The 55,199-nt window shown below is 62.7% G+C and carries 55 protein-coding genes (1 of these 55 only partly in view); 20 read left to right on the top strand and 35 right to left on the bottom strand.

Annotation, left to right across the window (positions count from 1 at the left end):
- Positions 1–211, top strand: partial view of a class I SAM-dependent methyltransferase gene (locus C7I56_RS11700; RefSeq protein ID WP_106640808.1) — the 3' portion only. Its footprint begins 539 nt before the window's first position; the window shows 211 of its 750 coding nt (coding positions 540–750); its start codon lies beyond the left edge, outside the window; it ends in the stop codon at positions 209–211.
- Between the two features lie 118 nt (positions 212–329).
- On the opposite strand, the gene C7I56_RS11695 is transcribed toward C7I56_RS11700, so the two are convergent.
- The 6 genes from C7I56_RS11695 to C7I56_RS11670 all read right to left on the bottom strand — a co-directional run bounded on the left by C7I56_RS11695 (position 330) and on the right by C7I56_RS11670 (position 4,908).
- Positions 330–602 carry an acylphosphatase gene (locus tag C7I56_RS11695; RefSeq protein WP_106640807.1) on the bottom strand — a complete coding sequence of 91 codons (273 nt, stop codon included), beginning with the start codon at positions 600–602 and terminating at the stop codon, positions 330–332.
- Positions 603–604: 2 nt separating this feature from the next.
- The gene (locus tag C7I56_RS11690) at positions 605–967 is read right to left on the bottom strand and encodes a 5-carboxymethyl-2-hydroxymuconate Delta-isomerase (protein WP_199792403.1); all 363 of its coding nucleotides are present in this window, start codon (positions 965–967) and stop codon (positions 605–607) included.
- Positions 964–2,031 carry a chorismate synthase gene (aroC, locus tag C7I56_RS11685; protein WP_106640904.1) on the bottom strand — a complete coding sequence of 356 codons (1,068 nt, stop codon included), beginning with the start codon at positions 2,029–2,031 and terminating at the stop codon, positions 964–966. The genes C7I56_RS11690 and aroC overlap by 4 nt, the downstream gene beginning before the upstream one ends.
- 99 nt (positions 2,032–2,130) lie before the next feature.
- Entirely contained in the window at positions 2,131–2,934 is an 804-nt protein-coding gene (gene fabI / locus C7I56_RS11680; protein ID WP_106640806.1) for an enoyl-ACP reductase FabI, read from the bottom strand.
- Positions 2,931–3,896: a YihY/virulence factor BrkB family protein gene (locus tag C7I56_RS11675; RefSeq protein ID WP_106640805.1), complete on the bottom strand. Its 966-nt coding sequence runs from the start codon at positions 3,894–3,896 to the stop codon at positions 2,931–2,933. Before C7I56_RS11675 ends, fabI begins: the two co-directional genes overlap by 4 nt.
- A 61-nt stretch (positions 3,897–3,957) precedes the next feature.
- Positions 3,958–4,908: a DnaJ C-terminal domain-containing protein gene (locus C7I56_RS11670; RefSeq protein WP_106640804.1), complete on the bottom strand. Its 951-nt coding sequence runs from the start codon at positions 4,906–4,908 to the stop codon at positions 3,958–3,960.
- Positions 4,909–5,167: 259 nt separating this feature from the next.
- Here C7I56_RS11670 and pdxH point away from each other — a divergent pair, with 259 nt between their 5' ends.
- From pdxH to C7I56_RS11645, 5 genes are all read left to right on the top strand, one after another.
- Complete coding sequence (pdxH, locus tag C7I56_RS11665) at positions 5,168–5,749, top strand: pyridoxamine 5'-phosphate oxidase (protein WP_106640903.1); 582 nt, start codon at positions 5,168–5,170, stop codon at positions 5,747–5,749.
- Positions 5,746–6,675: a cation diffusion facilitator family transporter gene (locus tag C7I56_RS11660; RefSeq protein ID WP_106640803.1), complete on the top strand. Its 930-nt coding sequence runs from the start codon at positions 5,746–5,748 to the stop codon at positions 6,673–6,675. The genes pdxH and C7I56_RS11660 overlap by 4 nt, the downstream gene beginning before the upstream one ends.
- Positions 6,672–7,451 (top strand): PhzF family phenazine biosynthesis protein, encoded by a 780-nt coding sequence (locus C7I56_RS11655; RefSeq protein WP_106640802.1) that lies wholly within the window; start codon positions 6,672–6,674, stop codon positions 7,449–7,451. Before C7I56_RS11660 ends, C7I56_RS11655 begins: the two co-directional genes overlap by 4 nt.
- A 26-nt stretch (positions 7,452–7,477) precedes the next feature.
- Complete coding sequence (locus C7I56_RS11650) at positions 7,478–7,942, top strand: OsmC family protein (protein WP_199792402.1); 465 nt, start codon at positions 7,478–7,480, stop codon at positions 7,940–7,942.
- A gap of 69 nt (positions 7,943–8,011) precedes the next feature.
- The gene (locus C7I56_RS11645; protein WP_106640801.1) at positions 8,012–8,539 is read left to right on the top strand and encodes a c-type cytochrome; all 528 of its coding nucleotides are present in this window, start codon (positions 8,012–8,014) and stop codon (positions 8,537–8,539) included.
- Here the strand turns inward: C7I56_RS11645 and C7I56_RS12425 are convergent.
- The 3 genes from C7I56_RS12425 to C7I56_RS12510 all read right to left on the bottom strand — a co-directional run bounded on the left by C7I56_RS12425 (position 8,526) and on the right by C7I56_RS12510 (position 11,658).
- Positions 8,526–8,702, bottom strand: coding sequence for a hypothetical protein (locus tag C7I56_RS12425; protein WP_158703122.1), 177 nt, complete (start codon positions 8,700–8,702; stop codon positions 8,526–8,528). The genes C7I56_RS11645 and C7I56_RS12425 overlap by 14 nt on opposite strands.
- A 27-nt stretch (positions 8,703–8,729) precedes the next feature.
- Complete coding sequence (locus C7I56_RS11640; RefSeq protein WP_106640800.1) at positions 8,730–9,992, bottom strand: hypothetical protein; 1,263 nt, start codon at positions 9,990–9,992, stop codon at positions 8,730–8,732.
- A 160-nt stretch (positions 9,993–10,152) separates the two neighbouring features.
- Positions 10,153–11,658, bottom strand: coding sequence for a GNAT family N-acetyltransferase (locus C7I56_RS12510; RefSeq protein ID WP_199792401.1), 1,506 nt, complete (start codon positions 11,656–11,658; stop codon positions 10,153–10,155).
- 301 nt (positions 11,659–11,959) lie between these two features.
- Between C7I56_RS12510 and C7I56_RS12420 the strand changes: the two genes are divergently transcribed.
- From C7I56_RS12420 to C7I56_RS11620, 3 genes are read left to right on the top strand one after another with little or no spacing between them, the layout of a single operon-like run.
- A complete protein-coding gene (locus tag C7I56_RS12420; RefSeq protein WP_158703121.1) occupies positions 11,960–13,084 on the top strand; it encodes a hypothetical protein in 1,125 nt (374 codons plus the stop codon).
- Complete coding sequence (locus tag C7I56_RS11625; protein ID WP_158703120.1) at positions 13,074–13,412, top strand: STAS-like domain-containing protein; 339 nt, start codon at positions 13,074–13,076, stop codon at positions 13,410–13,412. Before C7I56_RS12420 ends, C7I56_RS11625 begins: the two co-directional genes overlap by 11 nt.
- On the top strand, positions 13,413–13,946 hold the full coding sequence (locus C7I56_RS11620; RefSeq protein ID WP_106640797.1) for a hypothetical protein: 534 nt from the start codon (positions 13,413–13,415) through the stop codon (positions 13,944–13,946).
- A gap of 15 nt (positions 13,947–13,961) precedes the next feature.
- Here the strand turns inward: C7I56_RS11620 and uvrA are convergent, their stop codons facing one another.
- Complete coding sequence (gene uvrA / locus C7I56_RS11615; protein ID WP_106640900.1) at positions 13,962–17,060, bottom strand: excinuclease ABC subunit UvrA; 3,099 nt, start codon at positions 17,058–17,060, stop codon at positions 13,962–13,964.
- Between the two features lie 260 nt (positions 17,061–17,320).
- Here uvrA and C7I56_RS11610 point away from each other — a divergent pair, with 260 nt between their 5' ends.
- Entirely contained in the window at positions 17,321–19,423 is a 2,103-nt protein-coding gene (locus C7I56_RS11610; protein WP_106640796.1) for a PAS domain-containing sensor histidine kinase, read from the top strand.
- A gap of 221 nt (positions 19,424–19,644) precedes the next feature.
- Here the strand turns inward: C7I56_RS11610 and serA are convergent, their stop codons facing one another.
- Both serA and C7I56_RS11600 read right to left on the bottom strand, forming a co-directional pair.
- A complete protein-coding gene (gene serA / locus C7I56_RS11605) occupies positions 19,645–21,222 on the bottom strand; it encodes a phosphoglycerate dehydrogenase (protein WP_106640795.1) in 1,578 nt (525 codons plus the stop codon).
- 85 nt (positions 21,223–21,307) lie between these two features.
- Positions 21,308–22,465, bottom strand: coding sequence for a phosphoserine transaminase (locus tag C7I56_RS11600; protein ID WP_106640794.1), 1,158 nt, complete (start codon positions 22,463–22,465; stop codon positions 21,308–21,310).
- 277 nt (positions 22,466–22,742) lie between these two features.
- Between C7I56_RS11600 and C7I56_RS11595 the strand changes: the two genes are divergently transcribed.
- Both C7I56_RS11595 and C7I56_RS11590 read left to right on the top strand, forming a co-directional pair.
- Positions 22,743–23,396, top strand: a complete 654-nt coding sequence (locus C7I56_RS11595) for an extensin family protein (RefSeq protein WP_106640793.1) — start codon at positions 22,743–22,745, stop codon at positions 23,394–23,396.
- A gap of 13 nt (positions 23,397–23,409) precedes the next feature.
- Entirely contained in the window at positions 23,410–24,306 is an 897-nt protein-coding gene (locus C7I56_RS11590; protein ID WP_106640792.1) for an LOG family protein, read from the top strand.
- Between the two features lie 427 nt (positions 24,307–24,733).
- Here the strand turns inward: C7I56_RS11590 and C7I56_RS12505 are convergent, their stop codons facing one another.
- The 8 genes from C7I56_RS12505 to C7I56_RS11550 form a co-directional block, all read right to left on the bottom strand.
- On the bottom strand, positions 24,734–25,018 hold the full coding sequence (locus C7I56_RS12505) for a DUF1801 domain-containing protein (RefSeq protein ID WP_199792400.1): 285 nt from the start codon (positions 25,016–25,018) through the stop codon (positions 24,734–24,736).
- Positions 25,019–25,030: 12 nt separating this feature from the next.
- The gene (locus C7I56_RS11580; protein ID WP_106640791.1) at positions 25,031–25,729 is read right to left on the bottom strand and encodes a c-type cytochrome; all 699 of its coding nucleotides are present in this window, start codon (positions 25,727–25,729) and stop codon (positions 25,031–25,033) included.
- Between the two features lie 117 nt (positions 25,730–25,846).
- Positions 25,847–28,096: a putative bifunctional diguanylate cyclase/phosphodiesterase gene (locus tag C7I56_RS11575; protein ID WP_106640790.1), complete on the bottom strand. Its 2,250-nt coding sequence runs from the start codon at positions 28,094–28,096 to the stop codon at positions 25,847–25,849.
- Positions 28,097–28,174: 78 nt separating this feature from the next.
- Positions 28,175–30,097, bottom strand: a complete 1,923-nt coding sequence (locus C7I56_RS11570; RefSeq protein ID WP_106640789.1) for a M1 family metallopeptidase — start codon at positions 30,095–30,097, stop codon at positions 28,175–28,177.
- A 134-nt stretch (positions 30,098–30,231) separates the two neighbouring features.
- Entirely contained in the window at positions 30,232–30,852 is a 621-nt protein-coding gene (locus tag C7I56_RS11565; RefSeq protein ID WP_106640788.1) for a phosphatase PAP2 family protein, read from the bottom strand.
- Between the two features lie 42 nt (positions 30,853–30,894).
- Positions 30,895–31,476 (bottom strand): GNAT family N-acetyltransferase, encoded by a 582-nt coding sequence (locus C7I56_RS11560; protein WP_106640787.1) that lies wholly within the window; start codon positions 31,474–31,476, stop codon positions 30,895–30,897.
- 3 nt (positions 31,477–31,479) lie between these two features.
- A complete protein-coding gene (locus C7I56_RS11555) occupies positions 31,480–32,007 on the bottom strand; it encodes a hypothetical protein (protein ID WP_158703118.1) in 528 nt (175 codons plus the stop codon).
- A 130-nt stretch (positions 32,008–32,137) separates the two neighbouring features.
- Positions 32,138–32,344 (bottom strand): hypervirulence associated TUDOR domain-containing protein, encoded by a 207-nt coding sequence (locus C7I56_RS11550; protein WP_106640785.1) that lies wholly within the window; start codon positions 32,342–32,344, stop codon positions 32,138–32,140.
- Between the two features lie 178 nt (positions 32,345–32,522).
- Between C7I56_RS11550 and C7I56_RS11545 the strand changes: the two genes are divergently transcribed.
- Complete coding sequence (locus C7I56_RS11545; RefSeq protein WP_106640784.1) at positions 32,523–33,062, top strand: hypothetical protein; 540 nt, start codon at positions 32,523–32,525, stop codon at positions 33,060–33,062.
- A gap of 248 nt (positions 33,063–33,310) precedes the next feature.
- Entirely contained in the window at positions 33,311–34,288 is a 978-nt protein-coding gene (locus C7I56_RS11540) for a hypothetical protein (RefSeq protein WP_158703117.1), read from the top strand.
- 270 nt (positions 34,289–34,558) lie between these two features.
- Here the strand turns inward: C7I56_RS11540 and C7I56_RS11535 are convergent, their stop codons facing one another.
- A complete protein-coding gene (locus C7I56_RS11535; protein ID WP_106640899.1) occupies positions 34,559–35,863 on the bottom strand; it encodes a hypothetical protein in 1,305 nt (434 codons plus the stop codon).
- 233 nt (positions 35,864–36,096) lie between these two features.
- Here C7I56_RS11535 and C7I56_RS11530 point away from each other — a divergent pair, with 233 nt between their 5' ends.
- Together C7I56_RS11530 and C7I56_RS11525 are read left to right on the top strand one after the other, a co-directional pair.
- Entirely contained in the window at positions 36,097–36,348 is a 252-nt protein-coding gene (locus C7I56_RS11530; protein WP_106640898.1) for a type II toxin-antitoxin system CcdA family antitoxin, read from the top strand.
- Positions 36,348–36,647, top strand: coding sequence for a CcdB family protein (locus C7I56_RS11525; RefSeq protein WP_106640782.1), 300 nt, complete (start codon positions 36,348–36,350; stop codon positions 36,645–36,647). Before C7I56_RS11530 ends, C7I56_RS11525 begins: the two co-directional genes overlap by 1 nt.
- 151 nt (positions 36,648–36,798) lie before the next feature.
- Here the strand turns inward: C7I56_RS11525 and lepA are convergent, their stop codons facing one another.
- The 3 genes from lepA to C7I56_RS12415 all read right to left on the bottom strand — a co-directional run bounded on the left by lepA (position 36,799) and on the right by C7I56_RS12415 (position 39,652).
- Positions 36,799–38,619 carry a translation elongation factor 4 gene (lepA, locus tag C7I56_RS11520; protein WP_106640781.1) on the bottom strand — a complete coding sequence of 607 codons (1,821 nt, stop codon included), beginning with the start codon at positions 38,617–38,619 and terminating at the stop codon, positions 36,799–36,801.
- A 166-nt stretch (positions 38,620–38,785) separates the two neighbouring features.
- Positions 38,786–39,412 (bottom strand): D-Ala-D-Ala carboxypeptidase family metallohydrolase, encoded by a 627-nt coding sequence (locus C7I56_RS11515; protein ID WP_106640780.1) that lies wholly within the window; start codon positions 39,410–39,412, stop codon positions 38,786–38,788.
- 63 nt (positions 39,413–39,475) lie between these two features.
- Positions 39,476–39,652, bottom strand: coding sequence for a hypothetical protein (locus tag C7I56_RS12415; protein WP_158703116.1), 177 nt, complete (start codon positions 39,650–39,652; stop codon positions 39,476–39,478).
- Positions 39,653–39,868: 216 nt separating this feature from the next.
- Here C7I56_RS12415 and C7I56_RS11510 point away from each other — a divergent pair, with 216 nt between their 5' ends.
- Positions 39,869–40,138, top strand: coding sequence for a hypothetical protein (locus tag C7I56_RS11510; RefSeq protein ID WP_106640779.1), 270 nt, complete (start codon positions 39,869–39,871; stop codon positions 40,136–40,138).
- A gap of 84 nt (positions 40,139–40,222) precedes the next feature.
- Here the strand turns inward: C7I56_RS11510 and C7I56_RS11505 are convergent, their stop codons facing one another.
- Positions 40,223–40,972 (bottom strand): outer membrane protein, encoded by a 750-nt coding sequence (locus tag C7I56_RS11505; protein ID WP_158703115.1) that lies wholly within the window; start codon positions 40,970–40,972, stop codon positions 40,223–40,225.
- 266 nt (positions 40,973–41,238) lie between these two features.
- On the opposite strand from C7I56_RS11505, the gene C7I56_RS12410 reads away from it, so the two are divergent.
- Positions 41,239–41,391, top strand: coding sequence for a hypothetical protein (locus C7I56_RS12410; protein ID WP_158703114.1), 153 nt, complete (start codon positions 41,239–41,241; stop codon positions 41,389–41,391).
- 15 nt (positions 41,392–41,406) lie between these two features.
- Here the strand turns inward: C7I56_RS12410 and C7I56_RS11500 are convergent, their stop codons facing one another.
- The 3 genes from C7I56_RS11500 to C7I56_RS11490 all read right to left on the bottom strand — a co-directional run bounded on the left by C7I56_RS11500 (position 41,407) and on the right by C7I56_RS11490 (position 45,108).
- The gene (locus C7I56_RS11500) at positions 41,407–42,927 is read right to left on the bottom strand and encodes a L,D-transpeptidase family protein (protein WP_106640777.1); all 1,521 of its coding nucleotides are present in this window, start codon (positions 42,925–42,927) and stop codon (positions 41,407–41,409) included.
- A gap of 163 nt (positions 42,928–43,090) precedes the next feature.
- A complete protein-coding gene (locus C7I56_RS11495; protein WP_106640776.1) occupies positions 43,091–44,737 on the bottom strand; it encodes a M56 family metallopeptidase in 1,647 nt (548 codons plus the stop codon).
- Positions 44,734–45,108: a BlaI/MecI/CopY family transcriptional regulator gene (locus C7I56_RS11490; RefSeq protein WP_106640775.1), complete on the bottom strand. Its 375-nt coding sequence runs from the start codon at positions 45,106–45,108 to the stop codon at positions 44,734–44,736. The genes C7I56_RS11495 and C7I56_RS11490 overlap by 4 nt, the downstream gene beginning before the upstream one ends.
- 251 nt (positions 45,109–45,359) lie before the next feature.
- On the opposite strand from C7I56_RS11490, the gene C7I56_RS11485 reads away from it, so the two are divergent.
- A complete protein-coding gene (locus C7I56_RS11485; protein ID WP_106640774.1) occupies positions 45,360–46,004 on the top strand; it encodes a hypothetical protein in 645 nt (214 codons plus the stop codon).
- 168 nt (positions 46,005–46,172) lie between these two features.
- On the opposite strand, the gene ftsH is transcribed toward C7I56_RS11485, so the two are convergent.
- Both ftsH and C7I56_RS12405 read right to left on the bottom strand, forming a co-directional pair.
- The gene (gene ftsH / locus C7I56_RS11480; RefSeq protein ID WP_106640773.1) at positions 46,173–48,122 is read right to left on the bottom strand and encodes an ATP-dependent zinc metalloprotease FtsH; all 1,950 of its coding nucleotides are present in this window, start codon (positions 48,120–48,122) and stop codon (positions 46,173–46,175) included.
- 40 nt (positions 48,123–48,162) lie between these two features.
- Positions 48,163–48,543 (bottom strand): hypothetical protein, encoded by a 381-nt coding sequence (locus C7I56_RS12405; RefSeq protein ID WP_158703113.1) that lies wholly within the window; start codon positions 48,541–48,543, stop codon positions 48,163–48,165.
- On the opposite strand from C7I56_RS12405, the gene C7I56_RS11475 reads away from it, so the two are divergent.
- On the top strand, positions 48,542–49,375 hold the full coding sequence (locus C7I56_RS11475) for a sensor histidine kinase (protein ID WP_158703112.1): 834 nt from the start codon (positions 48,542–48,544) through the stop codon (positions 49,373–49,375). The genes C7I56_RS12405 and C7I56_RS11475 overlap by 2 nt on opposite strands.
- A 68-nt stretch (positions 49,376–49,443) precedes the next feature.
- On the opposite strand, the gene tilS is transcribed toward C7I56_RS11475, so the two are convergent.
- The 5 genes from tilS to ptsP all read right to left on the bottom strand — a co-directional run bounded on the left by tilS (position 49,444) and on the right by ptsP (position 55,045).
- A complete protein-coding gene (tilS, locus tag C7I56_RS11470; protein WP_106640771.1) occupies positions 49,444–50,439 on the bottom strand; it encodes a tRNA lysidine(34) synthetase TilS in 996 nt (331 codons plus the stop codon).
- A gap of 171 nt (positions 50,440–50,610) precedes the next feature.
- Positions 50,611–50,733, bottom strand: a complete 123-nt coding sequence (locus C7I56_RS11465) for an entericidin A/B family lipoprotein (RefSeq protein WP_106640770.1) — start codon at positions 50,731–50,733, stop codon at positions 50,611–50,613.
- A 22-nt stretch (positions 50,734–50,755) separates the two neighbouring features.
- Positions 50,756–51,595, bottom strand: a complete 840-nt coding sequence (locus tag C7I56_RS11460) for a tetratricopeptide repeat protein (protein WP_106640769.1) — start codon at positions 51,593–51,595, stop codon at positions 50,756–50,758.
- A gap of 195 nt (positions 51,596–51,790) precedes the next feature.
- Positions 51,791–52,645, bottom strand: coding sequence for a helix-turn-helix domain-containing protein (locus tag C7I56_RS11455; RefSeq protein WP_106640768.1), 855 nt, complete (start codon positions 52,643–52,645; stop codon positions 51,791–51,793).
- 123 nt (positions 52,646–52,768) lie between these two features.
- Entirely contained in the window at positions 52,769–55,045 is a 2,277-nt protein-coding gene (gene ptsP, locus C7I56_RS11450) for a phosphoenolpyruvate--protein phosphotransferase (RefSeq protein ID WP_106640767.1), read from the bottom strand.
- Between the last annotated feature and the right edge of the window lie 154 nt (positions 55,046–55,199).

The following is a 55,199-nucleotide window of genomic DNA, read 5'->3' as shown; positions in this document are numbered from 1 at the left end:
CCCGCCCTGGACGATCCACCCGCTGACGCGCGGCGCGGCCTCAAGCCTCTTCGACAAGATATCGCCGGGCGGCACGCTCTTCCTCGACGATGCCGCCCGCCCCGGCGAGCGGGTCGTCGCGTCGCGCTGGAAGAAGCTCCGCCCCGATTTCTCTTTCCGGCTGTGGAAGGGTGGAACGAAGGGCACACTGATCGCGCGAAAAGCGGGTTAACCCTAACTGCGCAAGCCACCACCGCTAGCCCTGAGCTTGTCGAAGGGCGTGTGCACCGCACGATTTACACGCCCCCTTGACAGGCTCAGGGCTAGCGGGTTTAAGCGTTGCTCGGGGGCTAAAGTGTTGGCCGCTTTTCGAAGTGGTCGAGCGGCTCAGCTGTCGCTTCTTCGACCTCGACAGAGTCGACCCGCGCGGCGGGCGGCCCCTCATGCAGGTGGTGAATCAGTTCGTTGACGGCATCAGCATTGCCCATAGCCAGCAGCTCAACCGTGCCATCGTCGCGATTGCGCACCCACCCCGTTATGCCGAGACTTTGCGCGGTCTCCATCGTCCAGGCGCGATAGAAAACGCCCTGCACCTTGCCGCGGACGACGATGCGCCGGGCCATCGTCACCGATATTCCTTCTTGTGATAATTTTCGCGGTCGAGGTCGCGAATTTCGACGGTCAACTGCACGCCGCTGAGGCTACGCGGAAGAGCGTCCCCGGCGAGCGCTAGGATCGCCCGCCCGAGCGCGGCCTTCTGATCCGGCGTGCGTCCCGAAAGACCGCGAAAGTCGATATGCAACATCGCGTTTTCAGGATCGCCGGCGCCGATCACCGTTTCGTCCAGCGTCACGATACGCGTCTTGCAGCTTTCCAGCGTGGTTTCGATAATGTCGACCGCAGCATGGTGAATGGCGAGTGCGAGCGCGCGGCTGTCGTAAAGTCCGGCAAGGCGGCGCGATTGCTCGATCATAATCTGGGGCATCATCCGCACTGCCCCCGGTTGAGCAGTTTCTGATCGGCAAGAACAAGGGCCATCATCGCTTCCATGACTGGCGCGCCGCGCAAGCCCACACAAGGGTCATGACGGCCCAACGTTTGAACCGTCGTCGCCTGACCCTCGCGATCGACCGTGGGCACCGGGATGCGGATCGATGAGGTCGGCTTGAACGCCGCCCGCACGACGATGGGCTGGCCTGTCGATATGCCGCCCGCGACTCCACCATTATGGTTGCTGAGGAATTCTGGCCTGCCATCGTGGCCTGGCTGCATCGCGTCGGCATTCTCCTCACCCCGCAGACGCGCGGCGGCGAAGCCCTCGCCGATTTCCACGCCCTTCACCGCATTGATACCCATCATCGCGGCGGCAAGCTCCGCGTCGAGCTTGGCATAAATGGGTGCGCCCCATCCCGCCGGAGCGCCCGTCGCAACGCATTCGACGACGGCGCCGAGCGAAGAGCCTGCTTTGCGTGCTTCGTCGACCATTTGCTCCCAGCGTGCGGCGGCGGACGCATCAGGACAGAAAAACGGGTTGCGGCCAATCTCGCCTAGATCAAATGCGTCGCGGTCGATCGCGTCACCGCCCAGCTCGATCACATAGGCACGGATCGATACCTCGGGAATGACCAGCCGGGCAATCGCCCCCGCCGCGACACGCATCGCGGTTTCGCGCGCCGAACTCCGCCCGCCGCCGCGCGGATCGCGGAGTCCGTATTTTGCGTCATAGCTGTAATCGGCGTGGCCGGGGCGATAGGGCGCGGTCGGATCATAATCCCTGGATCGCGCGTCGACATTGTCGATGATGAGGCTGATTGGCGTGCCAGTGGTGCGGCCTTCATAAGTACCGGAGAGGATGCGGACCTGATCCGGTTCCTGCCGCTGCGTGGTGAAGCGGGATTGCCCCGGGCGCCGCTGGTCGAGGAAGGGCTGAATGTCCTTGTCGCTGAGCATGATCCCCGGCGGACAGCCATCAACCACCGCGCCGATAGCCGGGCCGTGGCTCTCCCCCCATGTGGTGACGCGAAAGAGATGGCCGAAGCTGTTTAAGGACATCATCCACACTCCCGTTCGTCCCGAGCGAAGTCGAGAGCCGCTGGCACGATCATCTCACATGCGCCCCTCGACACGCGCGGGACGAGCGAAGCCTCGCTCTTACGCCAGCGCAATATCCGGCGCGTCTTCGGCCTTCATGCCGATGACGTTATAGCCCGCGTCGACATGGTGGATTTCGCCGGTGACGCCTGATGCGAGATCGGAAAGGAGGTAAAGCCCCGCGCCGCCCACTTCGTCGATCGTCACATTGCGACGCAGCGGCGAATTCAGCTCGTTCCACTTCAAAATGTAGCGGAAGTCGCCGATGCCGCTCGCCGCCAGTGTCTTGATCGGGCCCGCCGAAATGGCGTTCACGCGGATATTTTCCGGCCCCAGATCCATGGCGAGATATTTGGTGCTGGTTTCAAGCGCGGCCTTGGCGACGCCCATGACGTTATAATGCGGTACGACTTTCTCGGCGCCGTAATAAGTCAGCGTGAGCAGCGATCCGCCGTTCGGCATCATCGCCCGCGCGCGCTTTGCCACCGCGACAAAGCTGTAGGCTGAGATGTTCATCGTCATCAGGAAGTTGTCGAGGCTGGTATCGACATAGAGGCCGCGCAATTCGTTCTTGTCGGAAAAGCCGATGGCGTGGACGACGAAGTCGATCGTGTCCCAGCGTTCTTTCAACTTGTCGAACGCCGCGTCGAGCGCAGCCATGTCCGATACATCGCAATCGATCAGGAAATCGGAGCCAAGGCTTTCCGCGAGCGGCCCGACGCGCTTCAGCAGGGCATCGCCCTGATAGCTGAAAGCGAGCTCCGCGCCCTGGTCGGCCAGCGCCTTGGCGATGCCCCAGGCGAGCGACATGTTGTTGGCCAGCCCCATGATGAGGCCCCGCTTGCCGGCCATCAATCCGTTCATATGCTTTCCCTGTTATAAAATGCTTTCTCGCCCTCCTTTAGTTCCTCTTCGGGTGTTTCCGCTAGTGCCGCGTTGAGTTCGGCCCCGATCACCACGCCAAGCCCGATGATGAAGAAGAAAAGCAAAGCAATGATCACGCCCGCGAGGCTGCCATAAGTCAGGTCGTACCCGCCGAGAAGCGACAGGACGCGGGGAAGAAGCGCCGTCGTCGCGAGCCACCAAATCGTGACGAACAGCGGCCCTGGCCACTTCCTGCACCCCTTTTTGCGGTAGCGCTTGGGGGTGAGCGACAGGAACAGGAGGTAGAGCGATCCAAACAGGATCAGCGCGGGGGCGAAGCGCACCAGCTGGAAGATGAAGGCGAGGTCGCTGCCGCCGGGGAAATATTCGACGACGAATTCCTGAATGGTGGTGAGCAGGATGGAAAGGCTGAACGCCACCATCGCAAGCACCACCGATCCGATGATGATCCCGATCGACCAGAGCCGATATTCCCAGAACGGGCGGCTGAAATGGACGCCATAAGCGCGGCGGATGATGTCGCGGATGGTTTCGATAAAGCTTCCCGTGGTCCACAAGCCGACGATCGCGCCTAGCCAGAGCAGGTTGCCGGACCGCGCATGGATGACGTCGGAAATCGGCTTGGCCAGCACTTCGGCGACGTTGGGCGGCATCGTCTGGAGAACGCCGACAACCGCGTTCATCCCTTCCGCCGTCTGCCCGAAAACGCGGGCGACGGCGGCCGCCACGATCACGAAGGGGAAAAGGGTGAGGAGCGCGAGATAAGCGAGATTCCCTGCGTGGATGAAGCCATCCGAATAGACGCCAACCGCGACCCGCTTCATCACTTCGAAGGGGTAGGTGCCCGGTTTGACCTTTTCGATTTCCCGGCCGAACATCGCCCGGGCCCGCATCATCCGCTTGCGCCGCTCCTCCGGCGATTGGGGGGAGACTTCATCCATCGGCCAGAACCCCCTTATCATTCATCATCTGCAACCAGCCTCTCGCTTCGAGCCTGACCGGTTAGACGCCCAGAGCCGCCCGCGGGTTTCTTCCTTTGCCCGCCCAGCTTTCGATAAAGGCCGCAAGATCCGCATCGTCCTTGGGTAGATCGACCATCAGGGTGACGAGCTGATCGCCGCGTTCGCCGCTCTTGCCGTGAAAGCCCTTGCCCTTCAGGCGGAGTACCGTGCCGGACGTCGATCCCTTGGGGATGTTCATCATCACCGGCCCATCGACGGTCGGCACGCGCACTTTGCCGCCGAGCACCGCTTCATCGAGCGAAACGGGGAGGTCGAGCCGAACCGCATCGCCATCGCGGCGGAAGAAACGGTGCGGCTGGATGGCGATGGTAACAATGGCGTCACCCGGACCTGCGGGCCCGGGATGGCCTTGCCCGGCAAGGCGGATTTTGGTGCCTTCCTCGACGCCCTTGGGTAGCTTGATCGCGATGGTCTTGCCGCCAGACAGGGTGACGCGCTGCTCCTTCAGTGCTGCCGCATCCTCAAGCGGAACGGCAAGGCGATAGGCCATGTCGGCGCCCTTTTGCGGGGGCGGGGCCTGCCGTCCGAAGCCGCCGAATCCGCCGCCACCCCGCCGGGCCGCGCCGCCGAACAGCCCCTCGAACAGGTCGGAAATGTCCGCGCCTTCGCCGCCCATGTCGAAGCCGCCGCGCTGGCCGCGAAATCCTCCGCCAAAGCCGCCGGGTCCGGCGCCCGCGCCGCCGTGGCCAAAGCCAAAAGGCATCTTGGGGTTGCCGTCCTCGTCAATCTCGCCGCGATCATATTGCGCGCGTTTGTCCTTGTCGGACAGGATATCATAGGCGCCGGTCACCTTGGAAAAGCGCTCGGCGGCCTTGGGATTGTCCTGATTGCGGTCGGGATGAAGTTCCTTGGCGAGCTTGCGATACGCCTTCTTGATGTCCGCTTCGCTCGCGCCCCGCGCCACGCCAAGCTGTGAATAAAGATCGGCCATCCGCCCTTAACACTCCAATATCCTGCCCGGTTCAAATCCGGTGTTGCCGTCACGTAACACAGTTGCAGATGGGCGTCAGCCCATGGGCTTGCAAGCCTGAAACCCGCCCGTCATCCCGGCGGAAGCCGGGATCTCAGCCCGGAAGAGGCGCCTTTCCGTCAAGAAATCCCGGCCTTCGCCGGGATGACGATGTTTCGAAGAATGGCGACGAAGTCCGATCGTGCTTGTGCTTCATGACATCGACGGGCAGGAGGCTGGCATGACGACGGACCCCCATTTTCTGTTCGATCAATGGCTCGCCGAGGCGGCGGATGCCGAACCCAACGATCCCAATGCGATGGCGCTCGCAACCGTCGGCGCGGACGGGCAGCCTTCGGTGCGCATGGTGCTGCTAAAGGGTCATGATGCGGGCGGCTTCGTTTTCTACACCAATCTCGACAGCCGGAAGGGTGGGGAACTTGACACGGCGAATGCCCGCGCCGCCTTGCTTTTTCACTGGAAAAGCCTGCGCCGCCAGGTTCGTATCGAAGGGCCGGTGGAGTCGGTGAGCGCGGAAGAGGCCGACGCCTATTTTGCGACCCGCAGCCGGGATTCGCAGCTTGGCGCCTGGGCCTCGGATCAGTCCCGCCCCCTCGATGCGCGCGAGACGTTCCAGGCACGCTATGAAGATATGCGCATCCGTTTCGAAGGCGGCGATGTACCGCGTCCGCCGCGCTGGTCGGGTTTTCGGGTGCTGCCGGAGCGGATCGAATTCTGGCTCGACCGTGCGCACCGCCTCCACGAACGGCGCCTGTTCGTGAGGGGCGAAGAGGGGTGGACGGAAGGCCTGCTCTACCCATGAGCCGCCACAGCGCCATCACCGCCGCGCTTGCCAGCGTAGGGACGGCGCTCTTTCTTCTGTGCCTTAAAACCTATGCGGCCTGGGCTACCGGATCGGTGGCGATGCTCGGCTCGCTCGCCGATACCGCACTCGATCTCATTGCCTCGCTCGTTACGCTCTATGGCGTGCGGCTTGCGGCCCAGCCCGCGGATGCCGATCACCGCTTCGGCCATGGCAAAGCGGAGGCGCTGGCGGCCCTGTTTCAGGTTTCGCTTATCACCCTGTCGGCCGTCGGCATCGGATGGCGCGCCGTGCAGCAGTGGATCGCGGGAAGCGAAACGGCGGCGGCTGAACAAGGTATCGCCGTGTCGCTCGCGGCCATCGCCGCGACGCTCGGCCTCCTTTCCTATCAACGCATGGTGATCCGCCGAACCGGATCGATCGCGATTCAGGCGGACAATGTCCATTATCAATCCGATCTCCTGCTCAACAGCGGCGTGATCGCGGCGTTGGTTCTGGACCAGTATTTGGGGCTGAAGGGTGCCGATCCGGTGTTCGGCATACTCATCGCCCTCTGGCTGTTGTGGGGAGCGTGGAATGCCTCCACCTACGCCGTCGACCAGCTGATGGACAAGGAATGGCCGGAGGAGAAGCGCCGCCGCTTCCTCGACGTCGCGGCCCGCCATCCGGAACTGAAGGGTATTCACGATCTCCGGACGCGATCGAGCGGCACGCAGGATTTCGTCCAGTTTCACGTCTGGGTCGATCCCGCCATGACCGTCGCGCAGGCCCATGACGTGATGGATGAAGTGGAATCCAAACTCGCCCGGGAGTTTCCGGGCGTGGAAATCCTCATCCATCTCGACCCCGAAGGACAGGTCGATCATCCCGGCAATCCCTTAAAAGAAATGGACGAAAGCCCTCTCGCCAAAGGAGCCCGAACATGACCCGCCTCCCAATCATTCAGGTCGATGCCTTTGCCGACCGGCCCTTCACAGGCAATCCGGCCGCGGTCATGCCGCTTGAAGAGTGGCTGCCGGATGATGTGCTTCAAAAGATCGCCAACGAAAATAATCTCAGCGAAACGGCCTTCACGGTCCCGGTGGAGGGCGACGCCGATTATGAGCTGCGCTGGTTCACGCCGACGACGGAAGTGGCGCTGTGCGGCCATGCCACGCTGGCGAGCGGGCATGTGCTGATCGAGGGGGAGCGCGTTCGTTTCCGCACGCGCAAGGCGGGAGACCTTTCCGTCGAACGGCAAGGCGAAGGTTATGCGCTGAGCCTTCCCGCCTGGAAGCCGGAGCCCAAGCCGCTGCCGATCATTGTCGATGCATTGGGGTGCAGGGCCGCCCAGACATTGTGGCATCCCCATCGCTATGGCCTTGTCGTCGTCGAGACGGCGGATGAAGTTTTGGCGCTGAAGCCCGATTTCCAGGCCATGGCGCGGCAGGGCGACGTCCTCACCATCGTCACCGCTCCCGGCAAGGACACGGACATTATCAGCCGCGTCTTTGCGCCGGGCGCGGGCATCAACGAGGATCCGGTGACCGGCTCTGCCCATGCCGTGATGGTGCCTTATTGGGCCGAACGTCTGGGCCGCGACAGCTTCACCGCCTATCAGGCCAGCGCCCGGGGCGGGCACCTGACATGCCGCCTGGCGGGTGACAGGGTGATCCTGGGCGGACGCTGCGTGACGGTAATCGAAGGGACATTTCATCTCTAGTCCCAGCATGGATTGGTGAAGGGTGAATGATGGGCAAGCACAACGCGATCGTCGAATGGGAGCTGGGCGAGGGCAGCTTCGCCGATGGACGATATAGCCGGGCGCACAGTTTGCGCTTTGACGGCGGCACCACGCTGACGGGATCGTCCTCGCCCTCGGTCGTGCCTTTGCCGTGGTCCGACCCCACCGGTGTCGACCCGGAAGAAGCCTTGGTATCCGCCGCAGCTGCCTGCCACATGCTGTCCTTCCTGCACGTTGCCCGGGAGGCGGGTTTCATGATCACCCGCTATCGGGATGAGGCGGAGGGGACGCTCGGCAAAAATGAGAAGGGGCGCATCGCGATTACCCGTATCGTGCTCCGCCCCGACATCTCCTTCGAAGGCGCCGTGCCGGACAGCGGCACGTTGGAGCGGATGCATCACAAGGCCCACGATATCTGCTTCATCGCAAATTCGCTGACAAGCGAAGTGGTGGTCGAACCGCCGCTCTGATCCTGCGCCATCGCAACATGCGTGCCCTCTAAAGGCGCTAAGAAGCCCCTGGCGAACAGGAGGATAAGGATGGGACGGGGATTGGCGGCATCGGCTTTGGCCCTTCTGGCGCTCACGGCGTGCGGGAACGATGGCCGGGGCAGCGCCGCGGCGCAGGCGGCGGACGGCCCTGTCGAGCGGGGACGCTATCTTGTCGCGATCATGGATTGCGTTGGTTGTCACAACAAAGGCGCCTTTTCCCCCAAGCCCGAAAACGGGTTCCTGCAAGGGAGCCCCGTCGGCTTTTCCCTGCCGAACCTCGGCATATTCTGGCCCCCCAACCTGACGCCGCACCCCGACGCCGGGATCGGGCGGTGGAGCGAGGCGGAGATCGTCACCGCACTTCGCACCGGCATGCGCCCCGATGGGCGGCAGCTGGCGCCGGTCATGCCGTGGAAGGCCTATCGCAACCTGAGCGATGCCGACGCCCAGGCCATCGCGGCCTACCTCAAGACACTGCCCGCTTCGCCCAACCGGGTTCCGGCGCCCGCCCAGCCCGAAACCGCGACCGCGCCATATGTGGCGGTCACCGCGCCGCCATCGCTCACATCGAATTGATGTGAAGGCTGTCGCCGTCCGGATCCTTCAGCCAGACGAGTTTCGCACCCTCCGCGACGTGAACATTGCCCTGAAGCATACCGATGTCCGGATAATGTCCAAACGCGACGCCCTTCGCCTCGAGCGGCGACGATGCGGGTATTTGCCTTGGGCTCGCGAACATGCCCGCCTCAGGGCGTCGCGATGGCAGCTATTTAATGACGTGAGGATTGGGATCGGCATCGAACTTCCACCGAATTCTGGTGGTGCTGGTTGCCGCAAGGGTCCTTATACCCGGACGCGTTGGTCCTTCGGAATAGTTATAGTCGTCTGCCCCCGGCGGGTTGGAGCCTTCATGTGTCCAGCTGCCGGTGAAGGTGGTCGTGCTGCCGCCATTCCTCGGCATATTCGGGAGGATGATCCCGTGGGCAATCACCCCTTGACCCCATTTGACTGCCGACCAGCTGATCGGCACGCGGCTGCCCGTATTGAACACCGCACCTGTGGATTTCAGCGCCGCGAACGTCTGCTTCATCTTATCGCCATCGCCATAATCGGTGATCCGGCCGGCGTGGCCACCGGTAACATCCGTGACCATGATCGACACACCGCCATGGTCCAGCACCAAGCTTGCCGTGTTGGTCATTTTCGAAATGACAATTGCCGCTTTGCATCCAACAACACCGGGCCCGGTGCCACCCGCACCATATTCAATCTTGTTCACAGAAACCAGGGTCGGGGAGCCGTCCTTCGGCGCCATTAGCTCGCCACGATCCGCAATCGTCGCTCTGATCGTGCAGTCAGTGCCCTCCCATTCCTCGAATGGTCCGGATTTCACGCCTTTCTTGCCCGGAATGCACTGGCCCGGCACAAAGGGAGATTCCGGAATTTGGGCTTGACCATTGCCGCCACCGCCGCCGCAAGTGCCATCTTCGCGGGGCTTGCCACCCTTGCGTTCGCATTCTTTCTTGGCGTTGGCGATGGATTGAACCACGGCCATCTGGCAGGCGAGAACCGCGTCGCCAGGCAATTTCTGGCATTCCTTGACCTGCCGTAAGATATTTTCCGCTCCGACACCGCCGTTCGCAGTTCCGCCTCCAATCGGGCTTACAGGCGGACTTTTCGTGCCCGGACCCCACTGGTCTGGCGTGCCTTCGGTTTCCGTAACGGTGCCCTTCAATGAGCGAGGGTCGAAAGGATCGCTATCGCGATCGCCTTTATAGACCATGCGGACGACACCATTCAGCGTCCGCTCGCGATGCATGGATGCCGAGCCTTTATCACCCTGCGACGTCTTATGCTCGCCGGTGACAAGGATGGTGAAGGTCAGCGTCGCGACCTTTTGAGTGGGGGGCGGAGGGCAATGCGGAATTCCGGTGCCTTTCATTGACTCCGCCATGGCCGGCATAGGCATCGGAGTAGCGAAGGAAAGGATCGCCAACAAGGCGGGCAGATGACGGCCGGATTTGAGCATGCGAAAACCCCTTTCGAACGTCATATTGCAGCCCTCGCCAAACCACTAGGCACCGAGCGACGAACATCCAGATCGTGCGACGAAGGCGGGCGCGAGGCCCGAAAACGCATTTGGCGCAAGCAGGATAGAGCGCTCTTGCCGTCAGGCTGACGGGTCGGGATCAGGTCAGCGCTTTTTCCATGCTGTAATTGTGGATGGCGACGCCCGCGACTTCGAAATCGTTGCGGTGGACGAGGGTGTAGCCGCGCCGTTCGAAGAGGGGGCGGGCGAGTTCGCTTGCCTCCACGAAGATGCGCGCACATTCGCTTGCGCGGGCGGCGTCCTCCAGCGCGGCATAGAGGGCGGAGCCGACGCCGCGCCCTTCGCCTTCGGGCGCGGTGTAGAGGAAGTCCAAATGCCCGTCCGCCTCCATATCGCCAAAGCCAAGGATCGTGCCGTCCGCATCCTCCGCGATCAGCACGGTGCGGCCATCCGCGCAGCGTGCCGCCGTCTTTTCGGGGCAGGCGGTGGCGGCCCAGACTTCCACTTGTTCGGCTGAATAGCCACGCGGGCCGAAATGGCGGACCGAGCGGGCGTAGAGGGCGGCGAGCGCTGGGGCGTCGGCGGGCGTGTAGTTGCGGATGTTCATGGCCGTGTCCGATGGAGGCGCGGGCGGGGGTGTGTCAAATCCTTCCTGCCGATCCTCCGCCTCTTCCTCGTCTTCATCCTCCGGCCGTTCCGCGTCCGCGCCTTCGCACAGGCCGAAGAAGAGGTCGCGCGCGCGTTCGGCGCGGCGGCGGGCGATTTCCGGGGTTTCGGCGCCGTCCCCGCCATTGCGCGCCGCCATCGCCGCTTCTTCGGCCGCCGTCAGCGCGCGGGAATATTGGGGGTGGCCATAATCCCAATATTCAACGCCGTCGAAGCCGGGCGGCGGCGGATAATCGGTCCACCACGCGCCATCTTCTTCCCACACGATATGGCCGTCATGATCGCCGCCTTGAGCCGTCATATCCTCCCCATCCTCATCCTCGCCTGCCTCTTCGCCTTCGAGGGAAAGTTGATGAAATTGATGCTGTGGCGAACTTTTCGCGGCATCAATTTCGGGCTCTGGGTTGATGAGGGCGAGGGCGTCCGCCCGCCGGTCCGCGCCAAGCGCGTCGAGATAGTCGGCCCAGCGCGCGGCGAGCGCGTGCTGGCCGGCCCCGAGCCGCTCGGCGCGGTCGGCGCGGGCATCGAGCCGGTTCAGCATCGCAATGGAGAGGCGGTTGTCGTAACGGTGCCGCTCCGCCACCACCTCGCCATTCTTGTAAATCCGTTCGATCACGCCGCCGAGCGAGCGTTCCATGATGTCGTCGGCGAGATGCTGACGGGCGAGGAGAAGGGCGGTGTCCCAGCCCGCGCCGAACAGGGGATCGCGGTTGCGGAGCGCGTAGGCGGCCTGCGCGCTCATCCCCACGACGCGGCACGCTTTCGACACCGTGCCGCATTGCGCGAGCGTTTCCTGAAACAGCCGCTTGCGCTCCGGCGTCCAGCCGTCGCGTCTGAGGGTGCGCGTTTCGGTTTCCGCGCTGTCGAGGGTGGAGGCGATGAGCGGCTCCAGCGGCACGGGCGGGATGTGATCGGAACCCTCGACGATGGAGAGGGCGGTGAAGCGGGGCTCGTCCCCGGTGCGGTCATGGTTCGTCATGACCGCACCATTTATCTCATTTGGTTAGGTGTAGGAAAATGGTTTTGATCGAAGTGGTACTTCGATCAAGGCGGCGCGCATGGCACGCCTCCCGGGCAGTGCGTGCGCGAACACTACACTCAGCAAAATGATCGTTCTCTATATGTTCTTTTCTGTTTCAATGTAGGATTTCCGGTGTCATGCCACTTATATGTTCGGCTATTACCCCTCGCGAGGAAGTTCCCCTTGGCGGCGTTGGCCTATACTTAGCTTTCAGATCAAGCTAGCCTTGTCCTCAGGTCTCAAGGGGAGCACGGGGCGAATGAAGAAGCTGGCACAAGTCCAGAAAATCCGGATCATTAAGATTAACGCGAAGAGGATGCGCAAGCGTTTGAGGCGTCCCTCTGCTGCTTACAACGCTGGACACACAGCGGAGGCAAAAGCTCAGTTTCAAGGTTTAAGAGCGAAACTACCAGAGACTCGAATTGAGCATGAGAGGCACCCAGGTACATTTTCGTTCCTGCCCCCTAAAGTGTTCTCGTTTTCAGAAAATTATGAGGAAACTTTTGCCTTCATATTAGACTTCCGGCGCTACTTCTCGCAGCGAGGGAAGCAATTGTGCGATGACGGGATTCGTCGAAGGGCTTATGCAGAATTTGCAGAGATCGAGAAAATTGGTCCAGGAGCAGGTCTCGTCCTGGCAGCGGAGACCCACCGTTTTGCGCAGACTCGAGGCAAGCCTGCGAGGATAGAGGATCATCTCTGGGCGGAGAACGTCCGGGACTACTTTCTTGAGGCAGGGCTCTTTGAGCTTCTCAGCCTTGATCCTGGCACTATCGCAACAAGACCATCTCAAGACGCTCAACGATCCACTCTAAAATTTACCTTCGGACGAACTTCCCACGGGCGAGATGCCAAAGCTCTGATAGCCAATCTGCAAGCACTTGCAGGTCATTCTGTTGGTCCCCGCCCTGCCGTATATGCCGCGATTGCGGAGGCGCTTGCAAACGTTTCTCACGCATATCCAACATGGTTCCGGACTTGGCCTTATCGCACTTCACGGCAATGGTGGGCGTCAGGATTTTGGAGCCCCTCTAGTAACACGGTTGGTGTCCAGCTATATGATCAGGGCGCTGGTATACCGGCGACCCTGCCAAAACAGACACATTGGCCAAGGATTTTGCGAAGCCTAGACCCCGAAGGCAGTCCGTCTGGCTTGATTGCCGCTGCTATGGAATATGGTCGAACTTCGACGGGCCAAGCTGGTAGAGGAAAAGGCTTAGCGGAAATGGCCAACTGGATCGAATCAACAGGTTCAGGGTTTCTTAGGATCATGAGCGGTGGCGGTGAGGTTACTTACCGTCCGGGCGGATTAATATCGAGGCGCAACTTCAATGCTCCATTCTGCGGTACCCTTGTCCAATGGGAGGTCAGCGTTGGAAGCTGAGTCGTATGAAATCCGGATAGTAGATTTCAGCGAGACACCTTTTGGCCGCTATGTCGATGACGGTCCGGAATCTGGACAGGTTTTTAGAGATAACGTGCTGATCCCTGCCTTGAACCAACATGCACACCTCACATTGATTTTAGACGGCGTAGAGGGCTTGCCATCTTCTTTCTGGGAGGAGGTGATGGGTGGTCTAGTACGCCAAGGTTGGGGAGTAGGGGATTTGAAAGAGCGAATGGAAATCGTCACAACTGAAGCGGAACTAGAGACCTATGTGAGGCTAGGCTGGCGATATGCTGAAGAGGCAGCTTCAAAGCGACAGCACTAAATGGGAATAATCTGGACGCTAATTACTCCCGCTTTTATTGCGTCTGTTCTCTCTATTGCAATAAACATCCGGGCCGATAAGTTTCGCGCGCGCCGAGAGTATATCACTGCTTCGTTCGAAGCCGTGCGCGCCACTATAGATACTGCCGTTAAGGCCGCTGCTGAGTATTTTCCTCTTCCTGCAGTAGCTCGAACTCCGGCAATTGAAGCAAAGCTATGGCTTGCTGATCGAGAACTTCGGTTTGCCCTATCCCCCTTAATCAAGAACGCAAGTTCCGGCTTGGATGCCGAATTAGAGCAGCTCACGGCCGCATTCGACGACCTTATTGCCTTGCTGACCGGGGGGTCTTTTCAATCAAGCAAAGCAGAGGCGGACTTGAAGCACTTGCGTTTGATCGCCTCTGCTGGCGCGGAGCTACGAGCAAAGTTAACCGACGTACGACATGCGGAACTGCGTCAAGCGGTCGAACAAGACATCTTATCACGCTTCATTCATTATTGGACCGAGCCGACGATTCCCCGAGGAATTCGCTAGCTATTCAACCGTCTGTTATTCAGCGGCCTCTCGTTGACGTGCGGCGGACCCGCGCTTTTTCTTGGCTGGTGGGCCTGCGGGCTCCGCGCGTGGTCCGTCGAGAAGGGGTTTCAGGTAGGCGCCGGTGTAGGAGCGGGGTTCCTTCACCACATCTTCCGGAACGCCCTCCGCGACGATCTCGCCGCCTTTGTCGCCGCCTTCGGGGCCGAGATCGATGATCCAGTCCGCGGTCTTGATGACCTCTAGATTATGTTCGATCACGACCACCGTGTTGCCCTGTTCGACGAGGGCGTGGAGGACTTCGAGGAGTTTGCGGACGTCTTCGAAATGGAGGCCGGTGGTGGGCTCGTCCAAAATGTAGAGCGTCTGGCCGGTGGCGCGGCGGCTGAGTTCCTTGGCGAGCTTCACGCGCTGCGCCTCGCCGCCCGACAGGGTCGTCGCCTGCTGGCCGACCTTGACGTAGCCGAGGCCGACTTCGGCCAGCATCGCCATCTTGTCGCGGATCGGCGGGACGGCCTTGAAGAATTCCACCGCATCCTCGACCGTCATGTCGAGCACGTCGGCGATGCTCTTCCCCTTGAACTTCACCTCCAACGTCTCGCGATTGTAGCGTGCCCCATGGCAAACGTCGCAGGTGACGTAGACGTCGGGGAGGAAGTGCATTTCGATCTTGATGAGGCCGTCGCCGGTGCAGGCTTCGCAGCGGCCGCCCTTCACGTTGAAGGAGAAGCGGCCGGGCTTGTAGCCGCGCGCCTGCGCTTCGGGGAGGCCGGCGAACCAATCGCGGATGTTGGTGAAGGCGCCGGTATAAGTGGCCGGATTGGAGCGCGGCGTGCGGCCGATCGGCGATTGATCGATATCGATCACCTTGTCGAGATATTGAAGGCCGGACAGTTTGTCGTGCTTGCCCGCCTGGACGCGCGCGCCGTTGAGGTGCCGCGCGGCGGCGGAATAGAGCGTGTCGATGGTGAAGCTCGACTTGCCCGATCCCGAGACGCCGGTGATGCAGGTGAAGGTGCCGAGCGGGATGCTGGCGGTCACGTCCTTGAGGTTATTCGCCTTGGCGCCGTGGACGGTGAGCTTCTTGCCATTGCCCTTGCGGCGGGTGGCGGGGACCGCGACGGCGCGGCGGCCGGTGAGGTAATCGGCGGTGAGGCTGTTTTCGTTGGCGAGGACTTCGTCGAGGGAGCCTGCCGCGACGACCGCGCCGCCATGGACGCCCGCGCCGGGGCCCATGTCGATGACATAGTCGGCGGTCTTGATCGCATCCTCGTCATGCTCGACGACGAGGACGGTGTTGCCGAGGTCGCGGAGGCGTTTGAGGGTCACGAGCAGGCGGTCGTTGTCGCGCTGGTGCAGGCCGATCGAGGGCTCGTCGAGGACGTAGAGGACGCCGGAGAGGCCCGAGCCGATCTGGGAGGCCAGGCGGATGCGCTGGCTCTCGCCGCCCGACAATGTGCCGGACGTGCGGTCGAGGTTCAGGTAATCGAGGCCGACATTGTTCAAGAAGCCGAGGCGCTCGTTGATTTCCTTGAGGATGGCGCGGGCGATTTCGCGCTGCTGAGGGTTGAGCTTGTCCTCAAGGGTGGCGAACCATTCCAGCGCGCGGACCACGGAGCGGCGGGTGGAGACGCTGATATCCTCGCCCGCGATCTTGACGCTGAGCGCCTCGGGACGGAGGCGGGCGCCGTCGCACACCTCGCAGGGGGCGGAGGATTGATATTTTGACAGCTCCTCGCGCATCCAGGCGCTTTCGGTCTGCATCATGCGGCGGTTCAAATTGCCGATGACCCCTTCGAAGGGCTTCACGACGTCATAGCTTTTGCGGCCATCGATGAAGGTCAAGGTAACGGCCTTGCCCTTCGTGCCGAAGAGGATGACGTCGCGGACGTCTTGCGGAAGATCTTGCCACGGCGTTTCGAGGCTGAAGCCATATTCGCGGGCGAGGGAGCCGAGGACCTGCATGTAATAGGGGCTGGGCGGGTTCGATTTGGCCCAGGGGACGACGGCGCCCTTCTTGATCGACAGCGCTTCGTTGGGGACGACCAGTTCGGGGTCGAAGAGGAGTTTTTCGCCAAGGCCGTCGCAGGCGGGGCAGGCGCCCTGGGGCGCGTTGAACGAGAAAAGGCGCGGCTCGATCTCGGCGATGGTGAAGCCGGAGACGGGGCAGGCGAACTTTTCGGAGAAGGTGATGCGGCCCGGGGGGGCGTGGGTAGCGAGGACGTTGCGGTCCGACGCGGCGGTGAGGGCGGCGGCGACGCCGATATTCGCCCTCTCCCCTTCAGGGGAGAGGGTTGGGAGAGGGGCCGAAGTGGGCGCTTCTCCGGCCCCGTCCATCTCGCTCGGACTCCCCCTCTCCCCATCCCTCTCCCCTGAAGGGGAGAGGGGGTTAGGGGCATCGGCGGGGTCCAGATAGACCAATCCGTCCGCTAGTTTGAGGGCGGTTTCGAGACTGTCTGCAAGCCGCGTTTCGATGCCTTCGCGGACGACGAGGCGGTCCACGACGACTTCGATGTCGTGCTTATATTTCTTGTCGAGGGCCGGGGCGTCTTCGATGTCGTAGAACTGGCCGTCGATGCGCACGCGGGTGAAGCCCGCTTTCTGCCATTCGGCCATTTCCTTTTTATACTCGCCCTTGCGGCCGCGCACGACGGGGGCGAGGAGGTAGAGGCGCATGCCTTCGGGGAGGGCCATGACGCGGTCGACCATCTGGCTGACCGTCTGCGCGGCGATGGGAAGGCCAGTGGCGGGGCTGTAGGGCACGCCGACACGCGCCCAGAGCAGGCGCATATAATCGTAGATTTCTGTGACGGTGGCGACCGTGGAGCGCGGGTTGCGGCTCGTCGTCTTCTGTTCGATCGAGATTGCGGGCGACAGGCCCTCGATATGATCGACGTCCGGCTTCTGCATCAGCTCCAGGAACTGGCGCGCATAGGCGGAGAGCGATTCCACATAGCGGCGCTGCCCTTCGGCATAGATGGTGTCGAAGGCGAGGCTGGATTTGCCCGAACCCGAAAGGCCGGTGATAACAACGAGTTTGTCGCGCGGAATATCGACGTCCACGCCCTTAAGATTGTGCTCGCGCGCGCCGCGCACCGAAATATGTGTCAGCATGAATGTCGCTGTTCCAGATTTGTTCTTGTGATGCAAGGGCGCGGCATTTAGGGCCGAACGCGGAAGGCCCGAAATGGGTGCGCGAAAGCGCCCGCGCAAGACTTGATCCGCTTTGACAAACCTTGAGCGAAATCAGTGGCACGGGTCCGAAACTAGGTTAGGACAATGGAAGGGTAGGCCGTCGGGTCGCGATCCGCCTGCATGAAGGGAGCCGGAATGATGAATGATGGCGGCCCTGCACGCGGACGGGAGATCGGAGCGTGAACGAGATCACGAACCTGTCCGACCTCGCATCGGCCCTGAAAAGCTTTCCACCACAGGGTGACGTGCTAGCCGTGCTCGATGCGCTGCCCGTGGGCCTCGCTTATGCCGATGCGTCGGGCAAGATCCTGTGGGGCAACCGGAGAGCTGAGGAGATTTTCGGACATCCCTTATTTGCCACCGACAGCATCGCCGATTTCGGCAGTTGGGTCTGTTATCATGGCGACGGCAGCCAAGTGGCGGTGGAGGATTATCCGCTGCTGCGCGCGCTCCAGGGCGAACGGCAGGCCTCGCTCGACTTCCACTATCCGCGCGGAGACGGGCGGCGTGCCTGGGTACGCGCCATTGCCACTCGTATCGATGACAGCGAGGGAGTTATCCAGGGCGCTATCGCCACCATTTTGGACATTGATGCTGAACGGCGCGCCGCGGACGAAGCGAAAAGCGCCCATAAAAGGTTGGAAGTTGCTCAGCGCGCCGGAGAAATCGGCACATTTGAAATCCTGCCGGAAGAGGGCCGCGTCCTGATATCGGAGGAATTCTGCAAGGTCTGGGGGCTTAAGCCCAGATCGGAAATCAGCATCGCGGAGGCTGAGGCCCTGCTGAACCCTGACGACCTGGCCGAAGTGCAGGCGGCTGGCGACTATGGCGTTGGCCGATCGATCTACCGCATGACGCAGCCGGAAACCGGCGAGCAGCGCTGGATCGTCCGGCGTGGGGAAGCGGTGACGGGCGAAGACGGACGCATCCGCCATTTCGGCGTGACCTACGACGTCACGGAAACCAAGCGCACCGAAGAAGCCTTGCGGGACCGTGAAGAGCGATTGCGCGCCGCGCTCGATGGTTCAGGCGCTGGCACCTTCCGCTGGGACATCCTGACCGGCGCGCTCGATTTCGATCCGACACTGGACATGCTCTTTGGCTTCGAACCGGGGCACGGCCCCAAAACGCTGGAAGCGTGTGCGGCGCGTATTCACCCCGACGATCGCGACGCCTTTATCACCCGATGCAAACTTTGCGTCGAAACGGGCGCGGATTTTGACATGGAATATCGCGTTGTCCTGGCCGACGGCAGCGCGCGCTGGCTCTACGATCGCGGCAAGGTCTATTTGGATCGCGACGGCAACGCGGCCTATATGACCGGCGCCTGCACGGACGTGACGCAGCGCACATTGATCGCGCGGCGGCTAAACACGGTGCTGGAAAGCATTACGGACGGCTTCATCGCCGTCGATACGGCCTGGATGGTAACTTTGGTCAACAAGGCGGCCGAGCAGTTTTTAGACTTCCGCCGGGCCGATGTGCTGGGCATCAAATTATGGGAAGCCTTTCCCGAATTGGGGGACAGCGAATTGGCGTCCGTCCTGACCGCCGTGATGCAGGACCGGGCGCCCCGCACGGTGGAGATCGAGCCGAAACGACGTCCGGATACGACGATCGAAATCCGCCTGTCGCCAAAGGATGGCGGCGGGCTGGCGGCAAGCTTCACCGATATCAGCGCGCGCAAGAAAGCCGAGCGGCACCGCGAACTTCTAGTCGGTGAACTCAACCACCGGGTGAAGAACACGATGGCGCTCGTCCAGGCGACGGCGCAGCAGACATTCCGCTCCGCGAACCTTTCGGATGCGGTGCGGCGGACCTTTGACGGGCGCCTCGCCGCGCTTGCCGCCGCGCACGATCTGCTCACCCGCCAGAGCTGGGAAAGCGCAATGCTGAGCGAGATCGTCACAGCCGCGATGACTCCTTTCGGCGCGATCGATGATGACCGCGTGACCGTGGAGGGGCCGGACGTGCGGCTTCCCGCGCAGGCGACGGTCGCCTTCGCCATGGCCCTGCACGAGCTTGCGACCAATGCCGCGAAATATGGCGCCTTGTCGGGCGAGCAGGGGCAGGTTGCGATCGTCTGGTCCAGGGACGCGGCGCGTTTGTGTTTTGAATGGACGGAGCGGGGCGGCCCTGTCGTGCGGAAGCCGGAGGGGCGCGGGTTCGGTTCGCGCATGATCGAACGCGCGCTGGCGAGCGAGCTTGGCGGGGACGTGTCGCTGCATTTCGATCCCGACGGGGTGCGCTGCCTGATCGACGCGCCGATTAGCGAGGTTTGAGGGGGGACTCGATGGTTTCCTTTTCCCGCTAGGCTGATGTTGGAGCCCGGGGGGATCGTAGGTTGCACACGCCCTTCGACAAGCTCAGGGCTAGCGGGGTGGGGGCGATCTTGTGTTGGCGATTTTCAATTGGCCGTCATTGCGAGCGCAAGCGAAGCAATCCATCTTGCGGCCAGATTCTGAACCGCTGGCTTGCTTCGTTGCGCTCGCAATGACGAGGGTCAGAAGCGGAGGGGCTTTACCCGTTTGACGCCGGGCAAGGCCTTGATCGCGGCGACGACCTGTTCGCCGATATGGCCGTCAACCGAGACCAAAGCCAAGGCTTCGCCCTTCGCGGCGCGGCGGCCGAGGTTGAAGGTGCCGATGTTGATGCCCGCTTCGCCCAGCAATGTGCCGAGGCGGCCGATGAAGCCGGGTGTGTCTTCGTTGACGATGTAGATCATCTCGCCGGTGAGTTCGGCCTCGACCTTGATGCCGAACATTTCGACGAGGCGCGGGGCGGCGTTGCCGAACAGGGTGCCCGCGACGGAGCGATCGCCGTCGGGTGTCTGCACGGTCACGCGGACGAGGGTGTGATAATCGCCTTCGCGGTCGTGGCGGACTTCGCGGACGTCGAGGCCGCGTTCTTTGGCGAGGAAGGGCGCGTTCACCATGTTCACCGTCTGCGAATAGACGCGCATGAGGCCGGCGAGGACGGCGCCGGTGATCGGCTTTTGATTGAGCTGCGCGGCGGCGCCTTCCACCTCGATCGACACGCCGGTGATGTTCTTGCCTTCAAGCTGGCCGACGAGGGAGCCGAGTTCCTGCGCCAATTCCATATAGGGGCGGAGTTTCGGGGCCTCTTCGGCGGAGAGGGAGGGCATGTTGAGCGCGTTGGTGACGCCGCCCTTCGTCAGATAGTCGGACATTTGTTCGGCGACCTGGATGGCGACATTGACCTGGGCTTCGGTGGTCGACGCGCCGAGGTGGGGCGTGGCGACGAGGCCGGGAGTGCCGAAGAGGGCGTTGTCCTTGGCGGGTTCCTCCACGAACACGTCGAGGGCGGCGCCCGCGACGTGGCCGCTGTCGAGCGCGTCCTTCAGCGCCGCTTCGTCGATCAGGCCGCCGCGCGCACAATTGATGATGCGGACGCCCTTCTTCGTCTTGGCGAGATTGTCGCGGGAGAGGATGTTGCGGGTCTGGTCGGTGAGCGGGGTGTGAAGCGTGATGAAGTCTGCGCGGGCGAGCAGCTGGTCGAGCTCCACCTTCTCGATGCCGAGATCGACGGCGCGTTCGGGCGTGAGGAAGGGATCGAAGGCGACGACCTTCATCTTGAGGCCAAGGGCGCGGTCCGCGACGATCGAGCCGATATTGCCCGCGCCGATCAGGCCGAGAGTCTTGGAGGTGAGTTCCACGCCCATGAAGCGGTTCTTTTCCCACTTGCCCGATTGGGTGGAGGCATCGGCCTGCGGAAGTTCGCGGGCCAGCGCGAACATGAGGGCGATGGCATGTTCGGCGGTGGTGATGGAATTGCCGAAGGGCGTGTTCATAACGACGACGCCCTTCGCGGATGCCGCCGGGATATCGACATTGTCGACACCGATCCCTGCGCGGCCGACGACCTTGAGGTTCGTCGCGGCTTCAAGGAGGTCCGGCGTCACCTTCGTCGCGGAACGGATGGCGAGGCCGTCATATTGGCCGATGATGGCTTTCAGCTCGTCCTTGGTGAGGCCGGGCTTTTCGTCGACTTCAATGCCGTTGGCGCGGAAGATTTCGGCGGCTTTCGGATCCATCTGATCCGAGATGAGGACTTTGGGCATATTTTTCGTTCCTTGTTCCCCGGCGAAGGCCGGGGTCCAGACATTGGAAGGACTGGGCTCCGGCCTTCGCCGGAGCACAATGAGCTTATTGACTGCGGGCCGTATGAAACGCCCAGTCGAGCCAGGGGCCGAGGGCGTGGATGTCGGCGGTTTCGACTGTTGCGCCGCACCAGATGCGGATGCCTGCGGGGGCGTCGCGGTGGCCGGCTATGTCGAAAGCGGCGGTTTCGGCTTCGAGGGCCGCGTCCATAGCCTTGACCAGCGCCAGCTTGCCCGCTTCGTCGAGGCCGGGGACGGCATCGTCGGCGAATTTGAGGCAGACCGACGTGTTCGAGCGGATGGCGGGATCGGCGACGAGATGTTCGATCCACGGCGTCTTCTGCACCCAGGCATCGAGCGCGGCGGCATTGGCGTTGCAGCGGGCCTGAAGGGCGGAGAGGCCGCCAAGCTGGAGCGCCCATTCGAGGGCGTAGATATAATCTTCCACCGCGAGCATCGAGGGCGTGTTGATCGTCTCGCCCTTGAACAGGCCCTCGATCAGCTTGCCGCCTTTCGTCATGCGGAAGATCTTGGGGAGCGGCCAAGCGGGCGTGTAGCTTTCGAGGCGTTCGACAGCGCGGGGCGAGAGGATGAGGACGCCATGGCCGCCCTCGCCGCCCAGCACCTTCTGCCAGGAGAAGGTAATGACATCGAGCTTTTCGAAAGGCACGTCCTGCGCGAAGCAGGCGGAGGTCGAGTCCGCGAACATCAGGCCCTGGCGGTCGTCGCGGATCCAGTCGCCGTTCGGCACGCGGGCGCCGGACGTGGTGCCGTTCCAGGTGAAGACGACGTCGCCATCCTGGTCGATTGCGGAGAGATCGGGGATTTCGCCATAAGGCGCCTTCACGACCCTTGCGTCGAGCTTCAGCTGCTTGACGGCATCGGTGACCCAACCTTCACCGAAGCTTTCCCACGCCATCAACGTGACGGGGCGCGCGCCGAGCATCGACCAGAGCGCCATTTCGACCGCGCCGGTATCGGAGGCCGGAACGATGGCGATGCGGTAATCGGCGGGCACCTCCAGCACCTTGCGCGTCAGTTCGATCGCATATTGGAGGCGCGCCTTGCCGAGCTTCGAGCGATGCGAGCGGCCGAGCGATGCGGTGGCGAGTTTGTCGGGGGACCAGCCCGGCGGCTTCGCGCAGGGACCGGACGAGAAATAGGGACGCGCGGGCTTCATGCCCGGCCTAACAACTTCAGTCATGTAGACTCTCCTCACAGAGAGCACGCGCCGCGTTGGGACGGCGTGGCCCGCAGCCGGGGATAAGGATGTGGGGCGGGGTGTCAATGGATTAAGCTTCTCTCGCCTTAGCCCCTCCCCCTCGATGGGGGAGGCTGGGTGGGGGTGATCTACGACGTAGGGCACTGCCTTTTCCGAAAACATCACCCCCACCCAACCCTCCCCCATCGAGGGGGAGGGCTTTGATTCGGTTCACCGCATCGGCCTTGACGAGAGTCCGTGGTTCGATTCACTTCCACCCATGCGGCGGGGCGTAATCTTCGTGGGGCTGACCTTGCTGGCGGGCTGTATTCCGAAGCCCGACAGCCCTGCGCCCTTGCCCCGTGCTACGCAGCCGCGTGCGGAGGCGCCGAAGCCCGACAAGGTGCTGCGCCAATGCCATGCCGATCTTGCCCGCGCGGCGGTGGCGTTCAAGCCGCTGCCCGATCGCACCTTCGACGGGGGATGCACGGCGATGGGCGCGGTGCAACTCATCGACATCGGGACGCCGGTGACGAACCTCGGCGCGATGACCTGTCCGCTTGCCTCCAACTTCGCGCGATGGGTGCAGGGGCCGGTGCAGGCGGCGGCGGAGCGGCATCTTCGTGCCCGCATCGTCAAGATCGAGAGTATGGGCACTTATGCCTGCCGTCCGGTGAACGGGCAGGCGGGGAACAAGCTTTCCGAACATGGCCGCGCCAATGCCGTGGATATTGGCGGCTTCGTGCTGGAGGACGGGCGGCGGATCACCGTGAAGGCCGGGTGGAATGGCGAGGATCGGCGCGTGCGCGACTTCCTGCGCGAGGCCCATGCCGCGGGTTGCCAGCAATTCGCGATCGGGCTCGGGCCGGAGGCAAACGCCCTTCATCACGATCACTTTCATTTCGATATGGGCCGCGGCCCATATTGCCGCTAAGAGCCCCAACCTTATGACTGATCCTACACAACCGCCAAAGCGCGTCTTTTCGCCCGCCCATGTCGAAGCCAAGGTCGCCGAGCAGCAGACCTCCAGCCCGCAGACCGAAGATCCGGCCTACCGCCTTGCCTTTCAGGACAAGGACTTTTTGCTGCGCGAGGATCTACGCCCCGTCCGCTTCCAGCTTGAACTGCTGAAGCCGGAGCTTCTGCTCGACGAGGCGAATATCGCGTCGACATTCGTCATGTACGGATCGGCGCGCATTCCGGAGCCGTCCAAGGCGGATAGCCTGATCGCGATGGCCGCGACGCCCGAGCAGAAGAGGATCGCCGAGCGCCTCAAAGCCAAGTCTCATTATTATGACGAAGCGCGCAAGCTCGCCCAGATGGCCAGCCGCGTGCCGCGCGACGAGGACGGCAAGCGCCAATTCGTCGTCTGTTCGGGCGGCGGCCCGTCGATCATGGAAGCGGCCAATCGCGGCGCGGTGGACGAGGGCGCGGAATCAATCGGGCTCAACATTGTGCTTCCGCACGAGCAATTGCCCAACCCCTACGTGACGCCGTCGCTCTCATTCCAGTTCCACTATTTCGCGCTGCGCAAGATGCACTTCCTGCTGCGCGCCCGGGCAGTGGCCGTGTTCCCGGGCGGCTTCGGCACGTTCGACGAGTCGTTCGAGCTGCTGACCCTCATCCAGACCGGCAAGGTGAAGCCGATGCCGATCGTCTTCTTTGGCGCCGAATTCTGGAACCGGGTGGTGAATTTCGAGGCTCTGGTCGAGGAAGGGGTGGTCAGCCCCCGCGACCTCGATCTCATCAAGATGGTCGAGACGGCGGACGAGGCTTGGGACTATGTCTGCGACTATTATGCGGGCACCGGGAACGGGCCGGAGTGTATTGTCGAGGGGAAGTAATTCCCGTTCCGGCCATATGATAGGGCTTGGCCTGTCAAAGGATGTTGGCCGGGCGCGCTTCACACGGGCTTCGACAAGCTCAGCCCTAGCGGGTTGGTTGCGGCAGTATCTATTGAGTCTGGCTATGGCCTGCCGCGACCCGTTAGCACACAACCGCTAATCCTGAGCTTGTCGAAGGACGTGGGCTCAGCACGTTGCACAGAGCTTTGACAGGCTCAGCCATAGCGGGGTGCGTGTAGCTGGCGGGGTGTAGCAAGCTGAACGGATTAGGTGGTTCGGCTCTTTTCGTATTCTGCAATGAAAGCCTCGACAGACGTTGAGGCGATTGTGTCCGCGATGGCCTCTTCCGCTAGATCACCCAGCTTTTTGAAACGGAGGCAGGCCTTGCCCATGTCGAGCGTCTTGCCCGCCGCCGCGAACGCCTCCCTCAACCGCTTGGTGCGCTCTTCGGAGGCAGGATGCCGTTCAGATAAAGCGCATAGTGGCTCTTCTGCGCGGCGAGGGCGGCATAGCCCAAAGGCTGTTTGTTATACGTGTCCGGATAGCGCGATAGGGGAACTTCCCAGACGATCATGCCCCAATTCATGCCCTCGACATAGCCGTCGGGCAGGTTGGCGTTCACCAGATCGCGAACATGGGCGATCGCCGCCGCGCGTTCGGTCGGAAGCGCGGCTATATAGGCTTCGGGAGTGGCGGCCTCGCTGCTCGCCATCTCCCGATCCCTTTACTTGGTTTTGGTCTGCTCCGCACGACCCGAGACGGTGGGCGCGCCTTCTCCGCCGACATTGCCCTTGGGCTGCTCGGCAGCCTGGGCTTCGTTCGCGACCGGCTCATCCTCGGCCTTGCCGGGGATTGCGTCGCCCGCTTCGGCGGCGGCGGCTTCGGGCGAAGCGGCGGGCGCGGCCGGTATAGGCATCGGCGCGTCGCTTTGCTGATTGAGATAAGCGATGAGGTTGGCGCGGTCTTCCGGCTTCGAGAGACCCGCAAAGGTCATCTTGGTGCCCGGCGCATAGGCCTTTGGCGACTTCAGCCAATCCGACATGCCCTGCCAGGTCCAGACGCCTGGAACGCCCTTCAGCGCGTCGGAATAGGCAAAGCCCGCGACGTGGCCGTGCGGCTTGCCGAGCGTGCCCCAGAGATTGGGTCCAAGCGCGTTCGGACCGCCCTTTTCGGCATTGTGGCAGGCGGCGCACTTCTTGAAGACGTTCGCGCCCGCCGCCGCGTCGGCGCTGGCGAGATAGAATTCGATCGGCTGTTCGGCGGCGGCGCCGGTCGCGCCTTCTTCCTCGACGCCTTCAATCGGATAGCCCATTTTTTCAGGGCGTTCGGATTTGAACACCTCGCCCGTCACAATCGACGCGCCCAGCGCGATGATGCCGGCGCCGAGCACCCAGCCTGCAATCGTGTTCGTCCGATCGTCCACTTAACTGAACCTCCGAAGGCGCGCAGGCGTGAGTCCGTCCGCGCTTAAATGACATGTGGCCGCTCCTTTAAGCGGCGGCGGCGATCCCCGCAAGGGAGCGCGCGAACAAGCTGTGGATCACCGTCCGACCTGGCCGCTTCCACCGCGCGCCAATTCCGTCGCCTTGTCGAAATCGAGCGGGCGGCCGAAGAGATAGCCCTGTATCTGGTGGCAGCCCATGTCGCGCATCCGTTCGAAATCGGCCATGGTTTCGACCCCTTCCGCCGTGATCGTCATGCGGAAGCTATTGGCGAGGGTTACGATCGACTGGATGATCGCCACGGTTTCCTTGTTGTGCGCGGCCTCGCGAACGAAGGAACCGTCTATCTTCAATTTGTGGAACACCGCCTTGTTCAAATAACCGAGCGAGGAATAGCCGGTGCCGAAATCGTCTAGCGCGATGCCGACGCCCAATTGGCGCAGCCGTTTCAGCACCTCCAGCGCGCCCGCCGTTTCACCAAGGAAGACGCTTTCCGTCACTTCCAGCTCGAGCCGGTTGGGCTTGATGCGATGGCGCGTCAGGCTTTCGCTCACCGCATTGGGAAGGGCGGGAAGGATGAGCTGGCGGGGCGAGAGGTTCACCGCGACGGTGATATGATCGGGCCAGTGCGACGCGGCGCGGCACGCTTCCTCGATCACCCAGTCGCCGAGATGGGTGATGATCCCGGTTTCCTCCGCCAGCGGGATGAAATCGAGGGGGGAAACGATGCCGCGAACCGGGTGGTGCCAGCGAATCAGGGCTTCGAAACCGACGAGCCGCTGATCGGACGCGCGGACGAGCGGCTGGTAGGTTAGGCGGAATTCGTTGCCGGGAAGGGCATGGCGCAGATCCTGTTCGAGCCGGATGCGGCCATCGGCCTTATTCTGCATCTCCGCACTGAATGCGCATAATATGCCGCGTCCCTGCGCCTTGGCCTGATACAGGGCCATATCGGCTTTCTGGATTAGGTCGTCGACATCATGGCCGTCGATGGGGCCGAATGCGCAGCCGATGGAAAGGCCGATGCGCACTTTGGAATTGTCGATGTCGAAGGGCACGGACACCGTATCGATCAGGCGGCGGCCAAGCTTTTCGACCATTTCGCGGCTCTGGCCGTCGCGGACGATCACCGCGAATTCGTCTCCGCCGATGCGCCCCACGGTTCCGCTCTGGCCAACTTCGCGAAGCAGGCGCTGGGCGACCGATTGCAGCACCGCATCGCCCTTCACATGGCCGAACGTGTCATTGACCGGCTTGAAATTATCGAGGTCGAGGAAAAGGATAGCGCAGGGCACGCTGGAGCTTTGCGCACGGCCCAGCGCTTCACCCAGAAGCGCGCGGATCCGGCCGCGATTGGGAAGGCCGGTCAGCACGTCCATATTGGCCAGGTTGGTCAGCCGTTCCTGCGTGCGGCGCGCGTCCGTGACGTCCGATCCGACGCCGCGAAAGCCCTGAAAATCGCCATTCGCCCCGGTCACCGGGTCGCCCGCCAGCGCATACCAGCGCGGGCCGCGCCCGGTTTGCACTTCCAGTTCCAGGCCCGAAAAAGCCTGGCGGGCAAGCAGTGCTTCGCCGAGCGCCGCGCCGACGCCGAGCAGGCCGGGGAAGGATTGTCCGGTCACCTGGCCCGGCTTGCGCCCGATCTCCGTAATCATGCGGCGCGACATATATTGAACGCGGTTTCCGGCATCGACCTGCCACAACCAGCCCACACCGCGATGTTCATATTCGCGAAGCAGCTGGGCGATGCCGTCGCTTTGTTCGCGAAGTTTGCGGAACGCTTCGCCTTGGCGCGCGCCCGATCCCGCGCCGCGCAGCAATCCGGCCGTAGCGGCGCCGCTACCGGCGAGGAAGGCGGCCACCACCGGCCAATGCACTTCGCCGCCAGCTAAGGATGCGGCAAGAAAGGCGAGGGTTACGACAGCAAGGAAGGCAATGCCGATCGCAGGCGCAACGGCAAGCATGGCGGCGGGCAACATCGCGGCAAGCGCGGCGCTCGGCGGAAGCGCGCTGAAACCCCCGGCGAGAAAGATCGCATAAGCGGGCAGGGCCGCCGAGAGGAGGCCGAGCGCGGTCCCTTCAACGTCACCCGCCAGGGCGGCGAAACGCCCGCCCGAGCGCCGCCGCCGGGCCGAAAGCCAGTGGGCGGCAAGGACAAGCGGCACCCATGCCGCGATGGCCCCGATGGGAAGGAGCGCGGCGGACGCCCATGCGCCCGCCAAGGCCGCCGCGCAGACGGTGATCGCAAAAGGCCGCGCATCCGGACCGGCATCGCCTTCGATACCGTCCGGACCGTCCGCCAGAAAATCCTCATCCATCATGCGGGCCGCAGCCGCCGAATGAAACATACCCACCCCGTTTCCATCCTAATCAACCCGGAATAGGGGCAGAGTTTTGACGCTTGGTTAACGCGGCTTTAGGGACAATCACGATCCTTTCAGCGTCGCATCGACCGTATTGTAGGTGACGCTGTGATAGGTGGACCGCGTCTTGCCATAGATGCGGGTGGCGATCGCCTTGCCCCAATCCCCTTGCGCGACGAGCGACTGGAAAAGCGGCGCGACGAACTTGCGGCGGCCCATGCTCGACAGGAATTTGTCGAGCGCGGGGGCCGCCGGATCGTAGCGGTTGGCGATGGCGAGCTGCAGCCAGGCGAACAGGATTTCGCTATTCCCCGACGCGTTGAGGCTGAAGGCGCGGTCGAGTTCGGCAAGGCGCTCCTTCGATTGTGAGCGCGGAATGCCGTTGAGGAAGCGAAGGCGCTCGGCCGTTTCCCAATCCTGATAAGGGACGGCGCTGACCGGTCCGCCCGCGGAAAAAGCCTTCACCGCCTGATCGACGGCCGCAAAGGCGGCGGTGGGCGGCGGGGCGACATTGGACGGCAGGCCGGGCTGATAGACCCATTGGTCGAGCATCAATTTCTGCTCGAGCGCGCTATCGCCCTTGACGAGATTCGCGCGGATATCTTCAAGGAATCGCGACGCACTGGTCGGTTGGAAGGCGTAGCGGTCGAAATAGCCGCGCAGCCAGGCGTCGAAGCGCGCACGGCCCACAGTCTGTTCGATCGTGCGCAGGAAGGCCGCGCCCTTTTCATAAGCGATGTCGTTCATCCCGTCGTCGGGATCGCTGCCTTTGAGGTCGAGGTGAAGGCGCGTGCCGGGGGCCTGCGCCCCGCCAAGGTCGGTGATCGTCGCCTGCATCGAATCCCAGCCGAGCGAGATCAGCTGATCGGCGCGCTCCTTGCCGTAGAGCGCCTCCATGATGCGGCCCTCGAAATAGACGGTGAAGCCTTCATTGAGCCAGAAATCGGCCCAGGCTGCATTGGTGACGAGATTGCCCGACCAGCTATGCGCCAATTCATGCGCGATGAGGGAGACAAGCGACCGGTCGCCCGCGATCATCGTGGGGGTAAGGAAGGTGAGCGTCGGATTTTCCATGCCGCCGAACGGGAAAGCGGGTGGCAGGACGATCATGTCGTAGCGGCCCCAGCGATATGGGCCGTAAAGCGCCTCTGCGGCCTCGACCATCTTCTCGGTATCGGCGAGTTCGTAGGCGGACGCCTTGAGCGTCGCGGGCTCGGCAAAGACGCCGGTGCGGGGCCCAAGCTGCTGGAAGGCGAGGTCGCCGACCGCGATCGCGACCAGATAGGGGGCGACCGGCTTGTCCATCTTGAAGCGATAGGCCTTGCCGCCTTCCACCTTTTCGCCATTGGGGGTCAGCCGGTCACCGCTCATCACCGCGACCATATTGTCGGGCACGGTGATCCGCGCTTCCCAGGTCTGGCGGATGCCGGGGCTATCCTGCGTCGGGATCCAGGTGCGGTTGAGGATCGCCTGGCCCTGGCTGAACAGGAAGGGCAATTTCTTGCCAGCCGTCTGTTCAGGCGCAAGCCATTGCAGCGCGGCGGCATCCGGGGCGCTGCCATAGGATATCGCGACCTTGTTCGCGCCGTTCAGCTGGATGGTGAGCGGCGCGCCCAAGGTCGGATCTGCGGTGCCAAGCGCATATTCGAGCGCGCGGCCATTGCCGTCCGTTACCTTCAGAATTTCCAGGCCCTTGCTGTCGAGGATGATTTCCTTCGCGCCCGGCGCAGCCTGTACATCGAGGGTCGCGGTGCCGCCAATGCGCTTCGCCGCGAAATCGGCGGTGAGGTCGAGCGCCATGTGTGTAACCCGCGCGATTTCCGGACGGGCATAGGAATGGACGTCCTTTGCGTCCGCTGCATCGAGGATCGGCGCGACCTGCCCTGCCGTTTCAACCTGTCCTCCACCCTGCGTTGCGGGCGAGCAGGCTGCGAGCGAGAAGATGGCGGCACCGGACAACAACAAAACGGAAAGGCGTGGGGTCACGAAGGGGCTCCTCAATTAGGGAATTGTGGTGGACGCTAGAACAAGCGGGTCGCGAAGGCCAGCACCTGAGACTCGTCATTGCGAGGAGCGTAACGACGAAGCAATCCAGCGGCACCGGCCAATGGATTGCTTCGCTACGCTCGCAAATACGGGGCCTGTCCTTCGTCATCGATGCGCAGCAGGCGGTCGACCACCCATTCGGCGGCGACACCGATGGCCGCGCCTGCCCCGACGTCGGTCGGATAATGGGCGCAGCGCGGGATTTGGGCCAGCGCGACGACGCCTGCGGCACCGAGCGCCGGGGTGCGATATTCGGGATAGGCACGGGCGAAGGCCTGGGCCACGGCAACCGCGCCAGCCGTGTGGCCGGACGGGAAGGAGGTCAATTCCCTGTCCTTTCGCTTGCCCTTCTTCATTTCGTAATCGCGCTCTTCCAGCACATGGGGGCGCGTACGGTCGACCCGGTGTTTCACCATGTCCTTCGCAACCGTTGCGAAGAGGTGGGCGACGATCATCCGCGCACCGGCTTTGGCGAGGCGGGGCTTGCGCGTGACGAGGCCGGCGGCAAGTACGCTCCAAGACAGGGCCTGAAGCGGGGGCTGATCGCCGATATCCGCTATCGCCGCGATAGTGCGCATGACCGGATGGTCCTGATGCGGCACCAGCGCCTTGGCGACGGCGACGTCGGCCTTTTCGATCCTGGTTCGGCCGCGCCCCGATTTGCCCCGCGATTTGCCTGCGCTCTTGCTGCTCATGCCGCGAGAACGGGCAGATGCCCTTTTGGTGCCGCCTTTCAATCAGCGCCCGAGCCTGGCCTCCAGGTTGGCCTTCACCGTCGGCCATTCCTCCGCGATGATCGAATAGATGACGCTGTCGCGGGGATGGCCGTTCCAGGTGATGAACTGGCGCCGGATCACGCCTTCGCGCACCGCGCCCAGTTTCGCGATCGCCGCCTGGCTGCGGCCGTTGCGCGCGTCGGTGCGCAGTTGGACGCGATTGGCGCCGCGTTCGAAAGCATGACGAAGCAAAAGATATTTGGCCTCCGGATTGACCAGCGTGCCCCGCGCATCCGCATGATAATAAGTGCCGCCAATCTCGACGGTGCCGTGGCTCGGCGCGATATCGTAATAGCTCGTCGTGCCAACAATCCTGTCGTCCGCCTTGCGCCGGATGGCAAAGGCAATCCGCCCGGGAGCCGCCGTCGGCCCGCACATTTCCTTGAAATAGCCGTCAAACGCTTCGCCCTGGCCGTTGGTCAGGAGCACGTCCCACGCCGCCGGATCGCCGGAAACCATCATCTCCATCTCGCCGCGATGATGCTCGTCCACCGGTTCAAGGCGGATATGATTGCCTTCCAATACCTCCCTGAGCAGATCCATCCTTTATTGCGCGGGAGCGGCGGGTACGCAGTGCAGGCGGTAGCGGCCTTCAAGCTGGTCGAGTTTTTGCAGGCTTTCAGTATGCTTGTCGAGCGCGGGTTGAAGCGCGCTCATCATCTTGTCAGCAGCCGCGTTGGGGTTGGACCCGCCCGATCCCATCGCCGAAAGGCCCGAACTGACGATGCCGCCCACGCCGGGCAGGAACGCGCCCGCGATGCTGGATATGGCGCTCTTCGCCATATTGCCGACCTGCTTGCCCGCCGACGCGCCGATCGATGGGCGCGCGGTCATGGATGAGCTCATGGCGAGCGCCTGCATGTCCGCCTGCGATTTGTTGAGCTCGGCATTCGCCGCGTCGATGTCGGCCAGCAATTGAGGGCAGGACACCTGCGTGTTGGCGGGCGCCGCAGCTTGCGGAGCCTCAGCTTGCGGAGCGGCAGGGACGTCGGCGGTGGTTACGGCCTGCTGCGCTGCCATGACGGGCGTCGCGGCGAGAAGCACGGTGAGGGCGGCAAGGGTAGTGCGGCTCATTTCAGTCTCCCGGTCGATTTCATAAGCACGGCCTTTGCCGTTCAACATGGCATCCCAACCGAATTTGCGCGATACCGCAAATGCCGCGCGACGAAAGCCGCGCTTTCATTGACGAACAGGCAAGCCCCGCTCAGCCCTTGGTTAGCGCTCCCGCCTTGTGCGCGGCCTTCTTCCCCTCGTCCGTCTCGACGATGAACTGCGGTGCATCCTTCGACGCGGCGACCTTGTGGCCCTTGATCGTGGTTGGCGAAGTCTGCTTCTTCACCACCTTCCCATGCGCCGTCCCGCCGTGGCTTTTCCACGAAACCTTGTCACCCGCCTTCAAATCCCTGGCCATATATCGATCCTTTCCGAGGGACGATAACGGGGAAAGGCGCGGCAAAGTGCCTTATGCCACTTGCCAAAGCGACGACCCGTTCTCCCATCCGACGAACCGAGCAACCGCCGCCGCGCCCCCAAGTTCTCCCGGCAGCGGACGCGCCCACGCGTCCCGGTAACAATCGTCAGGAGAGAACATGCAGACCACCCCCGTAACGGCTGTGTTCGACAGCCATGCCGAAGCCGAGCGCGCCGTGTCCGAATTGCGCAGCATGGGCGCCCGCGACAGCGACTTTTCCGTCATCGCCCATCATGAAGGCACCACCACCACCCGCACCGGCGATGGCGAGATTACCGACGAGCATCACCGCAACGTCCTGCGCGGCATCCTCGGCGGTGGAGCCCTTGGCGCGGGCCTCGGCGTCGCGGCGCTCGCCATTCCGGGCGTCGGCCCGCTCGCGGCCTTCGGCGCCATCGCCGCTTCCGCCGCGCCCGAAGCCGCCGCGATCGGCGCGCTGGCCGGTGCCGTCGGCGGCACATTGAACGAAGTGCTGACCAAGCACGGCGTATCGAAGGAAGACGCCGATTATTATAGCAGCCACATGAAGGAAGGCGGCGTCTTCGTCTCGGTCGATCCGACAGGCAGCGGCCTAGACCCCGAACGCGCCCGCGACATCCTCTACCGCTATGGCGGCCACAGCTCTTCGCGCGCGAAGATGACCAGCGAGGCCTATTAAGCCGTAGCACGCCGAGCCCAAGGAGCCCGACGGCAAAGCCGACGCCGCTCCTTGGGCGCCCGTCGGTGGTTGGGGGACTAACCCCCGTGACGCCCCCCCCACCGTCATGCTGAACTCGTTTCAGCATCCATCCAGCGGTCAACACGCCTGGTCCCGCCATGGACCCTGAACCAAGTTCAGGGTGACGAAAAAACCGCGCCCCCACCCACATTTTCCTACATCAACCAATCTGGTTATATACCCCTGTCATGACAAACCATGACAGCACGCCCGCCGCCGCGATCCTCACCCTCCACTGCGACCGCTGCGCCGCGCAGGGCGCCCCCGGCGAGGATCCCTTCGCCCGCTTCCCGGCCCTCACCTTCACCCCCGTGCCGCGCAAGAAGGAGCGGGTGGATGGCTGGAATGCGGATCGGCAAAGGGCCTTCATCGCCGCCCTTGCCGCCACCGGCTCCCCCCGCCGCGCCGCCGCCGCGGTCGGCAGCGCCCCCTTCGGCGCGGAACAGCTGCGCAAGGCGCCGGGCGGGGAAAGCTTCGCCGCCGCCTGGGATGCCGCCATGGCCATCGCAAAGGAAAGCGGCACCCGCCGCGTCGCCCACGGCATCGTCGAAGCGCAGCGCCACGCCGCCTGGGCCCCGCCCCAGCCATGGAGCCGCGCCGCCTCCCGCGCATCGGCCCACGCCGCGCCGCCGGAACCGGAAGCGTGTAGCGATGAAGCCAAGACCGCCTTCGTCGCCGCCACCCTCCACAAATATGTGCTGAAGCTGCACGCGGAGCGCAAAGCGCGACTGTCCGGCGACATCGCCGCCGCCGATCTCTACGTCCGGCAGCTCACATTCGTCGAAGTGATGCTCGACCTCATGGGCAAGGATGGCTTCGCGGTCGTCAACCAGTTTCGCGAAGAAAATGGGCACGACATCCGCAGCATCGCCGAAACCCCCTTCTCGCGCCTGCTCGACGAAGTCCGCCGCGACATGTGGGAAAGGAACGGCGAACCCCCGCGCCCAAAGCCGACCCCCGCCGATCGCCTCACCGATTGCGGCCGCTACAGCCTCGGCCCGTGCGACAGCTTCACGGGCGGCACCGGCATCACCAGCAAGGAACATCAAGCGATGCTGGCCAGACAACGCGCGGAAGCCGCCAAGGCGCAAGTCCTTTGGGAGGCAGAGGCGCGGGCAGATTGGGAACGCCGACAAAGCACCGAGAGCAAGGCGACCGACGCGTAGAGCCGCTTCACCTTGGTCGAGAGATGCGGAGCCGCCTGTCCTGAGCCTGTCTAAGGGCGGCCAGCCTGCGCCGGGAGCAAAGCGGAGGCGACAGGACTGACGTCACGGGATTTACTCCCGTGACGGCTATACGGCAACGCTATCCAAAGCTTCCCGCCGAGCCTTCAGGCTTGGTTTAAAAGCCAAGGCATGCCTAAATTTCTGATCGAGATGAAGTAACAGGACCTGTCTCCCGAATCTCGGAAATAGGAATCCTTCACGCAGAAAAAGTCAGGCCTTCAGGCATAATACAATCACGTCTGCCAAGCTGTCCCACATTGATGCGAGATGTTCGGGCGACGGTGCAAAATTCGGGGAGTGAACGTATCGGTTTAAAGTGTCCGCCGAGACAAGTTTGTCACCCTGTTTGAATTTGCGGATTACGTCCACCTGCTTGTTATCGATTTTACCCGCAGCCTGGAGGTGGAGGCCAACCTTGTCTAATCGTGCGGCAAGCTTGTCATTATCGTAAACTGAGACCTTGGCCTCTTTGATATAGTTCTCCAAGGCAAGCTCAAGCAGGACGCGAAGCAACACCGATACTGCGTTCGGATGCTTTCTCAGTTCGAGATGAAACTGAAGCTCTTCCCAAATTTGATGGTGACGCTGAAGGCGACCGGGCCAGGAGAGTCCGAAGTCCTTCTGCGGGATAAGCGTTGAGCGGACGATCGGTACGGCCTTCGCGGTTGGCTTCGGCTTTGTCAGCCTTGGCACAACCTTCGTGATGCTGTCCTTCTCTTTCGCGTGGCGGGCGTCCGGAAGAACCCCTTCGCTTTCGAGCTTATTAAGGTAGGACTCTTTTCCGTCGACATCCCACAAGTGACCGAGCACGATTTCCCGGTTTGCGAGATCTTGTGCAATTCTGGCGAGCGCGCCGAGGGATGTAGCTTCATCATGAGTGAACTCAAACCGGCCCCCCTTCATGCTAATGCCGACGCGGTTCCTAAAGGGCTCCGCTGAAAGCAGACGGTTAAGCGTAGAGCGGGGAATCTTTCTGCGCGACGGCAGGAGGTGTGCATCTGCCAGACGCTTTTCAATTTCGTCAGCGACACTTGGGCCATTGCCCTTTCCAGTGCGAGAGACAAAGGTCGCCTTCATTCGGTCGTCCCAAGTGCTCTGGCCAACGCCGTTTTGCGTGCCAGTATGCCGACGAAACAGAATTGCGTCGATCCGATCCCGATCGACCTCTATCTGACATTGGAAGTTTTTAGGAAACGACCCGGTCCAGCGATTGCGTTGTTCCTGGAAGAACATCTGAAGCTCGACGGTCGGGGCTCGCCGCGGATTTTCGAGGAGCTTAAGACAGGTTACACGTCGGTTTCCGTCAAAAACAGTGAACTTGTCCTTTTCGGGTGAAACCAACGGAAACTCATAAATTTCTCTACGATCCACAATGTCTTTCGTAAGGTTGCGCATATGCTGTTCGCGCTCTTTAAAGAGCCAAGCAATAGCAGCTGTCTCGTTCTCTAGCTCGCCATGCCGATCATTGGCGCGATTTACTTCTAGTGCATTGAGTGGAAGGTTTCTAATCGCCATAGCATCCCCCGAATGACGCGAGGCTACCATTTCTAGTTATTCTGGCAAGGCGTCATGGCTTTGGAGCTGCGTCGCGACAAAGCCGCGTCGTCGGTGGATGGGGCCGACCGAACAGGGTTGGTCACCCCGCCTCATGAGCGTGTTGAAGGGCGCTAACTTGCGCGTTGCTTCGCCTGCGCTGAGCAGTACGGCTTGCCCTTGAACACCACGCCCTATGTGCATAATCTATGTGCATGTCCCAGCAAGCATCCGCCCCTGTCAGCACCGCCCGCCGCCCCACCAACGTCTCGCTCAATGCGGTGCGTCTTGCCGAAGCGCGGGCGCTTGGCATCAATATTTCGCAGGCATGCGAACGGGGGCTGGTCGAAACCATCAGGGAAAAGCGCGCTGAGCGCTGGATCGAGGAGAATAAGGCGGCGCTCGACTCGTCCAATGCTTTCGTCGAGGCGCATGGCCTTCCCCTGGCGGGGAAGCGCCTGTTCTGATGGCGCGATACGATGTGCATCGCCGCGCCAGCGGAGAGGGCTATCTTCTGGATTGCCAGGCTGATCTGCTCGACAGTCTCAATACGCGTTTCGTGGTGCCGCTTTTGCCTCGGGACGCGGCGCCGCGTCCCGCCGGGCGCCTCAATCCCCTGTTCGAGATTGCGGGCATTTCCCACGTCATGGTCACGCAATATGCCGCCGCCGTGGAGTTGCGCGAGCTTGGGGAGAAAGTGGTCTCGCTTGCCGAGCACGGGCATGAGATCCAGAACGCGCTTGATTTGCTGCTGACCGGGGTTTGAGCGCCCCATATACGCGCAAGGTCCGTTCGGGCTGAGCTTGTCGAAGCCCTGCCTTTTTCCCTTACGATAGGTATGGAAGCGTCCTCAGCGGCGTCGAGCCGCTTCGGCCGCACCCCTCTCTCCAACCTCTCTCCCACAAGGGGAGAGAGGCTTAGCTTTCATCACCCATCCTCAAGGCAGCAATGAAGGCCTCCTGCGGAATGGACACCGACCCATATTCCCGCATCCGCTTCTTGCCTTCCTTCTGCTTCTCAAGCAACTTCCGCTTACGCGTGGCGTCGCCGCCATAGCATTTGGCGGTCACGTCCTTGCGCAGCGCGGCGATGGTTTCGCGGGCGATCACCTTGCCGCCGATCGCGGCCTGGATCGGGATTTTGAAGAGGTGGCGGGGGATCAGGTCCTTCAGGCGCTCGCACATGTGGCGGCCGCGCGCTTCGGCCTGGCTGCGGTGGACGATCATGGAGAGGGCGTCGACGGGTTCGGCATTCACCAGGATGTTCATCTTCACAAGGTCGCCCTCGCGGTGGCCGATCTGGTGATAGTCGAAGCTCGCATAGCCGCGGCTGATGCTCTTCAGGCGGTCGTAAAAGTCGAAGACGACTTCGTTGAGCGGCAGTTCGTAGGTGAGTTGCGCGCGGCCCGCGACATAGGTCAAATTCTTCTGGATGCCGCGGCGGTCCTGGCAGAGCTTCAGGATGGGCCCCAGATATTCGTCGGGGACGTAGATGGTCGCTTCGATCCACGGTTCCTCGATGCTTTCGATCCGGTTGGGATCGGGCATGTCGGCCGGGTTGTGCAATTCAATCGTCTTCGCGGCCTCATCCTTCGTGTGCCGCAGGTGCAGGCGATAGACGACGCTAGGCGCCGTGGTGATGAGGTCGAGGTCATATTCGCGGGTCAGCCGCTCCTGAATGATCTCGAGGTGGAGGAGGCCGAGGAAACCGCAGCGGAAGCCGAAGCCCAATGCCGCGCTGCTTTCCATTTCGAAGGAGAAGCTGGCGTCGTTGAGGCGGAGCTTGGAGATGCTTTCGCGCAGCTTTTCGAAATCGTTGGCGTCGACCGGGAAGAGGCCGCAGAACACCACGGGCTGCACTTCCTTGAAGCCTTCCAGCGCCTGGGCCGCGGGCTTTTTCACGTCGGTGATCGTGTCGCCGACGCGGGTCTGGGCGATTTCCTTGATCTGCGCGGTGATGAAGCCGACTTCGCCGGGGCCAAGCTCGGGCAGGTTTTCGATCTTCGGGCGGAATGCGCCGACGCGGTCGACCAGATGCTGGGTGCCGGCCTGCATGAACTTGATGTTCTGGCCCTTCTTGATCACGCCGTCGATGACGCGAATGAGGATCACGACGCCAAGGTAGGGGTCATACCATGAGTCCACGAGCATCGCCTTTAGCGGCGCGTCGCGATCGCCCTTGGGGGGCGGGATTTTGGTGACGATGGCTTCCAGGATCTCGTCGATGCCGATGCCGCTCTTCGCGGACGCGAGCACCGCCTCGTCGGCGGGCAGGCCGATAATGTCCTCGATCTCCGCCTTCACCTTTTCCGGCTCCGCGGCGGGGAGGTCGATCTTGTTGATCACCGGCACGATTTCATGGTCGTGCTCGATCGATTGATAGACGTTGGCGAGCGTTTGCGCCTCCACACCCTGCGCGGCGTCCACCACCAGCAGCGCGCCCTCGCACGCGGCCAAAGAGCGCGACACTTCATAGGCAAAGTCCACGTGGCCGGGCGTGTCCATCAGGTTCAGGATATAGGATTGGCCGTCGCGGGCGGTGTAGTCGAGCCGCACCGTCTGCGCCTTGATCGTGATCCCGCGCTCCTTTTCGATATCCATATTATCGAGCACCTGCGCCGACATCTCGCGGTCGGTCAGCCCCCCCGTCCGCTGGATCAGCCGGTCAGCCAGCGTCGACTTCCCATGATCGATATGGGCAATGATGGAAAAATTGCGGATCTTGCTAAGGTCAGTCATGGGCTTTTCGCGAGAGAAATTTGGGGCGCGATAGCAGGGGCTGCGCGAAAAGCGAAGGGGGGTGCATGCATCTCCTAGCCCGCTAGGGCTGAGCTTGTCGAAGCCCGTTCCAGCTGGTTCCGTCCTTCGACTGGCTCACGACTAGCGGGGTTTGGATAAAGGCGAGCTAGCCGTAATTGCCTGTAGCGCAGGGGCTGGTCGCGCCTTTGCCGTCGGGGCCCCACATGCGGAAGCCCTTGCTGTCCACGTGGAAACGCATGCCGGAGTAGAAGCCGAGGCCGATGTCATAGTCGCGGCCGCGAAAGGCGTGGATCGAACAGACGCTGCGGATCATGCCAGCGCGGCCGATCGGTTCGAGCGGCGTTAGATCGAGCGCATAGAAATGGCGGTGCGCGCTTTGCTTCGCGCCGCCCGCGCATTGGTTCAGGCCTTCGTTGCGGAAGCCGGACAGGGCCTCGACCGGGCCGACGACCGGCTGGACGTGGGTCTTCACGAAGGCAAGCGTTTTGGCGAGGTGATCCCATTCGGTGAACGGCGCGACTTCGAAGCGCGGGCCATTGCACTCCCGCCACATACTGGCGGTGCGCACGAGCTGCCAAGTGGGGAGAACTTCGTCGAGATCCTTCGTATCAAGGAAAGTCTTGAAAGAAATGACCTGTGCGCGGGCCCCCGGATCGCGGGCAAGCCAGGCGAGATAGTCGGCATGACTCTGCCCCTCCGCCATGGTCTGGGCGGTGGATGGTGTAGAAAAGGCAAGTGATACCAGCGCGATAAACGCAGCGAAAAAGCGCATGGCATGGAAGATAGGGTATGAAGCGCGGATGTGAACCCCTTTGGCCCGCGAACGGTCCTCTGGTCAGGACGAGCTGTTTCCGCCAACTTCTCCGTCACGGGCGGCAGCCTGCTCGATCAACATGGCATAATGTTGGGCGAGAAGGCGGTGGCGCTGGCGGGCCTCGACAGACGGCGCATCAGCCGCGGCGCGAAGCTCCTCTCCGGCGCGTTTCGCGTAGAATTCCAGATCGTCGTCCACGCGCGCCCTTCCGTCAAAGGGAGGCCATAGCAGCGGGGAAGTTCCGCAGCGTTGATCCACATCAAGTCCGGCCGTGGCCAGCATCCGACATTGCGTGCGCGGAACCATTTCCCGATCCGGGCATTGACGCCCCCTGGAAGGTTGGCCGCGATGACGCGGTGGCGTCCGGTGCGGACGTTATTTCCTTTCGGTGAATGAACAGAGGGGCATTTTGCCATGAAAATGATTTCCAAAGCTCTTGTTGGTGCGGCCTTCCTGGCGCTTGCTGCGTGCGGCGGCCAGGGTGACGATGCGGCTGGCGACAACATCGCCGACGCATATGACAACCAGGCGGACCAGCTCGACGCCATGGCTGAAAACACCACCAATGAAGTGCGCGAAGAAAGCCTGGAAAACCAGGCCGACGCGCTGCGCGAAACCGGTGAAGCCAAGGAAGAAGCGGTGGACGACGCGGACATCAACGCCGCAACGACCAACGTTCAGTAAAACAAATCGCGCTCCCCCGCGCGAAAAAGGAGGCTGGATGGGGCGACCATCCAGCCTCCTTTCACATCTGCATCAGTCGCGAGATCAGAAGGTCGCGCGCAGGCCGAGGGCGAAGGTGTTGGTCTTAACCTTCGCAACGGTCATGCCCGATACGTCATCCCACGTGATTTCCGCGCGCTTCGCCTGACGATGGCGATAGTCGGCGGTGATGGCGATGCTGCTCGTCAAGTTGAACGCGGCGCCCGCGCCAAGCTGCCAGGCGAAGCGTGCCTTGCCTTCGCCGTCCACTTCGAAACCGCTGATGCCAAGGCCACCGCCAGCATAAGGCGTGATCGATCCGCCGAGCGGCACATCGACCCAAACGTTGGCAAGCGCGCTCAGCTGGCGCACGCGGCCGCCGTCATAGCGGATGGTATTGCCGGAAACCGAGCAGCCTTCGATTTCGAGATAGTCGCAAATTTCTTCGCCTTCTTCCTCGTCGATCGTGACGTCGGTGCCGTTGATGGCGTTGAGGGTGAGGGCGGTCACCTTGTTGCGCGAATAGTCGATTTCGAGATCGCCGCGGAACATGCCGAAATCATAGCCGAGCGTGCCGCGCAAAGCCGCCGCGTTCTTGAACCCGTAAGTGGCGCTCGCCGTATCGGTTTCGCCCGTGCCGCCGAACGTGCCGCCATCGTCATAGATGACCGCATCCGTGTCCTGTACCGACGCAATGCCGATGCCTGCGGCCACATAGAAGCCGCGGCCGTCATTCGGCTCCGAATTCTGCGCCGCAACCGGAGCGGCGAGGCCGGCGGCCAGCGCCACGGCCGAAACGAGCTTGAACTTGAACATAATATTCCCCCGATGATTGGATAGGCGAAAAGGCCGCGAGCGGGCCTTCGCGCCGGGCGCCTTAGGGGTGTGGGTAAAAGTCGTCATACCCCGATCAGGGTATGGTTCCCTCAATTGGGGCTGGCAGCGCGTCATGCTTTGTCCGCCCGCCCCAATCCCGCCAGACCGCGCATTGCATTGTGAGGATTGAAATAAACGTGCCGGCGTGGGAAAGAGCCGCGCAATGTTTCAGGAAGAATTAACCTTGTTTGGTTAGGGTCTCAGCCATGCTGAAAGCGGTTCTCGTCTCTCTCATCGTCTGTCTGACCGTCGACAATTTCGCGTTCGACGGCTATTATCAGTTCATGGCGACCGCAGAGGCGAAAGACCTCTACCAGCATTTCATGGCGCTGGGCTGGCAGGGGTTGTTCTTCCGCTAAGGACCGCAGGCCCCCTCAGGGCCCGGTATCCCCGACATGCTTGCGGGCCACTGGCCGTGAACGTTTTTCCATGCCGAGCGCGTTGGCGAGATCCTCATCCCAGCCATAGACGTCGGGCCGGAAGCGGACCGCGCCATTTTCGACGAAAGCGGTGTGGTAGAGGAGGCGCACCGGGATCTGCCGCGGAAGGGGCACGAAGGTCTCCTTGCCGGATGCAAGCGCACGGTTAAAGGCGTCCAGCTGGCCCTCATGATCGGCGATGAGACGCGCAAAGCCGATCGCGTCGAGCACCCGCACACAACCATGGCTCATATGGCGTTCCGCTTCTTTGAACGCGGCTTTTGAAGGCGTGTCGTGAAGGTAGATGGCGTGGGGATTGTCCATGTCGAACTTGACAAGTCCCAGCGCCGATGTCGGCCCCGCTTCTTGAACAAGCCGCCCATCCTTGCGCGTGAAATTATTGCGGGCAAGATAAGCCGCGCCCTTGGGCATCAGTTCCTTGGTTTCTATTGATTCAGGTACATTCCACGGTGGGTTGGCAACCAGCCGGGTAATCGGCGAACCGAGTTGCGGTGTTTCCCACCCGGATTGCCCGACAACGACGACGCGGCGATCCACCCCTTTTCCGTCGCGGATATAATCGAGGAAGGCGGCAGCCGTATTGACGTCGATACGCGTGGCGGGCGGCGTGCGCTGTAGCCACCGGCGACGCTCGAGATTGATTGCAAGGATACGGGCGCGTTCCGCTGCGCCGCCATTCAGCGCGGCCAGCACATCGGCGCCGATCACGCCGTCCTGCTCCAGCCCGTGATCGGCCTGAAGCCGCTTTACAGCGGTGACGAGATCGGGGCCGTAATTGGCCCCGGAGGCGGCATTTTCAGGTGTTGCAGGCTCTGCATAGCCAAGCGCGCGGAGGGCGGCGGCAATAGCGGGCAGGCGCGGGTCACGGCTGCCCGGATCGATGGCGTCGCCCGCGGGGATTGCCGCGGGACGCTCCGCCCCCGCCGCCTGCCGCGAATATTGGAGATAGGCTTCCGACAGGGCGCGATATTCGGCGTCCTGCGGCGCGAGGCCGTCAAGCCATGCGCCAACCTTGCCCTCGCCAAGAGCAGCCGTCAGACCAGCCGCGACATCGGTGTCCGGACCCGGGACAGTGTAAAGTTTCGCGACCTTCTTCGGATCGGCGCGGCCATACGCGAGCGCGTTGCCGTAAAGCAAAGCCGCCGTGGTGAGCGCCGCTTCCCGCGACGCAGGGGACTTGGCCGCGTCGACATCGCCAAGGAAGTCGGCGGCGGTGAGGCCGTGACGTGGGGCGTCCTTCAGCCTTTCGACCAGCGCGGCGGCCTGCTCGTCCGGCCATGCCGCCTGCCAGTTGCGCGCTTCATAAAATGCGCGGGCCTGATCGTTGGAGACGGCAGCGCGGAGGTCTTCAGCCGAGAGCTGAGCTACCGGACCGCTGCCGTCTTCGCCCGAACTGCATGCAGACGTGACGGCCAGAACGGCCGCCAGCGCAGCCCCCACCAGATGTTTACGCATGGATACTCCAACAGAACTGATTCAGTTGGAGAAACGCGCCTTCGGTCCGAAACGATCCAGTCTATTTTGGTCGGGTTGGGTGAGCAGTGATCGGCCTTGAGTGAAGTTATTCAACCAGGACTAGCGGGGTGGGGGTCTCCTGGCTGGTGGCAATGCCATCCGCTCAGCGCCCCTCGCGCATATCGCGGGCCTGGCGGCGCATGGTGTCCGCGCTGTCTTCCATCCGCTCGGCGCCCTCGCGCATCTTGGGGATGGCGTCGATCAGTTCCTGATGGGTAACCGTGTGGCCATCGCGGCGGGCTTTGGCGATATGATCCTCACGATAGGAAGCGCTGCGCAGGCGATCGGCCTCGCGGCGAAGGTTGCGAGCGCCGTTGTCGAGGTCGCGCGCGCCTTGCTCCATGCCCTTGGCCCCTTCGGCCAGCCCTTTGCGCGCAGCCGCTTGCGCGGTCGCGGCGATGGCCCGGGCGCTGGCCGCCTCGCCATGCGCTGCAGCCTGCGCCATGGCGATCTGGCGGTGGTTGGCGGCATCGGCGCGGGCTCTTGCGCCTTCAGCCAAAGCAGCTGCGGTCGCCGCTTGAACCTCGGCCTGAATCGAATGGGCGAGATTCTTGTCGAGATCCTTCATCACGATACGGACCTTCGCATCCGCCTTGCGCGCTTCGGCATCGGCGCGTTTGATCGCGGCCTCGCTATCCTTGTCGAAGACCGGCGGAATGGGCGGAAGAGGCGGGATGGCGTGGCCATCGTGAGTGACGATGGTGACCGTGCGCGATGCACTGGCCGCGTCCGGCGCCTCGGGCGGCTCCGGCGCGGTCAGTTCCAGCGCGGCGAGCGGCGCGGCGAAGGCGGCACAGCCGATCATCGCGGCGAGCGTCCAGCGCGATCCTGAACGGATAGCCCGCTCCCGGCCATCGAGCACCGCATAGATGCGGCGGGAAAGGCCATTGCGCGACGGGCGGATGCTGTTCGCCGGCACCATGCCGCTGCGGCTGTGCATGATGCAGCTCATCAGCGTCTGGGCATAATGAGCGGGCTCGACGTCGGCGACAGCCTTGGCGTCGGCGGCTTCCTCCGACTGCTGGATCATCTCGCGGTCGAGCCACCAGACGAGCGGGTTGAACCAGAAGAATGCAACGGCGAGGCGGGAGAGCATTAGGGCGACCCAATCGCCGCGCACGACGTGCGCCAATTCGTGGGCAAGAACCGCGTCGGCATCTTCGGGCCGCGCAAAAGTTTCCTGATCGATCAGGATCACCGGCTGCGCCCAGCCCCAGGAGAGAGGCGCGGGCACGCTGTCGGAAAGCAGCAGTCGCGTGCCGCGCCTGTCGCCAGCGACTATGCGTGCGCTTTCCAGCGCCTTGCGCCAGACGGGCGAAACCACCTCTTCGGCGGCCCAGGTCCAGCGCTGGAGCGTGACATAGCCGCTGAACAGGCGCAGCCCGAGTGCGAGCAGCCCGACAAGGTAGAGGCCGAGCACAAGCCATTCGGGATCGGCGAGGAGAGGGGGCATGTCATTCGCGGCTGCGGGCGCGGCCTGCACGGCGGGCGTTGCCGGGAGGTTCGCGGATGCCACGGTCATGTCATAAGCCACTTGCGCGGACGGCTGGGTGGGCAGCGGATTCTGGATCTCCAACCCGGGGGCGAGTAAAGATATCAAGGGGAGGAGCAGGATGAGCCCGACGGCAAGGCGCAGCATCGCGGCGCGATCCTCCGCCGAGCGGGATTTGAGGGCGAGGCCGACGCCGAGCGCCAGCACCGCGACGAGGGCCGATTTCCAGCCCATTTCGATCAGGAATTCGAAGCTCATTTCTGCCGCTCCTTCGCTGCGTCGATCGCCTTTTGCAGGGCGTCGAGTTCATCCGCATCCATCTGTTTGGTAAGGCCGAGCAGGGCCGTCGCCGCGCTCGCCGCCGAACCGCCGAAGAAATTCTTCACCACCTGGCTCAGCGCCGAGTCCCGCACCTTCGCCGCCTGCGGCACGCTGCGGTAGACATAGGCCTGATCCTCGACCCGGTGCGTGACGGCGCCCTTGGCCTCAAGCCGGGTCAGCATCGTGCGCACCGCGCTATGGCTCGGCGCATCGTCCATCGCCTCCCGGATCTGCGTGGCCGTGCCTTCGCCCAGACGGCAGAGGGTTTCAAAGATTTCACGCTCCCGGCGCGGCAACGACTCGATCATGCCAAAACTCCTGTTACGGATGTAACATGCTACCATTGTGGCAGATTGGCAAGCGTCTTTTAATAACCAGTGTGAGGATGATGGATGTTGCGCAATCGCACACTGCAAGCTCGTGACGGTGACCATCGCCGCCATAAGAAAAGCATTCGTCGCAGGCAGCAAGCCTTTGTCGCAGGCGCATTGTTCGCCGCTTCATGAAGAATACAAACGGCTAGATTGTCACGGGGCGTGCATCCGCCGCCTAAGGGGGAATGATGAAGCGCATCGTCAAATTACTGATTGCATCCATGCTGGTCGTGAGCGGAGGTGCTGCTGGCACGACTGCAATGGCGGCGCCGACGAAACAGCCTCGGCCTGGCTTGTATAAGTCAACGGCGGCGCCTGTCGGCATGCCTTTCTCGCTGCCGGAGGGGCTGGAACTCGAAGAGCCTATTCATGGCTACTCGTCAGAAGACCCGTTCAAGTGCGACGACAAATATCGGGATCGCTCCTACGGACACGGGGATTTGGTCCAACTCTGCCTTATCCTGCAAAACACGACCAGCAAGCCCATCACGCTAACGCTGCCGCCCGGGCTCATGTTCATTTCCCAGAGCACGAAGACGCAAAATGGCATTCTTGTTCAAAAGATTGCCATCGAAGTTCCGGCGGGCGAACGCTTCTTCGCGCCAGTTCTGATGTATTGTGCGAACGGCCCGCGCCAGCCCAGTGCGACCGAAGACAATTACCATCTTGGGCCCATCATCCAATATGCCGATTTCCAGGAGCTTTTTAGAGCATTGGCCGATCGCGACATCTCACGTCAGGAAGCGGGCGATATCCAAGTGATGGTGAATTACTTGCAGGAGGGCAAAGCATTGCTTCCACGGCATCGCGACGCGCTCGACAAAATGTAATTCGTGAAATGGGCTCATCGCGCTGGCGTTGGCGGTCATTTTACGATTTGGTTTGTTGGGATAAGTGCAGTGCTTCGAGCGCTGTCCGACTCAAAAATAACGAAGGCGCTCGCAGAATCTATCCGCGAGCGCCTTTGCTTTCTCCGGTCATGAAAGAGATTCTATGGCTTAAGCCCCCTGCGGCGCCGGGTCGCCCAGGCCGCCGCGCGGGCGGCGGGTGGTGGGGATTGAGGAACCAGCGGTGGGCAAAGCCGGACGGCGGTTCTTCGGATCTTCGCGACCGATATCCTCGCCCTTGATCGCCCGCTTCGCCTCCTCGCCAGACAGGGTTTCATATTCGAGGAGGGCCGCGGTGAGGCTGTGGAGCTCGTCGAGATTGTCGGTCAGCACCTTGCGGGCAGTGGCCTCGCCCTCCTCGACCAGGCGGCGAACTTCCTCGTCGATGAGGCGCGCGGTCTGTTCGGACATATGCTGAGCACGCGACACCGAATGGCCGAGGAACACCTCGTCCTGATTGTCGCGGTAACGCAGCCAGCCGAGCTTTTCGCTCATGCCATATTCCATCACCATCGAGCGGGCCATATCGGTCGCCTGCTGGATGTCGTTGGACGCGCCGGTGTTGAGCTCGTCATCACCATAGATGAGCTGCTCGGCAATGCGGCCGCCAAAGGCGAGGGCGAGCCGCGCTTTCATCTGCTTCATGTTCATGCTGAAGCGGTCGCGTTCCGGCAGGTTCCAGGTGACGCCAAGCGCGCGCCCACGCGGAATGATCGTCACCTTGTGCAGCGGATCGCAACCCGGCACGTGAAGCGAAACAAGGGCGTGACCGGCTTCATGATAAGCGGTCGCCTTTTTCTCATCCTCGGTCATGACCATGGAGCGGCGTTCCGCGCCCATCATCACCTTGTCCTTGGCCTCTTCAAACTCCAGCATCGCGACGAGACGCTTGCCCTTGCGCGCGGCAAGGAGGGCGGCTTCGTTAGCGAGGTTGGCAAGATCGGCGCCCGAGAAACCCGGCGTGCCGCGCGCGATGGTGCGGATGTCGACATCGGGCGCCAGCGGCAGCTTCTTGACGTGAACCGCCAGGATCTTCTCGCGGCCTTCGATATCCGGGCGCGGCACGACGACCTGACGGTCGAAGCGGCCGGGGCGAAGGAGCGCGGGATCGAGCACGTCGGGGCGGTTGGTCGCGGCAATGATGATGATGCCTTCATTCGCCTCAAAGCCGTCCATCTCGACCAGGAGCTGGTTCAACGTCTGTTCGCGCTCGTCATTGCCGTTGCCGAGACCCGCGCCGCGATGGCGGCCGACCGCGTCGATTTCGTCGATGAAAACGATGCAAGGCGCATTCTTCTTCGCCTGCTCGAACATGTCGCGCACGCGGCTGGCGCCGACGCCGACGAACATTTCGACGAAGTCGGAGCCCGAAATGGTGAAGAAAGGCACGTTCGCTTCACCCGCAATCGCGCGGGCGAGCAAGGTCTTGCCGGTGCCGGGCGAGCCGACGAGCAGGGCGCCCTTCGGGATCTTGCCGCCGAGGCGGGCGAATTTGGACGGATCCTTCAGGAAGTCGACGATTTCCTGCAATTCCTCGCGCGCTTCATCGATGCCCGCGACATCGTCGAACGTCACGCGGCCATGTTTTTCGGTGAGCATCTTGGCCTTGGACTTGCCGAAGCCCATCGCGCCCGATCCCGCATTTTTCTGCATCTGGCGCATCACGAAGATGGCGATGCCGATCATCAGGATGAACGGAAGCGACTGGTAAAGGAGGATGAGCCAAAGGCTGGTCTGCGGTTCAGGTTCTGCCGAGAAGGAAATGCCGCGCTCCTTCAGGCGATCAATCAGCTGCGGATCCTGCGGCGCATAGGTGCGGAAACTCTGCCCGTCCGCGAGCTTGCCGGTGATATATTCCTGCGTGATGACGGCCTCTTTAACGCTGCCATCCTCAACCTTGGTCAGGAAGTCGGAATAGCCAAGGCTCGTCCCCGCGGGCTGGCGTCCGCCGCCCGCCACCTGCACGAAGAAGAGAACCGCGAGCAGGATGCCCGCCCAGATCATCACATTCTTCATCCAGGGATTGCCCTGTGGCTGGGGCGGCTGCTTGTCGTCGTTCATGAGATGGCGTCTACCTTTCGCCTCATAGATAGGCATTTCATCAGGGAGCACAATGCGCGAGAAGAGGTGAATGGAAGGTTGATGGGCATGTGGAAGAATGGGTCTTATGCCGTGGAACTTTAGCCCGGATCGCCCTTTTGTTCAGGGTGAGCAAAAGTAATCGCTGGCTATCCCCTTTATTAAGGCCGCACACCGCCGCATTTCGAGCCGCCACCATCATATGGGGCTTCGCGATCTTTCTCGCCGATATTTCCGCAGCCATTGGCGGACGGGCCAGCATATTTGAATCGGTGCCCGCATCGACGCCTCTTTTTATGCTCGGTGTCGCCTTAACTCTTGTTTTGACACGATTAAGATTGACGCTGCAGAGGTTTTCGCCGGTTTTGGGCTGGCTGCTCACCATCGCCGCGATCTTTGGCATGACAAGCGTCCAGACGGTGATCGACCTCTATTATTATCGGTGGCTTTCACTCACGCTCTTTCCGGACTGGCAATTCTGGGCCACCAATTTGGCGCCGATGCGCTTCGTGACGGCGGGTTTCATCTACCTCTGGCTATTCGGCCTTGCCTTCACCTTGTTGTGGGCGCTCGGCCTTTACGATGTGTCCCGGATCAATGCCGTGCGGGCGAGCGCTTCGGAGGCGGCGGCCTTGCGCCTGCAGCTCAATCCCCATTTCATGGTGAATGCCCTGGGCGCAATCACCAGCCTGATCGGGACCGGCAGGCTGCGGGAGGCCGAGGAGGTGACGTCGCGGCTGACCGATTTCCTCCGCCAATCGCTAACATCCGACCCAACCGCGCTGATATCGCTGGAAGAAGAGCTCGCGACCGCTGAAGCCTATCTGCGTATCGAGCAGGTACGAAGTGGCGACCGGCTAGATGTGGAGATCACAATGCCGGACGCATTGACAGACGCGGCTGTGCCAAATTTCATTCTTCAGCCTTTGGTGGAGAATGCGGTCAAATATGGCGTGATTCCCGCGCGCGCGCCGGTGCGCATCACGATCGATTGCGGCCGCGACGGGGAACAGTTGCGGATCAGCGTGATCAATCGGCGGATTGGGGAGGATGCAGCGCATGACCCTCCCACCATGAATGTGACGAGCCGGGGTGTGGGCCTTGACAATATCCGCAAGCGGCTGGCGCTGGCTTATGGCGCGGATGCGGGGTTGGCGACGGAGCCGCTCGCGGAGGGATATAGAGCCGAGATTTGGTTGCCGTTCGCACCGTTGGAGAATGTCTTCCAACCGTGAGATTCCCCGCTAGTCCTGAGCCTGTCGAAGGACGGTTCCAGCTGGAACGGGCTTCGACAAGCTCAGCCCTAGCGGTGTATGACTAAGATCTTGCGTTTCCTCGGCGGAGCAGGCTCAAAACGCCAGATGGCACCCCCAGATGCCATGACCCCAGAATAAGTCACTTTGGATCCGGCCTCGAGGGCGGTCAGCAGGCCTTCCACATCTTCCGATCCCTGCCAGCTTGTTTCGAGAGCATGGTCGGCGTGAAGGCGGGACAAAGCGCGTGACGCCAGCCGCCGCCGGATCGCGCGGGGGAGATGGGTGACGTCCAGAAGCCAGGCCTCGCCCTCCTGCCACGCCTGGCGGTTCCACGCGGCATCGCTCGCCCAATCGAGCGCCTCATCGGCTTCGCGCAAGGCTGCCGCGCTGCGGGTAAGGCGGGCGGGCTCGAGTTCGGGGTTGGCGGCAAGGAAAGCGCGCATCCGGGCGCGGTCGAAGCGGGGATCACGGTTGGATGGATCGTCAATCGCCGTAATGCCGTGCCGCGCGACGAGGTCGACGAGTTCGGCCTTCGTCCAGCCAAGAAGCGGGCGAACGATCCGTAAAGCTCCGTCCAATCGAAAGGGGCGGATGCCTGACAAGCCTGCAATCCCGGCGCCCCGTTGAAGGCGCATCAGGATCGTCTCGGCCTGATCGTCGGCGTGGTGGGCGGTGGCGAGAGTCCTGATCTCCGAGGCCTTCGCCCACTCCGTCAGTGCCGCATACCGCGCTGCTCGCGCATCACCCTGAAGCCCCGCGCCGCGATTGGCGACCGTTACGGTCAGGATGGCGTGCGGGCAGCCGAGACTTTCGCAAATGCGGGCGACATGCCGCGCCTCGTCCGCTGCTTCAGGGCGAAGTTGGTGATCGACAGTGGCGGCCGCGATTTTGCCGGGGAAGGCGGCATGAGCGAGGAGGAGGAGGGCAAGGCTGTCCGGGCCGCCCGAGACGGCGAGGCCGATCGGGGTGCTGGCCCCTTCAAGGCGCGTAACATCATCGCGGAAACGCGCGATTTGATCGGGGTTGAGAGCGAACGGGGTCATGCTGCCGTCATAGACAGGTTCGCTACAAGCGCGAAGGGCGGCCGCTCCCTAATTGAGTACGATCCCTAGTCCGTTCGGCTTGAGCTTGCCGAAGGCTCTGTCTTTCCCCCTGGGTCGCAAAGGAAAGGCCGGGCTTCGACAGGCTCAGCACGAACGGTGGATGACGAACGATCAGTTCGCGACGTCGGTAACGGTTTCGCCAACCGACTGCACATCCTCGCCGATCCCGGCGACGGTGTTGCAGGCGGCCAGAGCAAAAGCGAGGCCGAGGGTCAGGGTCATCTTGCGGATCATCAGGTTTGTCCTTTGGTTTTTTTTACAGAGAGGTGGCGCACTTGGCGGCTTTGCGGGCATCCGGCAGGCGCTGCTTCAACCAATCGCGCATGTTGGGATAGACGTCGGCGAGCTCGTCATAAACCTTGCAGGCTTCGGCTGGCTTCTTGAGCGTGGCGAGCGCCTGTCCCAGAAAATACAGGCTGTCGGCGGCGCGATCGCCCTTCGGATTGGTCTGGTAGTTGGAAAGGAACACCTTGGCCGCCGTCGCGGGCTTGCCGTCGTCGAGATAGGCGCGGCCGAGCAGGTTCTGGCCATAGCTTGTCCGGGCATGTTTGGGATATTTCTTCACCATCGCTTCAAGCGCCGTCTGCGCTTGGGCAAATTTACCTTCATTCCAATAGCGATAGCCGACAAGATAAGCTTCCTCGCCCGGATCGGCGTTCGGCGTCGCAGCAGAGGCGGACGGCGATTGCGGCTGGGCTGCTGGCCCCTCGGTCGCGGGCGTCGGCTCAGGTGCGGGCGGCGGCGCGGCGAGGCGCGCCTCGATATCGGCCTTGTAGCGATTGAAGGCATCTTCGAGCTGGCGGACCCGATTGTTGCTTTCTTCAACCTGCCCGGTCAGCGTGGCGAGCTGCCCCTCCATCGCATCCACGCGGGCGGTGAGATCGGACATGGCGGAGGTTGCGGGTACGCCGGGCAGCGCCTGATCCTGCGGCGCGACGATTTCCGGCTGGATGACATTGCCGTTCGGGAAAACCTTGGTCTGAACCGCCCGCAGGTCGCGCTCAAGCCGGTCGACACGGCGGCCGAGATCGGACTGGGCGGAAGCAGGCACGGATATGCCCGCCATCAGGACGGCGATAAGGACTGGAAAACGCATGAAACGACCCCGCGAAAAACTGACGTGCGCCCTCGTATATCATGCGCGAATGCTGTCGCCAGCCTGAAGCGTTCGATTTGCGCGCGGGTAAACTACAACACCCCTCGGTTCACCCGCACATAATGCAACACAGAGCCGAACGGGCGGGATGAATGGGCGTCGCGTTTCGGCGACCGCTGACGAATGATCGAGGCTTTAAAGTCCGTTTGGCCCTGCAGCCGGAACAGCCGGATTGGCACCTTGTCCCGCCGGATCGGTCGCTGCGGGCGGAGTGTCGCGCGCAATGAGATCGGCTGCGAGCAGGCTCACGTCCGAAATCGTCCGCTCCGGCTCTCCGAGCGGCGGAACCTCGGTGCCGCCGATCGTGACCTTCACGGCCTGGGGCTTTCCGGTCAGGATTTGCGGGCGTGTCGCGGTGGCGGGCACCTCATAGGTCTGGCCAGGCTGCATCGTCGCTTCATAAAGACGCGCGCCCCCTGCTTCATAAACGCGGAGCCACACTTCTTCCGTCGCGGTGAGAACAACCGGTCCGCTCGGCTGCGCGGACTGGGTTGGGGCTGCTTGCACCGGCGCCTGAACATTTTGTTCGGCGGGCACAGCGGTTTCGACGCCGGAAAGCTGGCTTTCATCGACCCCGGTGCCGTCAATCGCGCCCGACCGCCAGATGAGATAGGCGGCGACGAGAATGATGGCGACGACCGCGAGGATCAGGGCCAGGGATTTTGGCGGCACCCGCGCTGGATCGGCGGGCTCGTAATGAACCGCGGCAGCCGGCTCGGTCCGGGTCGCGCCCAATTCTTCGCGGAGCTCTGCGCCGATAGCATTGCCATCAAGGCCCACGGCATTGGCATAGGTTCGCGCAAATCCAACGCTATAGGTGATGGCGGGAAGCGCGTCCCATGATCCCTGTTCGATATGTTCGAGATGACGAATCGGAATACGGGTTTGTGCGGCAAGATCGTCGAGACTGATCCCCTTGGCCTCGCGCGCCGCCTTCAGCCGGTCGCCAATGGGATTGACCGATCCCGCGACTTCTTCCGTTTCCACCATCGATAAAATGCCCCTTTTCGCCCGCTAAAGGCGTAAATCATGACATAGCAGCGAAGCAAGCTTGTCAACCGGCGCACGGCCTGAAACGCGAATTTCGCGAGAACAAAACGTCAACTTGGATAATTAACCCAGAATAACGCCCTGCTGTTCCGCCAATGCGGTCAATTCCGCGCGCATGTCGGCGGGCGGCGCATCGAGCAGGGTATTCACGGCAGGTGCCAAAACGGACAAATCCGTGGACCGGATCATCGCCTTGATCTGCCCTACCGCAATCGGCGTGATCGACAGGCGGCGCAGGCCAAGGCCGATCAGTGCCATGGCCTCGAGCGGCCGCCCGCCCATTTCGCCGCAAATGCCGACGGGCACGCCGTGGCTGTTCGCCATGCGCACGACGCGGCGCAGGAAGCGAAGGATGGCGGGGCTCAACCAGTCGTAACGTTCGGCGAGCTTGGGATGCGCGCGGTCGGCGGCAAACAGGAATTGGGTGAGATCGTTCGTGCCGATCGACAGGAAATCGAGCTTGGGCAAAAGCAGGTCGAGCGTTTCGGCAAGCGCGGGCACCTCCAGCATGGCGCCATAGCGGATCGCGCGGGGAAGCGGCTTCTTGCGCTCGGCAAGCCATTGGCGCTGACCCTCGACAAGATTGCGGGCTTCGTCAAATTCCCACGGTTCCGACACCATCGGGAACATGACATTGAGCTCGCGGCCCGCCGATGCTTCGAGGAGCGCGCGGGCCTGCGCTTTCATCAGGCCGTCGCGGTCAAGGGCGAGGCGGAGCGCGCGCCAGCCCATGGCGGGATTTTCCTCATCCTCATGATCCTCGACCTTGAGGTAGGGCAGGGCCTTGTCGCCGCCGATGTCAATGGTGCGGAAGATGACGGGCCGGTCGCCCGCCGCGTCGATCACCGATTTGTAGAGGCGCTGCTGGCTCTCGCGGCGCGGCAGGGTCGCCGAGACGAGGAACTGGAATTCGGTGCGGAAAAGGCCGATGCCGTCCGCGCCGGTGACATCGAGCGCGGCGACATCGTCGCGAAGGCCCGCATTCACCATGACCGAGACGCGCGTTCCGTCTTTCGTTACCGGCGGAAGGTCGCGAAGGGCCGCATATTCGGCGCGACGCCTCTGACCGGCGAGCAACTTCGCTTCGAACGCATCGTCGAGCGCGGTGCTCGGGCGGACGAAAGCGGCGCCCTCGCCCGTGTCGAGCAGAATCTCGTCGCCCTCGGAAATCGCCTGGCGGATGTTGCGGACGCGGCCCAGCATCGGCACGCCCATGGCGCGCGCGACGATAGTGACATGGGCAGTGAGCGACCCTTCCTCCAGAATCACGCCCTTCAGGCGGCGTTTGTCATATTCGAGCAATTCGGCTGGGCCGAGATTGCGGGCGATGAGGATGGCGTCCTGCTGCAGGCCCATTTGCGCCGCCGTGCCGAGGCGCCCGGATACGATACGCAGGAGGCGGTTCGCCAGGTCGTCTAGATCGTGCATCCGCTCTGCAAGCAAAGGATCGTCGATTTCGCGCATGCGCATGCGGGTGCGTTGCTGGACCCGTTCGATCGCGGCTTCGGCGGTCAGGCCGCTGTCGATCGCCTCATTGATGCGCCGCGACCAGCCTTCGTCATAGGCGAACATCTTGTAGGTTTCGAGGATCTCCTGATGCTCGCCCGCCGTGCCGAATTCGGCTTGGGACGTCATCTGGTCGATCTGCTCGCGCATCTTGCGGAAAGCGGAATAGACACGCTGGCGCTCGGCTTCCGTATCCTCGGCGACTGTATGCTCAATCAGGATGCGGGGCTGGTGGAAGACGGCGGTGCCGCGCGCCATGCCGGAAACGAGCTTCAGGCCCTGAAGGCGGATCGCGCCGGAATCCCTGGCTTTGTCCGCCGCCGTCGTCGCGCGGTCGGCAAGCCCCGCATTGGCGATCAGCTCGGACAGCACCATCGCGACGGTTTGCAGCGCTTCGATCTCGACATCGTCATAAGCGCGGCTTTCGGCATGCTGGACGGCGAGGACGCCGATCGCCCGCTCGCGCCGTACGATGGGAACGCCCGCGAAGCTGTGAAACACTTCCTCGCCGGTTTCGGGCCGGTAGGCGAATTCGGGATGGCGCGTTGCCTCGTCCAGGTTGAGGATTGCGACATCTTCGGCGATCGTGCCGACCAGGCCCTCACCCAAGGCAAGCTTGGTGACGTGAACCGCGTCCTGCTTCAAGCCGACCGTGGCGTATAGTTCCAGCACCCCGTCGCGAAGCAGATAGATGGAGCAGACCTCGCTCCGCATCGCTTCGGCGATAATCTTCACCACCTTGTTCAGCTTCGCCTGTGCCGCGGCCTTGGAGGCCATCACTTCATGAAGGCCGGTCAGGATTTCGCGGGCGGAGGAGGCGGAGGAGGTGGGCATGCAGGATCCGCTAACAGAAAAGCCGGTGGCGTTCCACGGGCATTCGGGCCGGGTTGGATGCGGCTCAGACAGGGTTTCGTCGATCCTATTGCAGGCTCGTCGACTTTTTCAACAGAGCCTTAGCGGAGAGGCCTAGGCGAAAGATCTTAACGTC

The sequence above is a fragment of the Allosphingosinicella vermicomposti genome (genome assembly GCF_003012815.1).
In the GTDB taxonomy this organism is placed as follows: Bacteria; Pseudomonadota; Alphaproteobacteria; order Sphingomonadales; family Sphingomonadaceae; genus Allosphingosinicella; species Allosphingosinicella vermicomposti.
This window is presented reverse-complemented; position numbering and strand designations above follow the sequence as displayed.

What these genes read in the sequence shown, in the direction of transcription:
- C7I56_RS11620 (WP_106640797.1), top strand. Translation starts at nt 13,413, where the DNA reads ATGGGAATAATCTGGACGCTAATTACTCCCGCTTTTATTGCGTCTGTT.
- C7I56_RS11560 (WP_106640787.1), bottom strand. Translation starts at nt 31,476, where the DNA reads ATGGATCTGCTCAGGGAGGTATTGGAAGGCAATCATATCCGCCTTGAA.
- C7I56_RS11495 (WP_106640776.1), bottom strand. Translation starts at nt 44,737, where the DNA reads ATGAGCTTCGAATTCCTGATCGAAATGGGCTGGAAATCGGCCCTCGTC.
- C7I56_RS11595 (WP_106640793.1), top strand. Translation starts at nt 22,743, where the DNA reads ATGCGGCGGGGCGTAATCTTCGTGGGGCTGACCTTGCTGGCGGGCTGT.
- C7I56_RS12510 (WP_199792401.1), bottom strand. Translation starts at nt 11,658, where the DNA reads ATGACGAACCATGACCGCACCGGGGACGAGCCCCGCTTCACCGCCCTC.
- C7I56_RS11485 (WP_106640774.1), top strand. Translation starts at nt 45,360, where the DNA reads ATGATGAAGCGCATCGTCAAATTACTGATTGCATCCATGCTGGTCGTG.
- C7I56_RS12425 (WP_158703122.1), bottom strand. Translation starts at nt 8,702, where the DNA reads ATGTTCGCGAGCCCAAGGCAAATACCCGCATCGTCGCCGCTCGAGGCG.
- C7I56_RS11690 (WP_199792403.1), bottom strand. Translation starts at nt 967, where the DNA reads ATGATGCCCCAGATTATGATCGAGCAATCGCGCCGCCTTGCCGGACTT.
- C7I56_RS11530 (WP_106640898.1), top strand. Translation starts at nt 36,097, where the DNA reads ATGTCCCAGCAAGCATCCGCCCCTGTCAGCACCGCCCGCCGCCCCACC.
- C7I56_RS11640 (WP_106640800.1), bottom strand. Translation starts at nt 9,992, where the DNA reads ATGCTCAAATCCGGCCGTCATCTGCCCGCCTTGTTGGCGATCCTTTCC.
- C7I56_RS11465 (WP_106640770.1), bottom strand. Translation starts at nt 50,733, where the DNA reads ATGATCCGCAAGATGACCCTGACCCTCGGCCTCGCTTTTGCTCTGGCC.
- C7I56_RS11650 (WP_199792402.1), top strand. Translation starts at nt 7,478, where the DNA reads ATGATGGGCAAGCACAACGCGATCGTCGAATGGGAGCTGGGCGAGGGC.
- C7I56_RS11455 (WP_106640768.1), bottom strand. Translation starts at nt 52,645, where the DNA reads ATGGTGGAAACGGAAGAAGTCGCGGGATCGGTCAATCCCATTGGCGAC.
- C7I56_RS12420 (WP_158703121.1), top strand. Translation starts at nt 11,960, where the DNA reads ATGAAGAAGCTGGCACAAGTCCAGAAAATCCGGATCATTAAGATTAAC.
- C7I56_RS11555 (WP_158703118.1), bottom strand. Translation starts at nt 32,007, where the DNA reads ATGAGCCGCACTACCCTTGCCGCCCTCACCGTGCTTCTCGCCGCGACG.
- C7I56_RS11505 (WP_158703115.1), bottom strand. Translation starts at nt 40,972, where the DNA reads ATGTTCAAGTTCAAGCTCGTTTCGGCCGTGGCGCTGGCCGCCGGCCTC.
- C7I56_RS12405 (WP_158703113.1), bottom strand. Translation starts at nt 48,543, where the DNA reads ATGCCAAAGATCGCGGCGATGGTGAGCAGCCAGCCCAAAACCGGCGAA.
- uvrA (WP_106640900.1), bottom strand. Translation starts at nt 17,060, where the DNA reads ATGCTGACACATATTTCGGTGCGCGGCGCGCGCGAGCACAATCTTAAG.
- C7I56_RS11590 (WP_106640792.1), top strand. Translation starts at nt 23,410, where the DNA reads ATGACTGATCCTACACAACCGCCAAAGCGCGTCTTTTCGCCCGCCCAT.
- C7I56_RS11550 (WP_106640785.1), bottom strand. Translation starts at nt 32,344, where the DNA reads ATGGCCAGGGATTTGAAGGCGGGTGACAAGGTTTCGTGGAAAAGCCAC.
- aroC (WP_106640904.1), bottom strand. Translation starts at nt 2,031, where the DNA reads ATGTCCTTAAACAGCTTCGGCCATCTCTTTCGCGTCACCACATGGGGG.
- serA (WP_106640795.1), bottom strand. Translation starts at nt 21,222, where the DNA reads ATGCCCAAAGTCCTCATCTCGGATCAGATGGATCCGAAAGCCGCCGAA.
- C7I56_RS11540 (WP_158703117.1), top strand. Translation starts at nt 33,311, where the DNA reads ATGACAAACCATGACAGCACGCCCGCCGCCGCGATCCTCACCCTCCAC.
- C7I56_RS11490 (WP_106640775.1), bottom strand. Translation starts at nt 45,108, where the DNA reads ATGATCGAGTCGTTGCCGCGCCGGGAGCGTGAAATCTTTGAAACCCTC.
- tilS (WP_106640771.1), bottom strand. Translation starts at nt 50,439, where the DNA reads ATGACCCCGTTCGCTCTCAACCCCGATCAAATCGCGCGTTTCCGCGAT.
- pdxH (WP_106640903.1), top strand. Translation starts at nt 5,168, where the DNA reads ATGACGACGGACCCCCATTTTCTGTTCGATCAATGGCTCGCCGAGGCG.
- C7I56_RS11675 (WP_106640805.1), bottom strand. Translation starts at nt 3,896, where the DNA reads ATGGATGAAGTCTCCCCCCAATCGCCGGAGGAGCGGCGCAAGCGGATG.
- C7I56_RS11525 (WP_106640782.1), top strand. Translation starts at nt 36,348, where the DNA reads ATGGCGCGATACGATGTGCATCGCCGCGCCAGCGGAGAGGGCTATCTT.
- ptsP (WP_106640767.1), bottom strand. Translation starts at nt 55,045, where the DNA reads ATGCCCACCTCCTCCGCCTCCTCCGCCCGCGAAATCCTGACCGGCCTT.
- C7I56_RS11510 (WP_106640779.1), top strand. Translation starts at nt 39,869, where the DNA reads ATGAAAATGATTTCCAAAGCTCTTGTTGGTGCGGCCTTCCTGGCGCTT.
- lepA (WP_106640781.1), bottom strand. Translation starts at nt 38,619, where the DNA reads ATGACTGACCTTAGCAAGATCCGCAATTTTTCCATCATTGCCCATATC.
- C7I56_RS11500 (WP_106640777.1), bottom strand. Translation starts at nt 42,927, where the DNA reads ATGCGTAAACATCTGGTGGGGGCTGCGCTGGCGGCCGTTCTGGCCGTC.
- fabI (WP_106640806.1), bottom strand. Translation starts at nt 2,934, where the DNA reads ATGAACGGATTGATGGCCGGCAAGCGGGGCCTCATCATGGGGCTGGCC.
- C7I56_RS12410 (WP_158703114.1), top strand. Translation starts at nt 41,239, where the DNA reads ATGCTGAAAGCGGTTCTCGTCTCTCTCATCGTCTGTCTGACCGTCGAC.
- C7I56_RS11670 (WP_106640804.1), bottom strand. Translation starts at nt 4,908, where the DNA reads ATGGCCGATCTTTATTCACAGCTTGGCGTGGCGCGGGGCGCGAGCGAA.
- C7I56_RS11660 (WP_106640803.1), top strand. Translation starts at nt 5,746, where the DNA reads ATGAGCCGCCACAGCGCCATCACCGCCGCGCTTGCCAGCGTAGGGACG.
- C7I56_RS11460 (WP_106640769.1), bottom strand. Translation starts at nt 51,595, where the DNA reads ATGCGTTTTCCAGTCCTTATCGCCGTCCTGATGGCGGGCATATCCGTG.
- C7I56_RS11655 (WP_106640802.1), top strand. Translation starts at nt 6,672, where the DNA reads ATGACCCGCCTCCCAATCATTCAGGTCGATGCCTTTGCCGACCGGCCC.
- C7I56_RS11565 (WP_106640788.1), bottom strand. Translation starts at nt 30,852, where the DNA reads ATGAGCAGCAAGAGCGCAGGCAAATCGCGGGGCAAATCGGGGCGCGGC.
- C7I56_RS11545 (WP_106640784.1), top strand. Translation starts at nt 32,523, where the DNA reads ATGCAGACCACCCCCGTAACGGCTGTGTTCGACAGCCATGCCGAAGCC.
- C7I56_RS11575 (WP_106640790.1), bottom strand. Translation starts at nt 28,096, where the DNA reads ATGTTTCATTCGGCGGCTGCGGCCCGCATGATGGATGAGGATTTTCTG.
- C7I56_RS11515 (WP_106640780.1), bottom strand. Translation starts at nt 39,412, where the DNA reads ATGCGCTTTTTCGCTGCGTTTATCGCGCTGGTATCACTTGCCTTTTCT.
- C7I56_RS11535 (WP_106640899.1), bottom strand. Translation starts at nt 35,863, where the DNA reads ATGGCGATTAGAAACCTTCCACTCAATGCACTAGAAGTAAATCGCGCC.
- C7I56_RS11600 (WP_106640794.1), bottom strand. Translation starts at nt 22,465, where the DNA reads ATGACTGAAGTTGTTAGGCCGGGCATGAAGCCCGCGCGTCCCTATTTC.
- C7I56_RS11475 (WP_158703112.1), top strand. Translation starts at nt 48,542, where the DNA reads ATGACAAGCGTCCAGACGGTGATCGACCTCTATTATTATCGGTGGCTT.
- ftsH (WP_106640773.1), bottom strand. Translation starts at nt 48,122, where the DNA reads ATGAACGACGACAAGCAGCCGCCCCAGCCACAGGGCAATCCCTGGATG.
- C7I56_RS12505 (WP_199792400.1), bottom strand. Translation starts at nt 25,018, where the DNA reads ATGGCGAGCAGCGAGGCCGCCACTCCCGAAGCCTATATAGCCGCGCTT.
- C7I56_RS11695 (WP_106640807.1), bottom strand. Translation starts at nt 602, where the DNA reads ATGGCCCGGCGCATCGTCGTCCGCGGCAAGGTGCAGGGCGTTTTCTAT.
- C7I56_RS11645 (WP_106640801.1), top strand. Translation starts at nt 8,012, where the DNA reads ATGGGACGGGGATTGGCGGCATCGGCTTTGGCCCTTCTGGCGCTCACG.